We start from the raw sequence: 42,368 nt of genomic DNA, 5'->3' as shown, positions 1-42,368 counted from the left end.
CGAGTCTCGCCGCACCGCGACCGAGTCTCGGGCGCGCCCGAGCACGCTCAGTCGACGCGGTACCCGGCCTGCGCGGCCAGGAGCGGCGCGAGCGTGTACAGCTGGTCGGCGCCGATCGTCGCCCCGCGGAACCCCTCGAGCCGCTCCACCCGGTCGAGGTCGGCGCTGCGCAGGTCCACGTGCTCGATCCGGGTGTTCGTGCCCTCGGCCGCGCGGATCCGGGTGCCGTCGAACGCGACCCGCAGCAGTCGGGCGTCGGCGATGTCGAGCTCGTCGATGACGCAGTCGCGGAACACGACGTCGGTGAGCGTCGAGCCACGGAGGTTCACGAACCCGAGCTTCATCCCGACGAACTCGACCCCGTTCAGCCCGGCGTCGTACAGCTCCGCGGAGCCGACCCGGCCGCCAGCGACGCGGACCTCACGCCAGGAGCTGCTCGACGCGCGGAGCACCGGCGCGTCGAGCACCTCGACCACGCAGTCGCGCACCCGCAGCCCGCGCAGGTCGGTGCCGTCCGCGCGGAGGGCACCCACGACGCACTCCTCGAGCTCGAGGTCCGGCAGCCGTTCCCCCGCGATGTCGAACACCTCGACGCGCTTGCCCTCGATGCGGTCCCCGGTGAGGACGTCCCCCGGGCCCGGGGTCCAGTCGTCGAGGTCGATCGGTTCGGTCAGGGTGATGCGAGGGGCGTCGGTGCCGGAGGAGCGGGCCATGCCCTCAGTCTGCCGGGTGCGACCGACGTCGCAGCTCGCTGTCGAGCACGTAGTCCTTCGCCGGGCCGTGTGCTTCCCACCGGACCCGCCACCGCGTCACATCACCGTCGAGCACGCCCGTGTAGTCGTCGGGGGCACAGGCGTGCTCCACCCGCGCGCCCCACACCCAGTCGTGGAACACCCGGCCGTCCGCGAAGTGCACGGTCCACGATCCGCCGTCCGTGCGGCGCACGAGCAGCGTCCGGGTGACGGGCACCGTCCGCCCGCCGAACGTCATCGTGCCGGACTCGTCCCACCGGACCTCGTCGGCGCCGGTGCTCGTCAGCGTCGTCGTGCCGAGGACGACCCCGCGGGCCGCGGCGCGACGGTCGTCCACGGTGCGGCGGAGCTCCCACTCCCCGAGGAGGTCCGTCGGCTGCAGCACGCTCCCACCCTACGACCGAGGGCCACATGGCACCCGGCCCGCACCGGACGTCACCCGCGCAACGGCCCCGACGCCGGGACGCGAGCACCGTCCGCGAACCCGGCCACGAGCTCGCGCAACGCGTCCTCGGAGGTGTGCCGCGCCTCCCATCCGAGCTCCGAACGCGCCCGGTCGGTCCGCATCACCGGGACCTGCGCAGCGATGTCCACCCAGCCGGCATCGGTCGGTTGGAGCCGCAGCCGCCACGTCGCGGTGACGATCCCGCGGACGAGCCACAACGGCGCACGGACCGCGCCGAGCATCCCGAAGGCGCGGGCGATCCTCGGCGGGTTGAGCACCGGTCCGGCGGCGATGTTGAACGCGCCGCCGGCCCGCCGCTCGATCGCGCGCCAGAAGGCGTCGGCCACGTCGTCCGCGTGGACCGCCTGGAACACGAACGGCAACGGCAACGGCAGGAGCGCCCACCGGAGCCACCGGACGATCGACATCGGCACGAGGTGGCCGAGGAAGAGCCCGCGGATCTCCCCGGCGGCGCGCTGGAAGACGAGCCCCGGTCGGAGGCGCGTCACCACCACGTCCGGGTGTGTCCGTTCGAACACGTCCATCGCGGCCTCGTTCGCCGCCTTGTGCACGGAGTACGTCGCGGTGGGGATGCCGTCCGCCGGCCAGGACTCGTCGACGGGCGTGCGCTTGCCGTCGACGTCCACACCCCGGTACGTGCCCACGGAGGACGCGACGACGACCTGCGGCACACCGGACCGTGCCACGGCCTCCAGGACGTTCGCGGTCCCGAGCACGTTCGTCCGGTACTGGGCGGGGATGTCGTGCGTCGGCTGCAGCGCCCATGCGAGGTGCACGACCGCGTCGGCACCCTGGAACACGGCTGCCAACCGCGCGACGGCGTCGTGCGAGCCGATGTCGACGGCGTGCCAGAGGGCGGCCCGGTACGGCTCGGCGTGCGCGTCGGGCAGGCGCCGCGCGACGCCGACGATCTCGACGGCCGAGGACCCGTCCGCACCGGCGGCCGTGGCCAGGCGACGCAGCACCGCCGTCCCGACGTTGCCGGTCGCCCCGACCACGACCACGCGCATCAGGCTGCGGCCAGCGCCGGGTCGAGCACGACCTTCACGCAGCCGTCCTCCTTCTTCTGGAACACCGAGTACATGTGCGGCGCGTCCTCGAGGGAGACCCGGTGGGTCGTGAGGTCGAGCGTGCCGAGCGGGTCCGAGGAGTCCTGCACGAGCGGCATGATGTCGTCGATCCAGCGCTTCACGTTGCACTGGCCCTCGCGGATGGTGATCTGCTTGTCGAACAGGGTCATCATCGGCATCGGGTCGGCCATGCCGCCGTAGACACCGCTCAAGGACACCGTCCCACCACGGCGGACGAGGTCGATCGCCGTGTGCACCGCGGTGAGCCGGTCGACGCCGGCTGTCTCGATGGCCTTCTGCGCGAGCTTGTCCGGCAGCAGCCCGGCGGCGCGCTGGGCGAAGCCGGCGACCGGGTTGCCGTGCGCCTCCATGCCGACGGCGTCGACGACACCGTCGGGTCCCCGTCCGTCGGTGAGGTCGACGAGCTGCGGCACGAGGTCCTTCGTGAGGTCGAACACCTCCGCGCCGTGCTTCGCGCCGAGGTCGCGGCGCACCTGCTCCGGGTCGACGGCGAGCACCCGGTAGCCCAGGTGGGCACCGATGCGGGCGGCGAACTGCCCGACGGGGCCGAGGCCGAGCACCGCGAGGGTGCCGCCCTCCGGCACGTCGGCGTACTGCACGGCCTGCCACGCGGTCGGCAGGATGTCGCTGAGGAACAGCCAGCGGTCGTCGGGCGTTCCGTCGTCCGGCACCACGATCGGGCCGTAGTCGGCGTGCGGCACACGGAGGTACTCCGCCTGCCCGCCGGGGACCTGGCCGTACATCTTGGTGTAGCCGAACAGCGACGCCCCGGTGCCGTACTCCGTCACCTGGGTCGTCTCGCACTGGGACTGCAGCCCGTGCTGGCACATCCAGCAGTGCCCGCACGAGATGTTGAACGGGATGACGACACGGTCGCCGACCTTCAGGTTCGTGACGCCCGATCCGACCTCCTCGACGATGCCCATGGGCTCGTGCCCGAGGACGTCGCCCTTGTCGATGTACGGACCGAGCACACGGTAGAGGTGCAGGTCGGAGCCGCAGATCGCGGTGGAGGTGATCCGCACGATCGCGTCGGTCGGCTCCTGGATGGTCGGGTCGGGGACGGTCTCGACGGACACCTTCTCGGTGCCCTGCCAGGTCAGTGCGCGCACGTCGCGTTCCTCTCGTGGTCGCTTCGGCCGGCCGGGAGGCGCGGCTCACGTGTCCCCTCGCTACGCGCCCGCCCCGTGGTGCGTTCCCAGCCCCGTCCGCTCCGCGCGCTGCGCGTGGAGGCGGGTCGCGCCTCCTGGCCCGCCGGACCGGCGGTCAGACGACCGGGTCCTCGAGCACCGCCCGGAGCACGCGCTCGTGTTCGGTGCGGTCGCCCGGGCCGGCGCTGCCGGCGAGCATGATGAGCGCCTTCCACAACGCCCACCCGCGCGCCCGCGCCCAGGTGTCGGCGTCGAGGCCCACCGCGTCACGGAAGACCCGTCGAGCAGCCCGGTCGAGGAACGTCCATGCGAGCACGAGGTCGCACGCCGGGTCGCCGACGCCGCACGTGCCGAAGTCGATGAGCGCCACGAGTCGGCCGTGGTCGTCGACGAGGAGGTTGCCCGGGGCGACGTCGCCGTGGAACCAGACGTCCGCGCCGGTCCAGCGACTCCCGGTCGCCGCTGCCCACACCCGCTCGCAGGCCCCGCGGTCGACCGCTCCTCCGAGGGTGTCGAGCGCCGCCCGGACCTCGGGGCCGTAGTGGGACGGGTGCGTTCCGCGGTGGAAGGAGTGCGCTCCCGCGGCCGGGCCGTGCTCGGCCGGGACCGCGCGGAGCTGCCGGAGGGCCGCGCCCACGTCCCGGGCGAGCCGCTCGTGGTCGAGGTCCGACACGGTCGCCACGGCCTCCCCCTCGATCCAACGGCGGACGGACCACGGGAACGGGTACGCGTCGTCCGGGATCCCGAGTGCGACCGGCTCCGGGACGGCGACGGCGAGCCGGGGCGCGAGGAACGGCAGCACGGCCTGCTCCTTCTCGACGGCAGCGACGTACCCGGCCGCACTCGGCAGCCGCACGGACAGGTCGTCCCCGAGGCGGTACGTGCGGTTGTCCCAGCCCTGGTGCTCCACCTCGCGCACGGGGAGGTGCGCCCACGCGGGGAACCGGCGGGCGACCAGCCGTTCCACGAGCGCGGCGTCGATGCGGGGCCGGGGCACATCGGTGGGCATGCGGTCACGGTAACGCTCCCGTCTCGACGAGGGGGCCGGGTGTCCACCCCGGCGAGTTCGGTGGCCGGTCGGCCAGCCGGAGTCCGACGCGACGCCGATGCGCTCCGACCCGGACGACCGGCAGCCTGGGACCGATGGACCACCGCACCACCCGCCGCGCGCTCCTGTCCGGCGCGACCGGCACCCTCGCCGCCGCACTGCTCGCCGCGTGCTCACCCGGCCCGGGAGCGCCGCTGCGCAGCCCTTCCCCGACGCCGAGCGCGAGCCCGGACGGCGGGACGCCGACCAACACCGCGACGCCGATGCCCACACCCACCGCGACGCCGGTCACGATCGCGAAGCGCCCGCTGCCGCACGGCACGGTGACCGCACTCCCGGACGGCACGCCGGGGATCGCGTGGACCGTCGACGACGGCGCCTCCGCCGAGGTCGTGGAGGCGTACGCCCGCTTCGCCGCCGGCACGGGCACCCGCATCACGTTCTTCGTGAACGGGGCCCGGCCGTCGTGGACGCAGCACGCCGACCTGCTCCGCCCGCTCGTGGAGTCCGGGCAGGTGCAGATCGGCAACCACACCTGGGACCACCCCGCGCTGACGAAGCTCTCCGACCAGGGCATCCAGGACGAACTCACCCGGAACCACGAGTTCATCGAGCGCACCTTCGGCGTCGACGCCCGACCGTACTTCCGGCCCCCGTTCGGCTACCACGACGCGCGGGTCGACGCCGCAGCCGCCCGGGTCGGCTACTCGACCCCGCTGCTCTGGTACGGCACACTCGCCGACTCGGGCGACATCAGCACGGACCAGATCGTCGGGTTCGCCGAGCAGTGGTTCCAGCCAGCGCACATCGTCATCGGTCACGCCAACTTCCCCGGCACGATCGGGGCGCTGCCACGGCTCCGGACGCTCCTCGACCAGCGCCACCTCGCGACGTTCACACTCGACGACGTCTTCTCCCGTTGAGCCCTTCCGGCGTGGCGTCGGTCGTGGCTAGGCTCCGGGCATGGCCTCCGTCTCCGACCTGCTGACCGCCAACCTGCACGACGTGTTCGGCAACCGGGACCCGGAGTCCCGCCGTGCGGCGATCGAACGCTCGTTCGCGCGGGACGTGCGGTTCACCGACCCGGAGGGCACCGCCGTCGGGTGGGACGCCCTCGAGCAGAAGGCGGCAGCGCTCCTCGACCAGGTGCCCGGCGCGTTCCAGTTCGTCGAGGAGGGCCGCCGCTACGTCTCGGACACGCACGGCGCGCTCGCGTGGGGCTTCGGCCCGGTCGGCGCACCGGCCGTGCGGGGGATCGACGTCATCGAGGTCCGTGACGGCGTCATCGCCACGCTCACCACGTTCTTCGCCGAGCCGACCGCGGCCGACTGAGCACCGTCGGCGCGGGTCAGCCGCGGAGCCGGTCGCGCTCCGCCGCGGGCAGGTGCTCCGTCGCGGTCACCCGCGCCGCCGGCGTGAGGAACCGCCCCTGCCGCTCGAGGAACGCCACGAGGGCGTCCTCGGACGCCCGCTTCCCGGTCTCACGCAGCACCCACCCGAGCGCGGACTGCACGGTGTCGCTCCGCTCCCGGACCAGTCGTCCGGCGATGCCGAGCGGGACCTCGGCATCGCCCCGCTTCGCGAACGCCAGGGTGGCCACGACCGCGATGCGGCGGACCATCGCGACGTCGGACTTCACGAGCGCGTACAGCGGCCCGGTCGAGGCCCCGACGAGCGGCGCCCCGACGAGTTCCTCGGCGCCGAGGTCGACCAGCACCGTGTCGTCGAACCGCTCCGCCTTCGCTGCCGACAGGTACTCGTCCGTGAGCTCCGGGTCGGGTCGTTCCCGCATCGCCTGCACCAGGAGCAGCACGGCCACGAGCCGAGCACCCGCGTCCTCGCTCCACAGCAGTGCCGAGCGCTCCCCCTCGTCGAGGTCCGAGAACTGCCGGGCGACCCTCCGGGCCGCCGCGACGTCACCGGGCGTGCGCGCGAACGCGGCGAGGACCGCTTCCGCGTCCGGGAGGCGCGTCATGCGACCTCCCCGTCCGTCGCCTCGGACCGGGGTGCGGCCCGCCGCCCCCGACGCAGGACGATCACCGCCACCACCACGAGGAACGCGGCGAAGAGCCAGGTGCCGACACGTGGGTCGACGAGGCGGGCGATCCACGCGCCTCCCGGCGAGCACACCGCCGCGGTGATGCCGACGATCAGCCCCGTCCGGAGGTCCGCCGCACGACGCCGGAGGTTCGCGACCGTCCCCGACACCGAGGTCGGCACCATCGTGAGCAGCGACGTGCCCTTCGCGAGCAGGTCACCCGCGCCGAGGACGACCTCGAGCCCCGGCACGATGACGACCCCGCCGCCGACGCCGACCAGCCCGGACAGCACGCCGGACAGCAGCCCGATGAGCAGCAGCACGATCGCCTCGACCACGCCGAAGTGCACCGCGCCGCCGCGGGTCGGGACGGTCGTGACGAGGGACACGAGCACGACCGCGATGAACCCGACGAAGATCCAGGGGAGCGCGCGGAGCGGCAGGGCGCGCAGGAGCCGCGCCCCGATCGGGGCCCCGACGACGCTGCCCACGGCCAACATCAGGGCTGCGAGCCAGTGCACCTCGCCCTGCACCGCGTAGGTGACGGCGCCGACGACGGCCGCCGGGGCGATCGCCACGAGCGACGTCGCGGATGCCCGGCGCTGGTCGAGGTGCAGGAAGGCCATGAGCGCCGGCACCACGATGACCCCACCGCCGACACCGAACAGGCCGGAGAGCAGCCCGGCGACGATCCCGATCGCGACCAGCACGACCGGTCGTCCGCGTGGCTCCATCCCGCCAGCCTACGGCGAGCGCTGCGCGGTACCGGAGTACCGGTTGGCCGAGGCGCTCGTCGCGCTGCTCTTCCCTGCCGGAGTCGTGGTCGCTGCGACCTGACGGACCGGCTGAGGACAGGATGGGGACATGCCGACCCCGAACCCCGCCTTCGTCCCGCCCACCGCACACCCCACCCGCCCGGACGTCCGCGGCACCTTCGGCACGGCCGCGTCGACGCACTGGATCGCGACCGCCACCGCGCAGTCCGTCCTCGAGCGCGGTGGCAACGCCTTCGACGCGGCCGTGGCCGGAGCCTTCGTCCTGCACGTGGTCGAACCGCACCTCAACGGGCCGGGCGGCGACCTGACCGCGGTCTTCGCCACCGCCAACGACCCGAGGCCGACGGTGCTCGTCGGGCAGGGACCTGCTCCGGCCGGCGCGACGCCGGAGCACTACCGGTCCGAGGGGCTCGACATGGTCCCCGGTTCCGGCGCGCTCGCGGCGACCGTGCCGGGTGCGGTCGACGCGTGGCTCCTGCTGCTCCGCGACCACGGCACGTGGGAACTCGCCGACGTGCTCGAACCGGCGATCGGGTACGCCCGCGACGGCCACCCCGTCGCGCCGGCCGTCGTCCGGACGATCACCGCCGTGCAGGGACTCTTCGAGGAGCACTGGCCCACCTCCGCCGCACAGTGGCTGCCGGGAGGCGCGGTGCCGGTCCCCGGGGACCTGGTGCGCAACGAGGCGCTCGCCTCCGTGTTCGACCGGCTCGTCGCGGCAGGCACGGGCGCCGGCAGCCGGACCGCCCGCATCGACGCGGCGCGGACCGAGTGGGCGGAGGGCTTCGTCGCCGAGGCCGTCGACCGGTTCGTGCGGCAGCCGCACCGGCACTCGTCGGGCACCGACCACGCGGGGGTCATCCGCGCGTCCGACCTCGCCGCGTTCCGTGCGACGTACGAACCGGCGACGACGGCCGAGTTCCGCGGGTGCACGATCGCGAAGACGGGCCCGTGGGGCCAGGGCCCGGCGCTCCTGCAGACCCTGCGGCTGCTCGAGCCGCTCGACGACGCGCTGCTCGACCCGTCGACCGAGGTCGGCGTGCACACGATCGTCGAGGCGCAGAAGCTCGCCCTGGCCGACCGCGAGGCGTTCTACGGCGACGGCGACGTCCCGCTCGACGTGCTGCTCTCGGACGCGTACACGGACGAACGCCGGACCCTGATCGGTGAGCGGGCATCCGCGGAGCTCCGGCCCGGCACCGTCCGGGGCGTGACGTACGCGATGCCGCCCGTGCGGACCGCCCACGAGGCGGAGCGTGCCGGCGCCGTCCGGGGGCAGGGCCTCGGCGAGCCGACGGTGCAGATCCCCCGCGACGGTGACTCCTCCGCCGCTCCCGCCGCGCCCGTCGAGGACCGCGGCGAACCGTTCGTCGCCCCGACCGGCGAGACCCGCGGCGACACCTGCCACATCGATGTCGTCGACCGCTGGGGCAACATCGTCAGCGCCACTCCGTCCGGCGGGTGGCTGCAGTCGTCCCCGACGATCCCGGAGCTCGGGTTCTGTCTCGGCACGCGCCTGCAGATGACGTGGCTCGAGGAGGGAACCGCGTCGACGCTCCGACCCGGCGAACGTCCCCGCACGACCCTGACGCCGACGCTCGTGCTGCGGGACGGGGTGCCGGTGGCCGCGCTCGGCTCGCCCGGCGGCGACCAGCAGGACCAGTGGCAGCTGCTCTTCCTGCTGCGCTGGATCGTCGGCGGGTACTCACCGCAGCAGGCGATCGACGCCCCGGCCGTGCACACGACGTCGTTCCCCGGCTCGTTCTGGCCGCGGACGTGGGAACCGGCGGGGCTCGTGGTGGAGGACCGGCTCGGCGACGAGGTCATCGCCGGGCTGGAGGCTCGCGGGCACGTCGTCACGCGTGCCGGGGACTGGTCGCTCGGCCGTCTGTCGTGCGTGACCCGTGACCCGGAGAGCGGCGTGCTCGGCGCGGCGGCGAACTCCCGCGGTGCGCAGGGCTACGCGGCCGGACGCTGACGACGACGGCGAACCGCACGGACCACCCGCACGACGTTCACCACCGGGTACGCCAGCGCGAGCATCGCCACGATCGCCATGCCGAGGGCCGCGACCCACGCGGGCTCGGTCTGGGTCAGCATCCGGACGATCTGCACGAGGGCGTTGATGCCGATCGCGGCGAGGACGATCGACGCGGCGATCCGCCACGCGAGGCCCAGCCGCGTCACCGGCGCCTCGGGGCCGGCGCCGCCCTCCGGCGAGCTGTAGGCGAATCCGACGTTGCCCGGCGCCGCGTTGGCGATGCTGCGCCGCATGGTGGCTTCGTCCCGCTCCGGCGGTTGGTAGTGCGTCCGCGGTTGGTACAGGTTCCCCTGCCGGACCCGGTCGAAGTCGTGTCGCTCTGCCATGGTCCGCTCCCCCCGCGGCGCGCCCCTCGCTCCGTCGGCGCCATCGTAACGAGCGGCTTCCCGACCGGTGGGAACCGTTACCCGATCGACGTCAGCGGAAGTGCAGGATCGTCAGTGGGTCCTTGAGCGTCCCGTTCACCCGTGTCTCGACGTGCACGTGCGGGCCGGTCGACTGTCCGGTGTTCCCGGACCTCGCGATCTCCGTGCTGGGCGACACGATCTGCCCCTTCGACACCTCGATCTTGCTGAGGTGTGCGGTGAGCACGGTCGTCAGGCCGTAGGTCACCACGACGTAGTTGCCGAACGACGGGTCGTTCGCGATGGTGCTCGTGACCGTTCCCGAGCCCGAGGCGTAGACCGGCGTGCCGACCCCCACGGCGGCGTCGGTGCCCTGGTGGTAGCGCGGCGTGTGGCCCGCCCCGCGGTCGTCGCCGAACCGGCCGGTGATCTTGGTGCTCGCGACCGGCCACAGCAGTCCGGTGACCTTCCGCGTCGACCACGCGCGCGTGTCGTTCTTGCCGTAGACCACGACGTTCGCGTCGAGCTGCACGAGGAGCTGTCCCGCGCCGGCCCGCCCGCTGTTCGAGGACCACAGGGTGCGACCGTCGGTACCGATGACGGCGAGGCTGCCGTCGGTCTGGACGGCGGCACGGGCGCCGGGCTTGCGCGAGGTGCGGGAAGACCAGACCGGCTTGCCGCTGACGAGCTGCACGAGGTTGCCGTCGGCCTGCATCGTGAAGGTGCGGGACTGGCTGGTGTCCGACCGGAGCACGGTCCCCGGGAGGATGACGTTCCCTGCCTTGACGCGGTCCTGGTAGCTGTCCACCGACCAGAGGACCTTGTTCGCCGTGGTCTTCGACCGGATGATGCCGTCGGGCTGGACGCCGAGGTCCCGGCCCGGCACACCGTTGCCGGTTCCCCACTGCTTGAACGCCTTCCGGTCCAGCCGCAGTGTGAGGACCCCGTCCTGTCCGTAGAGCGCGACCGCGCCGGGCTTGTTCGCCGTGTTCGACGACCAGAGCACGGCGTTGCCGATGCCGTACTCGACGAGGTTGCCGTCGGCCTGCATGACGAGCCGGAACTGCCCGTTCTCGGACGTGATCTGGTCACCGGCCACCATCGTCGTCCCGGCCTTCATCGTGCCGACGTAGGTGGCGGCGGCGTGAGCCGGCGAGACGGCGACGACGCCGCCGACGAGGCCGACCGCGACCGCCGTGACGACCGCGGCGAGACGTGCTGAGGTGCTGCTGCGCAAGAGGATCCCCTGGTTCGTTCGACGCGCCCTGAACGCGTCGTCGAACGATGGTCACAAGCCGCGCAGCAGTGACACAGCCCCAGTTCCGGGGGCTTGGAGACCGCCGTCCGGTGTGCAGCGCCGGTGCTACCGCCGCGCGGCTCGCACCCAGCGCACCAGGTTGACCACGGGGTAGGCGAACGCGAGCATCGCGACGACGACCATGCCGAGGGCGCCGACCCAGACCGCGTCGGGCTGCACGAGCGTCCGGACGATCACGACGACGGCGTTGATGCCGATCGCCGCGAGCACCAGCGATGCGACGATCCGCCAGGCGAGTCCGAGTCGGGAGACCGTCCCGCCGGCGCCGGCACCGGCACCGTGTTCGGGGGCCTCGTACGGGATCCCCATCACCATGTGGTTGCCGCTCTCGCCGCGGGGTCGGGCGACGGCCTCGGTGTGCTCGGGTGCGCGGTACGGCAGCTTCGGACGATAGAGGTCCTGCGCGGTCGTCCGGCCCAGCTGGAAGTCCTGCGAGTCCTGCATGTCGGTCCTCCCCACACGGCGCGCCCCTCGCGTCCTGTCGCCATCGTAGCGAGCGACGCTCAGGGAAGCACCGAGCGTTACCGGATCGATGTCACAGGGTCGGGACGACGACGGCGCGGCCGGAGAGTTCGCCGGCCTCGAGCTTCCGGTACGCCTCGAGTGCGTCGGACAGCGCGTACTGCTCGACGTCGGGGACGATCTGCCCGGCACGGTACATCGCGACGACCTCGTGCAGGTCGGCGATCGTGCCCCAGTAGGTGTTCGTGATGGTCGACTCGTAGGGCGTGGCGAAGAAGTTCCACTCGGTGGTCCCGCCGGCGATGCCCACGACCGTGAACCGGCCGCCGATCGCCATCGACGCCTGGGCCGTCGTGATCGTGGGCGTGGCGCCGACGAAGTCGAACGCCGCGTCCACACCCTTGCCGCCGGTGATCTCCCGGATCGCGGCGACCTGGTCCGGACCGCCGGGGACCGTGATCGCGCCACGTGCTGCGGCGCGGTCCATCGCGTCCTGCTTCATGTCGGTGGCGATGACGGTGGCGCCGGTCAGTGCGGTGAGGATCTGCACCGCGATCTGCCCGAGGCCGCCGAGCCCGACGACGAGGGCGTACTTGCCGCCACCGGCCAGGTTCGGCAGGGCGTTCTTGATCGCGTGGTACGGCGTGAGCGCGGCATCGCTGAGGGGCGCCGCGGCGACGGGGTCGGCGTCGCCGAGCGGCACGAGGTTGCGCGCCGGGACGACCACGTACTCCGCCATGCCGCCGTCGCGCCCGAGACCGATGCCCGCGTACGGGTTCGTGGCCGCGTTCTCGCAGTAGGTGTCCTGCCCCTTGGAGCAGTACGAGCAGTGCCCGCAGCCGACCGGACCGTAGACGAGGTAGGCGTCACCCTTCGTGAAGCCGGCGACACCGTCCCCGACCTCCTCGACCCACCCGGAGTTCTCGTGCCCGAGCACGAACGGCGGCTGCTGCGCTCCCGGTGCCCCGGCCACGAACTCGCGGTACACGGCGACGTCGGAGTGGCACGCGCCCGCTCCCGCGACCTTGAGCAGCACCTCCCCCGGCCCCGGCGTCGGCTTCGGGACGTCGGTGAGGGACGGGAAGGTCTGGAACTGCTCGAACACGACGGCGCGCATGGTGGGTCTCCTTTGAACGCGTCCAGAGTACACCTGTCGCACAGGACGACACGTGTCGCGCATCGGTGATGCACGACGCGCCACTGTCCCCCATGCGCCCGATCGGACGACCGACCTGCGTCTTCGCCGTGAACAGGTTGCGAGAACGACCGTTCTCAGCTTGACTCGGAGCCGGTCCCGAACGCGGCGACCATCCCCACACGAAAGGAGCGGCCATGCCCACGCGCACCGCACGCACTGCTTGGAACGGCGGCCTCGAGGACGGCTCCGGCCAGGTCGAGCTCTCCAGCTCGAAGGTCGGCACCTACGACGTCTCGTTCCCCAAGCGCGCCGCCGACGACGCCGGCGGCACCACCAGCCCCGAGGAGCTCATCGCCGCCGCGCACTCCGCCTGCTACGCGATGCAGTTCTCCGCGATCCTCGGTGAGGCCGGCGGCACGGTCGAGGCGCTCGACGTCAAGGCCGACGTCTCGCTCGGCCCGGACAGCGCGGGCGGGTTCAAGCTCACCGGCATCGTCCTCACCGTGAACGGCGAGGTCTCCGGCATCGACGAGGCGACCTTCCTCAAGGCCGCCGACGACGCCAAGGCGACCTGCCCGGTCAGCAAGGCGCTCACCGGCGTCGACATCACGCTCCACGCGACGTTCGAGCAGTAGCCGCCACCCGTGACGGTCGTCACCACACGACGGACGGGAGGCGCGGTGCACCCTGGCACCGCGCCTCCCGTCCGTCCGGATGCGCTCAGTCGACGTCGGCGACGGCGCTCGAGACGGCCGTCGGGGCGTCGTACTCACCGTCCGGGATCGCCCGGAGCGCGTCGAGCACGTCACCGTCCGCTCCCTCACGCTCGGCGGTCGCCACGATGTCGTCCTTCGAGGCCGGGTAGTCGATACCGCTCAGGTACTTCTGGACCTGGATCGGGTTCGGTGCTGCCATGTCGGTTCCTTCCGTCGGTGGAACCCACCGAGTACGCCGACCGTCCTCGACGCGCGTCCGGGATCGCGCGCCGTGGCCAGCGTCAGAGCTCCCAGCCGCCGTCGCTCCACGTCGACAGCCGCCGGGCCGCCTGCGGCTCGTACCGCTCCATCCACCCGCGCTCGAGCCGGGCGACCGCGCGGTCGAACGCCGGCACGAGGTCGAGGTCGGACCGGAGGAGCGACTGGAGCTGCAGCCCCTCGTACAGCGCGATGAGCTGCTCCGCGCCGCGCCGCGGGTCCATCGTGTGGGGCGCCCGACCGACGGCGACGTCGTGCTCGAGTCCCCGCTTGATCTGGGCGTAGAAGAGCTGGTAGCGCGACCGGAGGTAGGGCGCCATCGGGTGCTGCGGGTTCCCGGCGACGGAGAGCAGCGCGACGAGGAGCCGCACGAGCGCGGGGTCCTCGGCGTTCGACGCGACGACGGCGCGCAGCAGCTGGACGGTGGTGCCGTCCCCGACCTCCCGCGCGACCTCCTCCATCCGGCTGCCGTTCCAGCGGTCGACAGCGGCGAGCACGAGTCCGTCCCACGAGGGGAAGTGCTGCCGGAGCTCCGCCACGGAGAGACCGAGTCGCTCGGCCACCATGCCGGGGTCCGCTTCGTGGAACGGGACGTCGTGCAACAGGTCGACGGTGGCGCCCACGATCGTGATGCGCAGGTGCAGGGTCGCGGCCGCGGCGGCTGCCGCCTGCGTGTCCGCGCTGGTGTGTTCGAGCATCGTGCCCTCCGTCGGTCCCCGGACGTCCTGTCCGTGTCGCCCCTTCGGGCACGTCCATCCAAACGGAGTTCGGGGGCGACCAGGCATCCCCGGTCCGGGTGTCGGCATGTCGGGGGACAAGCGACGGGTTCGCAGCACGTTCGCGGCGATCCGTGTGACGATGCCGTCATGACCCCGAACGACCCCACCGCGCAGGGACTGGCGACCATGGCCTCGGCCGGCTTCGAGTTCGGTGGGGACGCCGAACAGGTCGCGCACGACGTCCGGACGATGTGGGAGCAGCTCGGGCGTCCGGTCGGTGCCTTCGACGCCGCGGCCCGCGCGATCGCGGTCCTGCCGCAGCGTCCCGAGGTGCCGGTCGCGCACCAGGCACGACGTCGCGAGTTCGAGCGCGCCGTGGGCATCAACCCGGTCGAGGTCGAACTCGCTGCCGCGCTGTCCGCGCGCGAGCTGCTCGAGGGCATGGCCCGGTCCTGCGGCGCTCCCTGCTGAGGTGGGCGGTGCCGAGGCGGCCGTCTGACGGACCGGAGGCGCGGTGTCGGTCCGCCGCGCCTCCGGTGCGTCCGCGGACCGACTACGGGGTGGGCATACCGCCGTCGACGTGCAGGGTCTCGCCCACGACGAACGACGACTCGCCGCTCGCGAGGAACACGTAGGCCGGCGCGAGCTCCGCGGGCTGACCCCAGCGGCCGAGGTAGGTCTCCTCGCCCACGGACGGCAGCGCGTCCGGAGCCTGACCGCCGGCGGGCTGGAGCGGCGTCCAGATCGGGCCGGGTGCGACGGCGTTCACGCGGATGCCCTTCGGCGCGAGCTGCGCCGCGAGGCCCTTCGCGAGGTTGTTCACCGCCGACTTCGTGGCCGCGTAGTGCACGAGGTTCGGCGACGGCGCGTACGCCTGGATCGACGTCGTGTTGATGATCGTCGACCCGGGCGGCATGTGCGGCACGGCGGCCTTCGTGATGCGGAACGTGGCGTACACGTTCGTCTTGAAGGTCTCGTCGAACTCGTCGTCGTCGATGTCCGTGACCGCATCGATGTTCTGCTGCTTGCCGGCGTTGTTGACGAGGACGTCGAGTCCGCCGAGCTCGTCGACCGCCGTGCGGACGAGCTGCTCGCAGAACTCGAGCGAGGTGATGTCACCGGGGATCGCCACGGCCTTGCGACCGGCCGCCTCGATGAGCCCGATGATCCGGTCGGCGTCCTCCTGCTCCTCCGGCAGGAACCCGATGGCGACGTCGGCACCCTCACGAGCGAAGGCGATGGCGACCGCGGCGCCGATGCCGGAATCGCCACCGGTGATGAGCGCCTTGCGGCCCTCGAGTCGGCCGGAGCCGCGGTAGGAGTCCTCGCCGTGGTCGGCCGGGACGTTCTCCGCCATCTCCTGGTCGGTGCCGGCGCCCTCGAGGTACTGCTCGTCGGGCTTCTTGTCGGCGTACATCTTCGTCGGGTCCTGCATGGAGTACTGGTCCGTCATGCCGCGTACGGTACGCACGTCGTCACCATCGGCCGTCCAGACGGGTGTCCCCCGGTGCGCGGAGCGGACGCCGGGAAGGTCACGGTCCGGTGACGACCAGGCCCCGATTCGGTAACACCCGTCGTCCAACGAGCATCGACGTCGTACCGTCGAGTGGTGACCTCCCGGACCGTGCTGGCGTTGAGCGCCGCCGTGCTGGCCTTCTCGGCCGGCGCGCTCGCGGTCGATGGCCCGTCCGGCGCAGCGCCCGCCTCCGCTGCCGAGGTCGCACCCGACAGCGCGACGCACGACCCGGCCCGGGTGAGCACGGCGAAGCTCAAGCGGGTGGACTCCATCGAGCTCGACGCCGAGTCGCTCGTGTTCCGTCGCGACTCGAAGACCGTGGCCGACGTCTCGATGCGCGACTCCCGCCGGACCGTCAGCCTCTTGAACCGCCTGCTGGGCACCCCGTCCCGCATCCAGACCGCCGAGGGCGACGGCGGTGCCTGCTTCCCCTCGGGGACGACCTACACCTGGGGCGGGGCCATCCGCGTGGCGTCGCTGACGACGGCTGCGCCCGCCGGCAACGCGGTCGAGATCCGTGTCCTCCGCGACGCCGTGCAGTCCCGCTTCGGCGACGACGTCGAGCTCTCCGGGCCCGACGGGGTGCAGGTGGGCGACGACATCCACGACGCCATCCAGGACGCACCGAAGTCCGAACGGGTCTCCTTCGGCTCGGACGACGCGAAGGCGTGGCAGCTCCTCCTCGAACCGGGGTGGGAGCCGGACGACGATGCACCCGACGCCCGGTCCGAATCCACGGCCGCGGCCGGTGCCGACGGGGACGGCGCACGATCGGCCGACTCCGGCACGAACGGCGTCTCGGCCCTGACCGACGACACGACGGTCACCGTCCTCGGGTCACCCATGCCCGTGCACGCGCAGCGCAGCTGCTGACCACCGGCACGCCCGGCTCCGAGGTCACACCCGCAGCGTGGCCACGACGGGGAAGTGGTCGCTCGCGAACCAGGTTTCCGGGCCGTCGTGGTCGATCACGACGCGGTCGACGCCCGCGATGCCCCGGACGAACACCCAGTCGATGCGGTCGCCCGAGTCCACCGGCGGTTCCCAGTCGTTGAAGGTCGCCGTCCGGTCGTCAGCGTCGCCGCCGAGGACCCACGCGTCCGCGAACCCCGCGGCCTCGAGCACGCGCGACGCCGCTCCGGCCCCGGCCGGCTCGTTGCAGTCACCGGCGACGACGACCGGACCGTCCGTGGCGCTCAGCCGCTCGACGATGAGCGCCGCGCTCTTCGCCCGGACCTCGTCGCCGTGGGGTCCCTCCTCGTGGTCGAGGTGCGTGGTCAGCAGTGTGAAGGGGTCACCCTCGGCGTCCAGGAACCGTGCGTGGTTCGCGACGCGGGGGTACAGGCTCCCCCAGGTGTTCGAGACCGGCTCGTCGGGGGTGTCGGACAGCCAGAACGTCCCCTCGTCGACGGGGCGGAACCGACTGCGCCGGAAGAACACCGCGGCGTGCTCGCCCGCGGTGCCGCCCTCCCGCCCCTGGCCGACGTCGCCGCGCTCCGGCAATCCGGCGCGGAGGTCGTCCATCTGGTGGGCGAAGGCCTCCTGGACGCAGAGCAGGTCGGGGTCGTGTCGGCGGATCACGTCCAGGACCGCGGGGAGTCGGGCGGGCCAGTCGTGCGCCGGGTCCGGGTTCTTGATGTTGTAGGTCATCAGGGTGATCGGACGCGCTGGGGTGCTCACCGGTCGAACCTACCGACCGTGGTGCTCAGCGAACCAGGACCCGCCGCAGGGCGATGACCCCGTCGCGTACTCGGGTCTTCGCGGTGCCGAGCGGGACGCCGAGCGACGCAGCGACCTCGGGCCCGCTCAGGCCGACGAGGTGGCGGAGCACCACGGCCTCGCGCTGACGGTCGGGCAACGCGGTGACGGCGCGGTGGAGTGCTGCACGGTCGAGGACGCTCTCGGCGCGCTCCGCGCTGGAGTGGTCGACGAGGTCGAACTCGCGCGCGCCGACCCGCAGGTCCCGCTCGCGGTCCGCGCGGCTCTTCCGTACCCGGTCGATGGCCCGTCGCTGCGCGATCGTCCGGATCCACGACAGCGGCGCGTGCGCCGGGTCGTACCGGTCGGCGAGCTGCCAGATCTCGAGGAAGACGTCCTGCACGACCTCTTCCGTCTGCCAGGGGTCGACGAGCTGGTGCCGCACGTACCGCTCGACGAGGGGCCGGAACCGGGCGTGCAGGCGCGGGAACGCGGTCGGGTCCCCGGCGGCGACGGCGAGCAGGAGGGCACGTTCTTCCTCGCGTCTGGCGAGCAGGTCGTCGTTCACAGGGAGAATGTCACATACAGGAAATGTACTTGCAAGTACACTCTGAGCATGCGCCCGGAACACCCTCCGAAGACCCTTCGTCACACGACCGCGAAAGGACTGGCGACGCGCAACCGCATCGTCGCGACCGCGGCCGACCTCATGCTGACGCGCGGCATCGCGGGGACCACCCCCGACGACATCGGCGCGGCCGCCACGGTCGGGCGCTCGCAGATGTACCACTACTTCACGGACAAACGCGCACTCGTCCGCGACGTCATCCGCCAGCAGACCGAGGCGATCATCGGGCACCAGGGCCCCGACTACGACGACCTCACCACCTGGGAGGCATGGGAGCGCTGGCGCGACCACATGGTGTCGGACGCGGAGGCCGGGGGCTGCGTGGGTGGCTGCCCGCTCGGATCGCTCGGGACGGAGCTCGCCGAGCGGGACGTGGACGCACGCGACCTCGTGGCGGCGGGGTTCGCGCGCTGGGAGCTGGGCTTCCGGAACGGCATCGCGGGCATGCGGGAGCGCGGACTCCTCGGGCCGGACGCGGATCCCGCCACCCTCGCGACCGCGGTGATGGTCGCGCTGCAGGGCGGCCTGCTCCTCGCCCAGGTGCAGCGGGACGTCCGGCCGCTGGCGATCGGGCTCGACGCCGCGATCGCCGCGATCCGTCGGTACGCGGCGGCTCCGGAGGTCAGTTGATGCAGACGCCCGGCTTGCCGTAGCTCTTCACGTCGGTCGACGTCGGCTTCGGCTCGGACGACCCGGAGGCCTTGCTCGACTCGGACGGCTCCGACGCCGCGGGCTGCGAGGCGGCCGGAGCACCGCCCGCGGCTCCCGCATCGCTCGCCGGGGCCGACGCTGCGCCACCGGCAGCAGGGACCGGGGTCACCGTCTTGCCGTCCGAACCGAGCACGAGCGTGACACCCGTCGCAGCGCTGGTGCGGACCGCGACGGCACCCGGGACCACGGCGGCCACGGCCTTCGCCTGGGCCTCCATGCCGGCGGGGTACTGCACCTGCGTGGTCTTCGTGAGCTCGGAGGAGCCCGGGGCGCCGACCTGGAAGCCGCGGGCGGTGAGGACCGTCCCGGCCGCACCCGCGGCGCCGGTGATGCCACTGCCGTTGAGCACCGTCACCGACGTGCTCGCCGGCTGTGCCGGAGTGGCCTTGGTGTACTCCTCGGGCTCGCCGACGAGCCCCTGCACGAATGCGGGGAGCCCGACGGTGTCGACCTGGACGATGGACAGCGGTGCGCCGTTCACGGTGATGGTCGGGGTCCCGAGCGTGGGGATCGTCGCGGACTGGATGTTCGCCGGGCGCAGGTTCCGCAGCTGGCTCGCCAGGGAGACGAGGTCGGTGTCCGTCTGGATCGCGCTCCCGACCGCCGCGAGCGTGTTGCCCAACTTCACCGGGTTGAGCAGCGTCCCCGCGGAGAGCACCTTGCGCGCCTCCTGCGAGAGGAAGTACTGCTGTCGGACGTTCCGGTCGAGGTCGCCGTTCGGCAGCCCGTGACGTTGGCGGACGAACGACAGCGCCTGCTTGGCGTCGAGTGTCGACTTGCCCTTCGGCAGGTCCACGCCGGAGTACGGGTCGTTGACGGCGTTGTTGAGGCAGACGTCGACGGGGCCGAGCTCCTTCACCACCTGGTAGAAGCCGAGCAGGGAGACCCGGACGTAGTGGTCGATCGTCAGGCCGCTGAGGTTCTGGATCGTCTTGATGAGCAGCTTCGCGCCGCCGGTGTCGCCCCCGCCGTTCAGTGTGCCGTAGTAGAACGCGCTGTTGAGCTTGCCCTTGCCGACACCGGGGATGTCGACGTACGAGTCGCGGGGGAACGAGATCATCGTCGCCTGCGAGCCGTCGGCGTTGATGTGCAGCACGATCATGGTGTCCGTGTTCGTCGCCCCGCCGTCGGACTCGGTGCTGAGCTCCGCCATCTCCTCCGGCGTCGCGTTGTCCGGCCGGTGGTCGTCACCGACGAGCAGGATGTTCTGCGCCTGCCCGTCGACGTCGTCCTTCTTCGCCGGGTTGCCCGTGATCGCGTCGATCTTCGTGACGCCGTTCGAGAGACGCCCGTAGGCGTACGCGGCGTACCCGCCGCTGAGCAGGACGGCCATCGTGAGCACGCCGGCGATCGCGGGGAGGACCACCCCGGCGCGTCGCTTCTGACGGCCGTGGCGGGGCGGCGTGAAGCCGCGGCGGCCGCGGCGGGTCGTCTGCTCGGGCTCGTTCGTCACCTGAGAAACCATAACGGGCACTCGTGGAACCGGCGTGGACCACCCCTGGGAGGTCGCCGCGATCCGTGCTCACTGCCGCGGCTGCATGAAGCCGGGGTTGCCCGAGGCCGCGACGGTGAAGCGGACGACGTCGCTGCGGTAGCGGTCGTCGGAGAACTCGAACGGCCGACCGTCCGCGTCGATCGACGTCCGACGGACGCGCAGGATGGGCGACCCCTCGGCGACCTCCATGAGCTGGCTGTCCAGGGCGTCCGCGGCGATCGCGTCGATCTCGTGCGCGACGTCCGCGAACCGGTGCCCCCTGGTGGCGAGGAACTCGGTGATGGACTCCTGGTCGATCTCGGCGAAGTCGAACAGCAGCCGCCCGACCGACTCGACGAACGTCGACCGCTCGAGCATCGCCGGGCGGCCGTCGAGCGTGCGCAGCCGGACGACGTCCACCACCCGATCGCCCGGCTCGATGCCGAGCGCGGCCGCCTGGTGTTCGTCCGCTCGACGCACGGCGAGTTCCTCGGTGCGGGCGCCGGGCGTCCGATGGAAGGACCGCGCCCACGTGGTGAACGGCGTGTAGACGTCCGCGCGCTGCTGCACCTGCCGCGTCCGCACGCGTGAGGGACGGCCACGCGTCGACTCGATGAGGCCCTCGGACCGGAGTTCGGCGAGCGCGTTGCGGATCGGGCCCCGCGACGTGTTCCACCGGAGCGCGAGCTCTCCCTCGGTCGGGACGTCGTCGCCCGGGGCGAGCTCGCCGTCGAGGATCTGCGCACGCAGGGCATCGGCGATCTGCTTGTACACGAAGTCGGCCACGTGTCGATACTACGGTCAGCGTCTGCCCGGCAAACGCGATGGACACCGCCGCGATCCGCCTGAGTTGTATGGCGATCAGGTGAACGCATCGTGTCGATCGGGTAGGTGTATACCTATCTCGGCCAAGCGTGTGCAATTCTCGGGAACATGTTCAAACCGTCCCACTACGACGTCGCGATCGTCGGAGCCGGCATCGTCGGGCTCGCCCACGCCTGGGAGGCACACCGCCGCGGCCTCCGGACGGTCGTCGTCGACGCCACCGCAGGAGTGCACGGCGCCTCCGTCCGGAACTTCGGACATGCCTGCATCACACCCCAGACCGGCGCAGCTGCGGTCTTCGCCGCCGAGGCCCGCACGCGCTGGCTCGACCTCGCCGCCCGGGCCGGGTTCACCGCGCGGCAGACCGGCACGGTCGTCGTCGCGCGGCGTCCGGAAGAGCTCGCCGTGCTCGAGGAGCACGACGCGCAGCACGGGGGGACGCAGCTCCTGACCGCCGCCGAGACCACCGACCGCGTTCCGGTCGCTTCAGGCGAGGTCGTCGGCGGGGCGTTCCTCCCGGCGGACCTGCAGGTGGACCCGCGCACCGCAGCCCCGGCGATCGCCCGACACCTCGCGGAGCAGGGCGTCGACTTCCGGTGGCGCACGACCGCCACGGGGGCGACCTCGGGCATGCTCGGCACCACCCGGGGCGACATCACCGCCCCCGTGATCGTCGTGGCGACGAACCACGACCTCGACCGGCTCTTCCCGGCCGTCGCCGAACGGGTGCACCTCCTCCGGTGCCGTCTGCACATGCTCCGGGCGACGCCCGTACTGCGCGCCCCGCTCACCGTCCCGCTGCTCACCGGCTGGTCCTTGCTCCGGTACTCCGGGTTCGCCGAGCAGCCGAGCGCCGCGGCGCTCCGCGACCGACTCACGGCCGACCTGCCCGAGGGCATCGAGCTCGACCTCAACCAGATGGTCACCCAGCACGCCGACGGATCGCTCATCCTCGGCGACACGCACGAGCGCGCCGTCGACGCGGTGCCCTTCCAGTCCGAGCGCGGCTTCGACCTCGTCGTCCGCGAGACGAGGCGGCTCTTCGGCGTCCGGGAGGTCCCGGTCGTCGAGCGCTGGAAGGGCGTGTACGCGTCCTCGCCCGACCGGGAGTTCGTCATCGAGCAACCCGAACCCGGCGTCCACGTCGTCACCGTCGCGAGCGGGATCGGCATGACGACCGGTCTCGGGATCGCGCCCGCCACGTTCGACGGCACGGCGTCCGACATCGTCGCCGGCCGCACCCCGACCGAGACCACACAGGAGACCCGATGACCACCGCCCACCCCACCGCCGCGATCGACGGACGACCCATCACCCTCGCCGTCCTCGACATGGCCGGCACCACCGTCACCGACGACGGGCTCGTCGAGCGCGCCTTCCGTGCCGCCGACGCAGCGGTCGGACTCGCGGGTGACGACGCGGCGCGCGAGACCATGCTCCAGTACGTCCGCGACACCATGGGGTACTCCAAGATCGTCGTGTTCCGGCACCTCGCGCACGGTGACGAGGAACTCGCCCAGCGCGCGAACGCCGTCTTCGAGGCTGCCTACCGCGACATCGTCTCGGAGGGTGCTGCCGAGGCGGTCCCCGGTGCTGCGGAGGCGATCGGGACCCTCCGCAGCGCCGGCATCGCGACCGCGTTCACGACGGGCTTCTCGGCCGAGACGCAGGCGGCGCTGCTCGCCTCCCTCGGATGGGAGGACATCGTCGACGTCGTCCTCACCCCCGCCGACGCCGGTCGGGGTCGACCGTTCCCGGACATGCCGCTCGTCGCGCTCATCCGCACGCAGACCGAGTCCGTCCGCAACGTCGTCGTCGTCGGGGACACCGCCAACGACGTGCTCTCCGGCGTCCGCGCTGGCGCAGCCGCATCCGTGGGCGTGCTCACGGGCGCGCACGACGAAGCCGCCCTCCGCGCGGCCGGGGCCACGCACGTGCTGCCGTCGATCGCCGACCTCCCCGCCCTGCTCGGACTGCCCGTCACCGCCCTGGAGGCGCGGTGAGCGCCCGGGACGCGGCGCCCACCCCAGCCACGGGTGCAGCCGGCATCGAGTTCCGCGACGTCACGGTCCGCGGGGACGACGGCCGCGTCATCCTCGACTCGCTGACCATGTCGGTGCCGCGCGGTGAGATCGTCGCGCTCCTCGGACCGTCCGGCGCCGGGAAGACGACAGCGCTCCGGGCCGTGGCCGGCTTCCAGACGCCCTCGGCCGGCCAGGTGCTGCTCGGCGGCCGTGACGTCACGCGGGTCGCCCCGCGCGACCGCGGCATCGGGATGGTCGTGCAGAGCTACGCGCTCTTCCCGCACATGTCCGTCGCGCAGAACGTCGGGTACGGCCTCCGGTCCCGCGCTGTCGGTCGCCGAGAGCGCTCCGAGCGGATCCGGGACGCGCTCGCCATGGTCGGCATGGAGTCCTTCGCCGACCGGCAACCGGGCAGCCTGTCCGGTGGTCAGCAGCAGCGCGTGGCGATCGCCCGCGCCCTCGCGCCCCGCCCCGATGTGCTCCTGCTCGACGAACCGCTCTCCGCGCTCGACGCCCAGCTGCGCTCCGGCATGCTCGCCGAACTCGCCCGGCTCCACCGTGAGCTCCCCGACGTCACCATGCTGTACGTCACGCACGGGCAGGAGGAGGCGCTCGCGCTGGCCGACCGCATCGCCGTGATGGCGGACGCCCGACTCGTCGAGTACGGCGCGTCCGAATCGCTCTACCGCGACCCGGAGTACGCCTTCACGGCCGCCTTCCTCGGCGCTGCGAACCTGCTCGACGGCGAGGCCGTGGACGCCGGGACCGTCCGCGTGCACGGCGTGTCCGGGCCGATCCGGACCGTCGAGCGGCTCGTCACCGGGAGCCCCGCCCGACTGGCCGTGCGCCCGCACCGCGTCCGCCTGCTCGAGGGCACCGACCGGGCCACGAACGAAGTCGTCGCCACCGTCACCGACCTGCAGTGGCGCGGCGCGACGCACCAGGTCGCATGCGTCGTCGGCCCACGGACGTTCACGGCCGAGCTCCTCGAACTCGTGTTCCCGCCGACGGTCGGATCGACCGTGCGTCTCGGGTTCGAGCCCCAGGACGTCGTGGTCGTCCGGGACGACCACGACCCGGTGGACGGACGCGACCGGTCGGACCGGGTGAGCTCCGGGACGGAAGCGCACCGCGCCTCCCGGCAGAGCGCCGCGGCGGTGGCTCCGTGACCGCCGCGGCCATCACGCGCCGGACGGCCGCCCGGGCTCGGGTCGTCGCTCCCCTGCCGCTCGGCGCCGTCGTCGCGGCGCTCGTGCCGCTCGCCGTGCTCCTCGCGTTGGGTGTCGTCCCGCTCGTGCTGCTGCTCGCGAACGCGGCGCACGACGCGACGGGCGCCGTCGACCTCACGCGCTGGGCGGAGCTCTTCAGCAACCCCGTGTTCCTCGACGTCATCTGGACCACCGTCCGGATCGGCATGACGACCACCGTCGGCTGCGTCGTCCTCGGGACGTTCCTCGCGCTCGTCATCGCCTTCGTCCCGTTCCCGGGGACGGGGTTCGTGGTCGGCGCACTGAACGTGGCGGTGTCCTTCCCGTCCTTCCTCATCACGCTCGCCCTCGTGTTCGTCTGGGGTGACGTCGGGGTCGTGAACGGTGCGCTCGCGGCGATCGGCCTCGGACCCGTGCACCTGCTCGACGGGCAGTGGGGCGTCGTCCTCGCCGAGGTCGTGTACTTCACACCGTTCGTGCTGCGGCCGGTGCTCGGCGCTCTCGGAGGGGTCGATCGGCGACAGCTCGAGGTCGCCGAGTCGCTCGGAGCCGGGCCGTGGCGGATCGTCCGCACCGTCGTGCTCCCGGAGGTGCTGCCGGCCGTCGCGGCGGGCGGCGCACTCGTGCTCATGTACTCGCTCAACGAGTTCGGCATCGTGCTCTTCACCGGCGCCAAGGACGTGCAGACCCTGCCGACGCTGGTCTACGGGCAGGCGATCGGGCGCGGCGACTACCAGACCGCGGCCATCGCCGCCGTGGTGAACGTCGCCGTCTCGATCGGGTTGTACCTGCTCGCGCGGCGAGTGCTCCGCGGGTCCGCCGCCGCCCGGTCGCCGCGGGGGCGGACGGGGCTGCGCTGATGCTCGTCCGGAACACTGCCCTGAGGCACACCGTGCAGGTGCTCGCGATCGCCCTGCTCCTCGTCCTGTTCGCCCTGCCGTTCGCCGCCGTGCTGCTCGGCTCGGTCGCCGGGTCGTGGTCCGGCGCGGTGCCCTCGGGCCTCACGCTCGGGAACTTCGCCGCCGCGGTCGGCGAATCCGGCACGCTCTCGGCCGCGGGCGCGTCGCTCGTGACGGCCGGCGTCGCAACGCTGGTCGCCGTCGTCCTCGCCACGTCGGCCGCCCTCGGAGCCCGCAGCGCCCCGAGGCTCCGGACCGTCGTCGACGCCGCGTTCCTGTTGCCCGTCGCGGTCCCGTCGGTGGCGATCGGCCTCGCGATCCTCATCGCGTTCTCGTCCGGGCCGCTCCCGTTGAACGGCACGGTCTGGATCGTGCTGGTGGCGCACGTGGTGCTCGTCAGCGCCATCGCCCACCAGCCGATCTCCGCGGCGGTCGCCCGACTGGACCGACGCTACGAGGAGTCCGCCGCCGCACTCGGGGCCTCCTCCACCAGGATCCTGCTCACCGTCGTCCTGCCGCAGCTCCGACCCGCGCTCATCGCCGCCGCGGCACTGTGCACGGCGTTGTCGATGGGCGAGCTCACCGCCGTGATGATGGTCGCCCCGCCGACGTGGCGGACGCTGCCGCTCGAGGTGTTCTCGATGACCAGCCGCGGCATCCACCTGTACGAGGGCGCCGCCCTGGCCGTCCTGCTCATGGGCACCACCCTCGTCCTGTTGCTCGGGCTCGGTCGGCTGGCCCGGCGTCAGGCCGCCTGACACCCGGCCGCCGGCCGCCTTCCCCCCTCGTCCCTCCACCGCCCCGCACTCCGCACCACCGATCCCAGGGAGAACCATGTCCATCCTCAGCACCACACGCCGCCGTGCCCTCGCCACCGGGCTCGTCGGCCTCTCCGTCGCCTCGGTCCTCGCCGGGTGCTCGGCCGCCTCGAGTGCGACCGACCCCTCCGGTGCGTCCGCCACCGACAAGAGCGTCACGCTGTACACCGCCGACGGGCTGGGCGACGGTGACTCGTCGTTCTACTCGACCGTGTTCAAGCACTTCCAGAAGGACACCGGCATCACCGTCCACGTCGTCGAGGCGGGTTCCGGCGAGGTCGTCCAGCGCGCCGCGAAGGAGCGGGCGAACACGCAGGCCGACGTCCTGGTGACCCTCCCGCCGTTCATCCAGCAGGCCGATCGGGACGGACTGCTCGCGAAGTACGCGCCGAAGGGCTCGGAGCACGTCGCGGACGACAACAAGGCCGCCGACGGCAGGTACACGGCCGTGGTCGACAACGTCATCGGCTTCATCCGGAACCGCAAGGAGGTGCCGGACGCACCGACGACGTGGAAGGACCTGCTCGACGCCGAGTACAAGGGGAAGCTGCAGTACTCGACGCCCGGGGTCGCCGGCGACGGGACGGCGATGCTCCTCCTCGCGCAGGACGCCCTCGGCAAGCAGGGCGTCGACGACTACATGGAGCAGCTGCAGACGAACAACGTCGGGCCGTCCGACTCCACCGGTGCGCTCGCCGCGAAGGTCGACAAGGGCGAGCTGTTCGTCGCGAACGGGGACGTCCAGATGAACCTCGCACAGCGGACCACGATGCCGAACCTCGGGATCTTCTTCCTCGACGGCAAGGACGGCACGCCCACCACCATGTCGGTCCCCTACGTCGCGGGCCTGGTCGAGGGCGCCCCGCACGAAGCCAACGCGAAGAAGCTGCTCGACTACCTGTTCTCGGAGCAGGTCCAGGAGGAGGCGACCACGGTCGCCGGCGGTCTGCCCGCCCGCGAGGACGTGCACCCGAGCGGTGCACAGGCCGACACCATCACGAAGCTGCTCGACGGCGTCACCGTCGTCCGCCCGGACTGGGACGACGTGCTGAAGGACCTCGACGGCACCGTCGACCGCTGGAACACGGCGACGGGCACCCTCTGATGCCCGGTCCCGCCGTCGACGTCCCGGCCCCGTCGGAGTCCGACACGAACCGGAGCGCGAGACGTCGGCGGTGGGATGCCGATCGCACTCCGGCGGACCGTGCCGTGCTCGACCGCGACGCCGCCGCGTTCCTCAAGCAGTCCGTCTCGACGCCGTGCCTGACCTCGATCGTGGGAGCCGAGGGGTCCTGGCTCATCGGCACGGACGGCACCCGCTACCTGGACATGCACGGCAACTCCGCGCACCAGATCGGGTACGGGCACCCGCGGCTGGTCGCGGCGCTCCAGGAGCAGGTCGCGACGCTGCCGTTCGTCCCGCGGCGCTTCACGTCCGACGTCACCGCGGAGTTCGCAGAGTCCTTGATCGCCCATGCGCCGCCCGGACTCGAGCGCGTCCTGCTCACCACGGGCGGCTCGGACGCCGTCGAGCTCGCCCTGAAGATCGCCCGGGTCGCGACGGGGCGGCACAAGACGCTGTCGTTCTGGGACTCGTTCCACGGTGCCGGGTTCGGAGCGTCGAGCGTGGGCGGTGAGCAGCTCTTCCGGAGCGGCCCGCTGTCGCCCCTGCTGCCCGGTGCCGAGCACGTCCCCCCGTTCGGCTGCCGCGGCGACCTCTTCGGGCCCGGGCACCGTGCGGACGAACCGCACCTGCCCTCGTGCGGCGTCGCCCTCGCCCGGCTCGTCGACTACACCCTGCGCGTGCAGGGCGACGTCGCGGCGGTCGTCGCGGAGCCGATGCGCGCCGTCCCGACACCCGCACCCCCGGGGTTCTGGCAAGCGGTCCGTGCGAGCTGCGACGCCACCGGCACTCTGCTCGTGTTCGACGAGATCCCGACCGGCCTCGGGCGGACCGGGGCGTTCTCGGCGAGCGAGCACGAGGGCGTCGTGCCCGACCTGCTGGTCTGGGGGAAGGGGCTCGGCGGCGCGGCGGTGCCGGTCGCCGCAGTGCTCGCACGTGCGGAGCTCGACGTCGCCGAGGACTGGGCGCTCGGGCACTACACGCACGAGAAGAACCCGCTCACCGCGCGGGCCGGGCTCACCACGATCGCGATCATCGACGACGAGGGGCTGGTGACCCGCGCCCGGGACGCGGGCGCGGTGTTCGAGGCCGGACTCCGCTCGATCGCACGGGACCACGACGTCGTCGCCGACGTGCGTGGACGCGGCCTGTTCCTCGGCATGGAACTGCACGACACCGACGCGGCGGAGGCGGTCCTCTACGCGTGTCTGCGGCGCGGGCTGTCGTTCAAGACGACGATGGGGAACGTCCTGACCCTCGCTCCGCCCCTGACGGTCTCCGACGACGAGCTGACGTTCGCGCTCGAGACGCTCGACGCCGCGTTCCGCGCCCTCGTCCGGTGACGACCCTGGAGGCGCGGCGCGACACCGCCCCGCCCGTCCGGCCCGTCGGCCGGTCGCGTCAGGACCGCGACGGGAGCAGGTGGATCGCCTCCATGGCGAGTTCCGCGGCGATCGGGTCCTTCGCCCGCACAGCGGCCTTGAGACGCTCGAGTTCGGGGAGGACGACGTCGGCCGGGACGAGCTCGGCGAGCTCCGGCACCCGGAGCTTGAACGCCAGGCCGTCGGTGGTCGACCTGCAGAGCTGTGCCAGCGCGGCGTTGCCGCAGTGGTCGGCCCAGAGCGCGTAGAGGTCAGCGCCCTTGTGTGCCACGGCCCCCTGCTGCTGCTGCTCGATCTGGGCGGTGGCGTCGTCGAGTGTCTTCAGGACCTTGTTCCGCTGCGCCTGGGTGAACCGTGGGGTCGCGAGCCGGGCGACCCCGCCGTAGATGACGCCGAGCGTGCGGTAGGCGTCGAGCAGCTCGTCCTTCGTGGGGGCGGCGACACGGGTGTACCGGTTCGGCGCCATCTCGATGAGGCCGGCGCGGGCGAGCTCGGCCAGCGCCTCGCGGATCGGCGTGCGGGAGACACCGAGCCACGCGATGAGGTCGTCGTCGTTCAGCCGCTCGCCCGGCTCCAGCGTGCCGTCCATGATCGCGTCCCGGATCTTGGCCTGCACGGTGTCTCGGAGGAGCTTCCGCTCGGCTGCGGGCTGCGTCGAAGGAACTGGCATGTCCTCAGCGTGTCACATGTGTTGGGCCGGACGCGACAGGCGCGAGGGCCACCAGGCGTGACGTCCCAGGTCGTAGACGAGCGCGGGGACGAGCAGGGACCGGACGACGATCGTGTCGAGCAGGACGCCGAACGCGACGACGAAGGCGATCTGCACGAGGAAGAGGATGGGGATCACCCCGAGGGCCGCGAACGTCGCCGCGAGCACGACGCCTGCCGAGGTGATCACCCCACCCGTGATCCCGAGTCCGCGGAGGACTCCCTCGCGCGGACCGGAGCGGAGCGCCTCCTCCCGCACGCGCGTCATGAGGAAGATGTTGTAGTCGACGCCGAGCGCCACGAGGAACACGAACGAGTACAGCGGCACCGAGGGGTCCGCTCCGGGGAAGTGGAGGACGTGGTCGAACACGAGCGCGCCGACCCCGAGCGCCGCGGCGAACGAGACGATCACGCTGCCGATGAGGACGAGCGGGGCGACGATGCTGCGGAGCAGGAGCATCAGGATGAGCAGGATGACCGTGAGCACCACGGGGATGATCACCGTCCGGTCGCGGATCCCGGTGTCGTTCGTGTCGACGGCGGTCGCGGTGACCCCACCGACGAGGGCGTGCGGGTCGACCCGTTCCACCGCGGTGCGGAGGGCCCGGACGGTCCGTTCTGCCGCGTCGGAGTCGGCCGGGTGGGACAGGGTGGCCTCGAGCAGGACGTCACCGTGGGAGGTCGTCACCGGCCACGTCCCGGCACCGGATCCCGCGGCTGCTCCGGAGCCCGGGAGCGGGGTCGTCCCGGACGGCGATTCCTTCGACGCGGCCACGACGCTGTCCACGCCGTCGACCGCGGAGACCGCATCGGCGAGTTCGTCCGCCTTCGTGGCGGCGCCGATGACCTGGGCCGGGCTCCCCGACCCTCCCGGGAAGTGCTCGGCGAGGACCTCCTGCCCGTCCCGGGCCTGCGCGGCGCCGATGACGAGGTCGCTCTGCGGGACACCGTCGGCCCGCAGCCCGACGAGCCCGGCCCCCATCGCGAGCAGGCCGACGGTGCAGGCGATCCAGATCACCCGTGAGCGTCGCGCGACGAGCCGACCGACACGCGCCCAGATGCCGCGGGCCTCCGGGCCGGTCAGGACGGGGTGCGGGCTGCCGTACCGCGGGCGGAGCGGCCAGAACGCCGCGCGGCGGAACGCGAGCAGCAGTGCGGGCAGCAGGGTCAGGGCGGCGAGCAGGCTGAACGCGATGCCGATGGCGGCCACGGGGCCGAGCGCCTTGTTCGAGTTGAGGTCGGACAGGAGGAGGCAGAGCACACCGACGATGACGGTCCCGCCCGAGGCGAGGATCGGTTCCAGGCTCCCTCGGAGCGCGGCCTTCGTGGCGTCCCAGCCGGTCCGGTGGTCGCGCAGCGCCTCGCGGAACCGCGACGTGTAGAGCAGCGCGTAGTCGGTCGCCGCCCCGATGACGAGGATCGACAGGATCCCCTGCACCTGCCCGTTGACCGTGACGATCCCGGCCTTCGCGAGCCACCACACGACGAGGATCGACGCGCAGAGCGCGAAGGACGCCGTGCCGAGCACGAGGACCGGGAGCAGTGGCGAGCGGTAGACGACGATGAGGATCACGAACACCGCGATCAGGGCGACCCCGAGCAGCAGCCCGTCGATCCCGGCGAACGCCTCGGTGAGGTCGGCCGTGAACCCGGCCGGGCCCGTGACGTGCCCCTGCAGTCCGGACGGGAGCGCCCGGCTGACGTCGTCCCGGACGGCCGCCACCGTGTCACCGGTGTCGGCGTCCGGGGTGAGCGTCGCGACGATCTCGACCGCTTCGCCGTCCTCGCTCGGGATCACCGGGCTGGTGCCCTGCACGTCGTCGCGCTTCCCGAGCTCCGTCGCGATCCTCGTGGCGGCCGCGCGGTCGTCGGCGGTGAGGCCGCTGTCGCGGGACAGGACGACGATGGCGGGTGCACCCGAGGCCTGACGGAACTCCGACGACCGCTCCTGCACCTTGGTGGCATCGGCCGACGCCGGGAGGAACGAGGTCTGGTCGTTGGTCGAGACCTCGGAGATCTTGCCGAAGAACGGACCACCGACGGCCGCGACGGCGAGCCAGACCACGATGACGAGGGCGGGGAGGACGATGCGGAGGAAGCGGGCCACGACCGCGAGCGTACACCGATGGTCAGCATGCTGACTACTAGATCGACGAGGCGATCGTGGACCGTAGACTCGGCCCATGGACGACGCCCCGGACGGATGGCCCCTCGGGCGCCTGTTGTCCGCGGCCGCCCGGGCCGTCGAACGGGACTGGGACGAGCGACTCCGCGCGATCGGCCTGCCCCACGCGGCGCTCATCGTGGTCGACATCGTGATCCGGACGGGCCCGACCGGCGCGGACACCCTCGCCCGCACCGCTCGTGTGCAACCCCAGACGATGTCACGCACCCTCGAACGCCTGGAGCGCGACGGCCTCGTGGAGCGCTCCCCGCACCCGGCCGACCGACGCCGCCGGGTGGTCACGGTGACCGACCGCGGCCGAGCGGCATGGGAGACCGCACGGCACATCGAGCGAGAGGTCCTGCCGGACGATCCGGCACTGCGGAGCGCCCTCGCCGGGATCCTCGAACGCGACCGCGAGGGACGATCCCCTAGCAACTGATATGCAAAATGCTGTACGCTGGTGGTGTCGGTAGCAGGACCGACCCGACCCGCAGGAGCCCCCGATGTCCGAGCGTCGCGCCGCCCGTCAGGCCCACGCAGCAGCAGCAGCCGAGTCCGCCCGAGCGCGGACGCGCAGGAAGCGACCGTTCCTCGTCGCCCTCGTCGCCACCCTGGGTGCACTGGTGGCCGTCGCCGCCGTGATCGCGGTCGTCGCCAGTGTCTTCGTCGGCGGCCTCGCACGGAGCTACGACTCGGGCAAGGACGTCCTCGACGACCCGTTCCCCACGGGCGGTCGCCCAGCCCCGTCCGACGGCGCCGAGAACATCCTGCTCATCGGTTCGGACTCCCGGAGCAACGCAGACCCCGACGGCGACCGCGCTTCCGGCGGACGGTCCGACACCCTGATGCTCGCCCACGTCCCGGCCGACCGGAAGGCCGTGTACCTCATGTCGATCATGCGCGACTCGTGGGTCGACGTCCCGGGTCACGGCACGGCGAAGATCAACGCCGCGTACGCGTGGGGCGGGGTGCCGCTGACGGTGCAGACCGTGGAGCAGCTCCTCGACGTGCGGATCGACCACGTCGCCGAGATCGACTTCGCCGGCTTCCGGGACATGACCGATGCCCTGGGCGGCGTGACCGTGCAGTCGGCGAACGACTTCACCGCGAAGTCGGGTGAGCGCTTCACCGCGGGACCGAACCGACTCGACGGTGATCGGGCCCTGGCCTTCGTGCGGGAGCGCTACGCCTTCGCCGACGCCGACCACACGCGCGTGGTGAACCAGCAGGCGTTCATGCGCGGCGTCGTCGAGGGGGTCCTCGCCGAGGGGACCATCACGAACCCCGGTCGCATCCAGGACTTCGTCACGGCGACGAGTCGGTACCTGTCCGTGGACGAGGGCCTGTCGTTCCCCACACTCGTCGGCCTCGGCTGGTCGCTCCGCGACGTTCGCCCGTCGGACCTGCACACGTTCACGATGCCGACCGCGGGCGGTGGGACCTCGCCGGACGGCCAGTCGTACGTCGCGGTGAACACGCTCGCCCTCGAGTCGCTCTCACAGGCCCTCCGCTCCGACGACCTCGCCGAGTGGCTCCGGCGAACGCCTCAGTAGGACACGTGCCGACAGCAGGACGCCCCGCGACCGTCGGTCGCGGGGCGTCCTGCTGTCGGATCGGTGGGACGATCAGGCGGGGAGCTGCAGCGTCTGCCCGGCGTAGACCAGGTTCGCGTCGTCGATCGTCGACGTGTTCGCAGCCCAGAGCTGCTTCCAGCCGCCGTCGATCTGCAGCTTCGTCGCGATGCTGTCGAGCGTGTCGCCCGAGACGATCGTGTACGTCTTGCCGCTCGTCTTCACCGGCGCGGGCTTGCTCGGGACGGCCGGAGCCACCTTCGGCGTCGTCGTCTGCGACGGCGCGACCTGGCGCGTCGGAGCGGCCTGCTGGGCCGGTGCCGCCTGCTGGGTCGGGGCAGCGGCCGGGGCCGCGGCCTGCGGGGCAGCACCGGTCGTGCCGCTCAGACCGAGCTTCGCGGAGCAGGCCGGCCAGGCGCCCCAGCCCTGCGAGGCGAGGACGCGCTCGGCGACGGCGATCTGTGCGTCGCGGCTCGCGGATGCCGGGTTGCCGGAGCCGCCGTTGGCCTGCCAGGTGCCGAGCGTGAATTGCAGGCCGCCGTAGTAGCCGTTGCCGGTGTTGATCGCCCAGTTGCCGCCGGACTCGCACTGTGCGAGGGCGTCCCAGGTCGAGCCGGACGCTGCGTTCGCGGGTGCAGCCGCGAGGCCGACGCCGGTCGCGGCGATGCCGGCGAACGCCAGGCCGCCGACGATGGTGCGGGTACGGGAAAGCTTCTTCATGGTTGATTGCTCCACCGGGACCACGGGCCGGGTGCTGACGTCAGCACGATCCGGTCGCCACTGCCCGTCCCGACCGATCGCGGTCATGTCGTGGGGTGCGCCCCCGGGGGCAGTGGTCTCGTGCCGCGGGCGCCTCGGTCGGCCACCATAGGAAACTCTTCACCGTTATCAAACCGAGACAAACGGTTCTACCCGTCGATGGTATGTACCCCTCGACGAAGCCTGTACGCGCCGATCCCCATGAGGGTGGCGATCACGGCGTACCCGGGTACGCCTCCTTGGCAATCCCCTGGCAATGGCGGCCGGGAGGCACGTGGCGGCGTTCGCGCGCGCCTCCCGGCCGCCTCCGGGTCACCCTCGTGTCAGCAGCGTCACGGCCTCGAGATGGCCGGTCTGCGGGAACATGTCGAGCACCCTCGCGCGCCGCAGGCGGAACGAGGGCATCCGTTCGAGGTCCTTCGCGAGCGTGACCGGGTTGCAGCTCGAGTAGACGACGTGCTGCACACCGGACCCCTCGATCCAGTCCGCCAGCGCCGGGCCGATCCCGCGCCGGGGCGGGTTCACGACGACGAGTTCCGGCACGCTGTCTGGACGGGCGCGGAGCGCGTGCTCGGTCGCGTCGTCGGCAGCGAAGCGGACGTCCGCGAGGCCGGCTTCCCGCGCCGACTGCTTGGCGGAGCGGATGGCTTCCCGGCTGGTCTCGATGCCGGTCACCGCTCGGCCCGGCCGCGCCGCGTGCAGGGCGAACCCGCCGACGCCGCAGTACAGGTCCCACATGGACGCCGGGGACACCTCGTCGATCCACGCCGACGCCTGCGCGTAGAGCTGCGTGGCGACGCTCGTGTTCGTCTGGAAGAAGCTCTGCGGACGGAGGTGCATCGTGACGCCACCGAGCCGCATCGGCAGGGTCTCCTGCTCGGTGAGGACGATCTCGCGTTCCCCCTCGGTCACGGCCTTGTGCTCCGGCAGCAGGTTCGCGGTGACGACCAGGGCTTCGGGGAGCGCTGCGCGCAGGACACCGAGGTGCTCCCGCAGGCGAGGCAGCTGCCCCTCGGAGCGGAGGACGAAGCGGACCATGAGCGAACCGTCCGGGGACTCGGTCACGAGCACGTACTTCAGCTCGCCCCGGCGGGCCGTCACGTCGTAGGGGACGAGCCGGGCGTCCACGATGAACTCCGCGAGGACCGGCAGCGCGCGCTGGATGCCCGGTGTGCAGATCCCGCAGTGGCGCAGGTCGACCCCGCGCTGGCGGTGGTCGAGGATCCCCACGGTCGGACGCTGCACCGTCCCGCCGACGACCATCTTCGCCTTGTTCCGGTAGGCCGACTCGGGGCTCCTGACGGCGGGGAGCCACTCGACCACGGTGCCGTCGGCGTCGAGTGCGGCGTCACTGGCGGCACGGAGCAGTTCGCGCGTGCGGAGTTCCTTGTCGAGCACCTGGTCGGCGTACGGCTGCCCCATGAGCGTGCACGAGCGGCACACCCCGCGGTCGAAGTAGTCGCACTGCATGGCCGAGTCAGGATACGGCAGCGGAGTGCGTCCCGAGCCATGCCGCCCACGCTGCACGGCACGTGCGATCGGCCCGCGCGGCCAGCTCGAGCGTCTCGCCGCGGTCGGCCGACGTCGCCGCGACGATCGCGTCGCACCAGGAGTCCACCGAGTCGCCCGCGAGGTACCGGTCGTCCGGGTACAGGTCGGCGATGCTCGACCCCGCCGGCCCGACCGCCGGCGTCCCCGACTCGAGGGACCGGATCGCGATGCCGGACTGGAAGAACCGCGCGTAGGGCACGAGGACGACGTCGGCCGTCGCCATGAGCTCGTCGAGCCGCTCCTCGGACACGAACTCGTCCGTGACGTCCCACCCCGGCACCGACGGCCACCGACGGCCGATGACCTCGAGCCGGTGCGAGTCGCCCAGCCGCTCCCCGATCCCGGTGAGGACCGCGAGGTCCCGGTCCGGCTTGTACTGCCCGAGCACCCGGACCACGGGGCGACCGGGCATGCGCGGTCGCGGGGCCGACCGCCGCGGCAGGACGGGGTGCGGCAGGAGTTCGGGCTCGACTCCGGGGCAGTCGGCCCGGAGCGCGGCGTCGGCCGTGTCGCTGTGCACGACGAGCCGGACTCGCGACGCGAGCGAACCCAGCCGACGTGCGACCGGACCGTACCCACGAGCGTGCACGAGGGGCCGGGGATCGTGCACGACGAGCGCCATGTCGGTCCGGCGGCCGAGGACGACCCGGACGAGCAGACGGTCGAGGTGGCCGAGCACGGGCCAGGTGACGACGACCACCGCGCCCGAACGGCGCGCGGTGCGGCGGGCGGACCACAGTGCCCGGACGTACCGTCGCAGCCACCCGAGGCCCGAACCCCCGGCGACGCTCGGTTCGTCGACGTGCTCCACCGAGACGCGACCACCGGCCTGACCCAGTGCGTCGACGAGCCCGCGCGTGTAGTGCTGCAGCGCACCCCCGAGCGTGTTGACGACGACCGCGTCGCGGGCGTTCACGCGACCACCGGCACGGGGCGGGTCGGCGTGTCGAGGACGAGCCGCGCCTCCTGTCCGTGCAGCCATGCGTCGGCCGACAGGCGGCCGTCGCGCTCCGGGAGGGCGTCGCGGACCTGCTCACGGTCGAGCGGGGCGCGCAGGGCCCGCACGAGCGCGCGGGCGAGCCGCGGCCGGAACGTCGGACCGGCGTGGTCGATGACCTCGTGCCCGTGGTCGCGGAGCCAGCCGGCGAGGCCGGTCTGCTCGGTCGTGACGACCGTCAGCCCGGCGGCGAGCGCCTCCTTCACGGGCAGGCCGATCTGCTCCCGCCAGCGTCCGTCGGGCACGGACGGGGCGACGAGGACGGAGCCGGACCGGAGGACCGCGGCGGCCTCGGCGTGCGGCAGGCGCCCGAGGACCTGCCGGCTCGACGGCGACGCCGCTGCCCAGGACGCCGCATCGGCCTGCAGCGGACCGGGACCGACCATGACCAGGCGTGCGCCCGGGACCATCGTCTCGACGCTCGGCCAGGCGTCCATGAGCTCCCGGACGCCCTTCCGCTCCTCCATCACGCCGAGGTACACGCAGGTCAGCGGGACTGCGGGCCGCTCGGCCGCGACGGGGTGCGGGAGCTCGAGGCCCGTCGCCTGCTCGATGTCGGCCACGCACGGCAGCTGCGCGTAGGTGGCACGGGCGTCGTCGCTCGCGAACGCGATCCGGTCGATGGTCAGCCGCGCCGCGACGCCGATGATCGCCGCGACCGCGCGCACGAGCCACGCCGGGACCCCACGACGGCCGCCGACCAGGGTCGCGAGGTCGTTGTTCTCCATCGCGTAGGTGACCACCCGGTGCTCACGACGACGGAGCAGGCCGGCGACCTTGAACCCGGCGGCCAGGAGGACGTGCTTCGGCCAGAAGCGCATCCACAGGGGCTCGGGGACCTCGAGCGTCCGGGCGGTCGTCGTGCCGAACCGACGGAGGGCGCCGACGAGCGTCACGCGGTGGATGCCCTCGGCGAGCGCCGTCCCCGCGAGGTCGTAGTTCGTGTCGAGGTACAGCAGCTCGGCCGGGGTGCCGAGGCGGTGGCGATCGACGTGCGCGGCGCGGAGTTCGGGGACGATCCGCATGCTCGCGACGGCGGTCATGCCGCGACCCCCTCGGCGACAGCGGCGCGAGCCGGAGCAGTGGTGCCGGCGACGGCCGCGAGCGTCCGTTCGTAGGCACCGCACACGCCGGCCCACGTGTAGGCCGTCCGGGCACGGTCGGTGACCCGGCGGCGGAGGGCTCGCTGCTCGTCCGGGTCGCCGAGGAGCGCGAAGACGGCGTCGGCGATGGCGTCCGGGTCGGGCCGGACGAACTGCGCGCCGGTGCCCGCGAGGACCTCACGGTTGTACACGGTGTCCCGGGCGACGGTCGGGGCGCCGCAGTGCATCGCCTGCACGAGCGCCGGGTTCGTGCCACCGACGCTGTGGCCGTGGAAGTAGGCGCCGGCGTGCTGCCAGAGCGCGAACAGTCGTGCGTCGTCGGAGACGTGGCCGAGCCAGTGCACGTCCGGGTTGCGCGCGGCGAGGGCCTGCGCCGCCAGGTCGAGCTCACCGCCGTACCCGGTCGAACCCACGATGACGACCGGGTGCCGCGCGGCGATCCGCTCGGCGGCGAGGAGGAACTCGGGCACCGTGTTCTCGGGGACGAACCGGGCGACCACGAGGGCGTAGGGCGTGCCGTCGAGGTGGGCGTCGTCGTGGTGCAGCGGCAGCGCCGGGCCGGTGGCGGTCCCCGTGCCGGTCTCGGTGCCGCCGTAGGGGATCATCACACCGGACTTCCCGAACTCCCGTCGCCAGTAGTCCCCGATCGCGTCGGCGTCGAACACGAGGCGGTCGGCGAACCGGGCCGTCATGCGGGCCCCGGTCTTGAAGACGGCCTTCGCGAAGCGGCCCCACTTCGCACGCTCCCACTCGATGCCGTCGACGTTCACCACGGTGGGGATGCCGGCCAGACGGAGCAGGGGGAGCCAGAAGCCGTTGGCGCAGTTCATCACGAGGGCGACGTCCGGGCGCCGGCGGATCGTGTCGAGCACCGCCGTGAGTCCGTAGGTGAGCGTCGAGAGCGACTTCGACTCGAGACCGCGGGTCGTGCGCCGGGTGATGCGCCGGTCGAGCGCGGGATCGTCGCTGCGCTCCTGCCCGGGGCGGCCGTACACGGTGACGTCCCAGCCCTCGTCGGCGAGGTGCGGAGCGATGTGCCGCACGGCGGTCTCGAACCCGCCGTAGTACGACGGGTACCCCCGCGTCCCGATGATCGCCACCCGCTTGGACATGCCCGCTCCCTCGTTCACCTGATGACTGCAATGATATTCTACATTGCAGTACGGTGTTCCGGAAGGGGTCAGATCGCGGCGGCGTCGCGAACGGTCGTGGCGATCCGGTAGACCGAGGTCATGGCGGCGAGGAACAGCGTCGTGCCGTCGTCTCCGCCGAAGCAGAGGTTCGCGACCGTCTCGGGCACCGGGATCGCTCCCACGCGGGCGCCGGTGGGGTCGAACACGACGACACCGCGGTGCGACGACGACCAGACGTTGCCGTGCACGTCCACCCGGATGCCGTCGGGGACGCCCTCGCCGCGCTCCAGACGTGCGAACACCCGGCCGTTCTTGAGCAGTGGGCCGCGGCGGTCGTACGCGCGGATGACCGGTTCGTCGGACGACGAGCTCGCGACGTAGAGCACCCGTTCGTCGGGGTCGAACGCCAGTCCGTTCGGCTCGTCGACGTCGACCGCCACGGGACGCAGGTCCTCGCCGTCCGCGCCGCACCGGAACACCCAGTGGTCGCCGTACTCGCGCTCGCCGGGGTGCCCTTCGCGCGGCTGCGTGATGCCGTAGGCCGGATCGGTGAACCACACGCTGCCGTCCCGGGCCACGACGACGTCGTTCGGGGAGTTCAGCCGGCCGCCGCCCCACCCGTCGACGATCGGCTCGACGACGCCACCACGGTCCCGCTCGACCCGGCGACGCCCGTGCGAACACTGCACGACGCTCCCGTCGCGGTCGAGGGTGCGGCCGTTCGTGAACTCGACGTGCTCGGCGTACGCGTCGACCACACCGGTGTCGGCGTGCCACTGCAGGATGCGGTCCCCCGGGATGTCGGACCACCGCAGGGTGCGCGTCGCGGGGATCCAGCAGGGACCCTCCGCCCAGGTGCTGCCCGTGGCGATCCGCTCGAGCGCGGCGGGGTCGGGGACGAGGTCGGTGACGTGCATGTTCCCTCCTACGGTTCGGACACCAGACAACTCCGGCCGGGGTCGTCACGCCAGGTCGATGATCGCGCGCATGGCGTCGGCGGCGGCGGTCGGGTCCCCGTCGGCGACGGCACGGGCCACCGCGACGTGCAGGTCGACGGCGGCCGGGTCCGGCCCGATCGCGGCCCGCTCGTCGAGGGCTCGCGACACCACCCGGTGCAGGCGTCCGTACACGGCGTTGCCGGACAGCTCGAAGACCAGTCGGTGCAGCTCCTGGTCCGCCTCGGCCCAGGCGGCCGGACGGCGCGGAGCCGCGCCGGCGCCGGTGGCGAGACGGTCGGTGGTGGCGAGCAGCGCCTCCAGGGCCCGTGGCAGGGACGCTCCGTCCGTGTGTGCGGCACGGGCTGCGGCGACCGCCGCCGCCGCTGCGGCCGCCGCGGCCGGTTCGATCGCCCGACGGAGTTCCCGGAGCTCCAGGAGCGCGATGTCGCGATCGGGCCCGGCGAGCCGCCACCCGATCACGCGGGGGTCGAGCACGTCCCAGTCGCGGGCAGGCAGGACCCGCAGCCCGACCCGTCGCCCGGCACTGAGGAGCCCGAGTCCGACGAGGACCCGGACCGCCTCGCGCACGATGCTGCGGCTCGCCCCGGTGCGCGCGACGATCCCGTCGATGCTCTCCGTGTGCCCGGTCGGGAGCGTGCCCGAGACGATCGCCGTGCCGAGCCCGTCGAGCACGCGGTCGAAGATCACCGCTGGGAGACCGGCGAGAGCACGAGCTCGTCGACCCGCATGGACCGTGGCGATGCGAGCACGAACGACACGGCGCGGGCGACGTCCTCCGCCTGCAACATGACCCGGCGCGCCGCGGCGTCCGGCACGGACGGGCGCTGGTCGAGGAAGTCGGTCGCGACGTCACCCGGGCAGAGGTGCGTCGCGCGGACGCCGTGCGGCGCCTCCTGCTGGTTGAGCGTGCGGACGACCGATCCGAGTGCGGTCTTGCTGGCCGAGTACGCGACCCCGGCGCCCGGCTGGAAGGACCATCCGGCGTACGAGGACACCACGACGACGACCCCGGCCGATCGTCGCAGTGCCGGCAGTGCCGCGTCGACGACCGCGACGACCCCTGTGAGGTTCGTGTCGACGACCGCCCGCACCTCCGAGAAGGACTGGTCGTCCCAGCGGCGCCGCGGGGTGTTCAGGCCGGCCGCGAGCACGAGGCCGTCGATCCGGCCGTGCCGGGCCAGGACCGTGTCGCGCGCCACCGCGACCGCCTCGGGGTCGCTCGCGTCGACGGGCAGCACGTCGGCGACACCGCCGTCGGCCCGCACCGCTGCGGCGACGTCCTCGAGGCGGTCCACCCGGCGTCCGCTCAGGACCACGGTCCACCCGTCCGCCGCTGCTGCTCGGGCGCTCGCGGCACCCATGCCGCTGCCGCCGCCGGTGACCCAGAGGACCCGTTCATCCGTCATGGGGGAATAGTATGCCTATTCACCACCGACGACGGGAGCGACGATGCACCTCGACCTGACCGACCGCGTGGCGGTCGTGACCGGAGCCGCGCGCGGCATCGGCCGGACCATCGCCGCCCGCTTCCGCGACGAGGGGTGCCGGGTCGTGGCGCTCGACCTCGCGTTCGACGAGCCGGCCGACGACCAGGTGGCCTGCGACGTGGCCGACCCGGCCTCGGTCCGCGCAGCCGTCGACAGGGTCGTCGCGGAGCACGGCACCGTCGACGTCCTCGTGAACAACGCCGGCATCAACGTCGAGGGCACGGTCGCCGAGCTGGAGTGGGACGCGTGGCGGCGCTGCATGGACGTCAACCTCGGCGGGACGTTCCTGATGAGCCAGGCGGTCGCACCCGTGATGCAGGCAGCGGGCCGAGGACGGATCATCAACGCCGCCTCGTTCGCGGCGATCGTGCCGAGCGTCGGCAGCGCGGCCTACGCGGCGTCGAAGTCCGCCGTCGTGGCACTCACCCGGGTGCTCGCGTCGGAGCTCGGGCCGTGGGACATCACCGTCAACGCCTACGCACCAGGCATGGTGCCGACGGCGATGAACGGCTTCGCGACCATGTCCGCGGACGCACAGGACCGCCTGCTCGACACACTGTCGCTCCGGCGGTGGGAGACCCCGGAGGACGTCGCCGACCTGCTCGTGTTCCTGGCGAGCGACGCGGCCGGGTACATCACCGGCACCCTCGTGGACGTCTCGGGCGGCAAGCTGGCGACCCAGATCCCGGCACGCGCGCACGGACGCTGACGCGCCCACGGCTCGGGCGGGCGGGACGGGCGGAGCAGACCCGCGCCTCCCGACACGCACCGATCACCGCAGCATGCGCTCCAGCAGCACCCGCAGCGCCCGCCGGTCGGACGGCACCAGCTGCGTCGTGAGCGGCAGCAGCGCTTCGCGCATCGCCGCCTCGAGCGACCGAGCGACCTCCTGCCCCGCCGCCGTGAGCACGACGTCGACCGACCTGGCGTCCTCCGCGTTCGGCTCCCGCGCGAGCAGCCCCTTCGCCGACGCGCGCGCGACGAGTCCGGTCATCGTCGACCGCTCGAGTCCGAGGTGGTCGGCCAGGTCGCCGATGCGGAGCCGACGGTCACGCAGGATCGCGAGCACCCGGAGCTGGGTCAGCGACAACCCCGCGTCGGCGGCCAGGTCCGTGAGGGCCCCCATCGTGCGGAACGCCGCGTGCCCGAGCGCGTCCACGAGCCGGTCGTCCTCCGTCATCTCCTGCACGGACCCGATGCTACTTGACCCGCTTCGTGTTACGAACTACTTTGTTCGTAACACGAATCAACAGGAGGACATCGTGCACGCAGCTGTCGTCACCACGTTCGGCGAGGCGCCGACCTGGCA

Annotated in this window: 47 protein-coding genes (1 of these 47 only partly in view); 18 read left to right on the top strand and 29 right to left on the bottom strand. The window is 72.7% G+C overall.

Translation table 11 applies throughout. From position 1 onward, the window contains the following. Positions 1 to 47: 47 nt before the first annotated feature. The 5 genes from ACTJKO_RS01290 to ACTJKO_RS01270 all read right to left on the bottom strand — a co-directional run bounded on the left by ACTJKO_RS01290 (position 48) and on the right by ACTJKO_RS01270 (position 4,469). Positions 48 to 713, bottom strand: coding sequence for a pentapeptide repeat-containing protein (locus tag ACTJKO_RS01290; protein WP_440684873.1), 666 nt, complete (start codon positions 711 to 713; stop codon positions 48 to 50). Between the two features lie 4 nt (positions 714 to 717). Beyond that, a complete protein-coding gene (locus ACTJKO_RS01285; protein ID WP_440684871.1) occupies positions 718 to 1,137 on the bottom strand; it encodes a DUF6314 family protein in 420 nt (139 codons plus the stop codon). 50 nt (positions 1,138 to 1,187) lie between these two features. Continuing rightward, a complete protein-coding gene (locus tag ACTJKO_RS01280; protein ID WP_440684869.1) occupies positions 1,188 to 2,228 on the bottom strand; it encodes an NAD-dependent epimerase/dehydratase family protein in 1,041 nt (346 codons plus the stop codon). Beyond that, positions 2,228 to 3,421, bottom strand: a complete 1,194-nt coding sequence (locus ACTJKO_RS01275; RefSeq protein WP_440684867.1) for a zinc-dependent alcohol dehydrogenase — start codon at positions 3,419 to 3,421, stop codon at positions 2,228 to 2,230. The genes ACTJKO_RS01280 and ACTJKO_RS01275 overlap by 1 nt, the downstream gene beginning before the upstream one ends. 154 nt (positions 3,422 to 3,575) lie before the next feature. Continuing rightward, a complete protein-coding gene (locus ACTJKO_RS01270; protein ID WP_440684865.1) occupies positions 3,576 to 4,469 on the bottom strand; it encodes an aminoglycoside phosphotransferase family protein in 894 nt (297 codons plus the stop codon). A gap of 134 nt (positions 4,470 to 4,603) precedes the next feature. Here ACTJKO_RS01270 and ACTJKO_RS01265 point away from each other — a divergent pair, with 134 nt between their 5' ends. After that, the gene (locus tag ACTJKO_RS01265; RefSeq protein WP_440684863.1) at positions 4,604 to 5,431 is read left to right on the top strand and encodes a polysaccharide deacetylase family protein; all 828 of its coding nucleotides are present in this window, start codon (positions 4,604 to 4,606) and stop codon (positions 5,429 to 5,431) included. A 40-nt stretch (positions 5,432 to 5,471) separates the two neighbouring features. Continuing rightward, positions 5,472 to 5,840, top strand: coding sequence for a nuclear transport factor 2 family protein (locus ACTJKO_RS01260; protein WP_440684861.1), 369 nt, complete (start codon positions 5,472 to 5,474; stop codon positions 5,838 to 5,840). Between the two features lie 16 nt (positions 5,841 to 5,856). Here ACTJKO_RS01260 and ACTJKO_RS01255 read toward each other — a convergent pair whose 3' ends face one another. After that, a complete protein-coding gene (locus ACTJKO_RS01255; RefSeq protein WP_440684859.1) occupies positions 5,857 to 6,483 on the bottom strand; it encodes a DNA alkylation repair protein in 627 nt (208 codons plus the stop codon). Continuing rightward, positions 6,480 to 7,280 (bottom strand): TSUP family transporter, encoded by an 801-nt coding sequence (locus tag ACTJKO_RS01250; protein WP_440684857.1) that lies wholly within the window; start codon positions 7,278 to 7,280, stop codon positions 6,480 to 6,482. Before ACTJKO_RS01250 ends, ACTJKO_RS01255 begins: the two co-directional genes overlap by 4 nt. 130 nt (positions 7,281 to 7,410) lie before the next feature. Between ACTJKO_RS01250 and ACTJKO_RS01245 the strand changes: the two genes are divergently transcribed. After that, the gene (locus tag ACTJKO_RS01245; protein ID WP_440684855.1) at positions 7,411 to 9,300 is read left to right on the top strand and encodes a gamma-glutamyltransferase family protein; all 1,890 of its coding nucleotides are present in this window, start codon (positions 7,411 to 7,413) and stop codon (positions 9,298 to 9,300) included. Here the strand turns inward: ACTJKO_RS01245 and ACTJKO_RS01240 are convergent. The 4 genes from ACTJKO_RS01240 to ACTJKO_RS01225 all read right to left on the bottom strand — a co-directional run bounded on the left by ACTJKO_RS01240 (position 9,282) and on the right by ACTJKO_RS01225 (position 12,604). Then, positions 9,282 to 9,689 (bottom strand): hypothetical protein, encoded by a 408-nt coding sequence (locus ACTJKO_RS01240; RefSeq protein WP_440684853.1) that lies wholly within the window; start codon positions 9,687 to 9,689, stop codon positions 9,282 to 9,284. The two genes, ACTJKO_RS01245 and ACTJKO_RS01240, sit on opposite strands and share 19 nt — an antisense overlap. 91 nt (positions 9,690 to 9,780) lie before the next feature. Next, entirely contained in the window at positions 9,781 to 10,944 is a 1,164-nt protein-coding gene (locus tag ACTJKO_RS01235) for a peptidoglycan DD-metalloendopeptidase family protein (RefSeq protein ID WP_440684851.1), read from the bottom strand. A gap of 126 nt (positions 10,945 to 11,070) precedes the next feature. Then, positions 11,071 to 11,469: a hypothetical protein gene (locus ACTJKO_RS01230; RefSeq protein WP_440684849.1), complete on the bottom strand. Its 399-nt coding sequence runs from the start codon at positions 11,467 to 11,469 to the stop codon at positions 11,071 to 11,073. A 91-nt stretch (positions 11,470 to 11,560) separates the two neighbouring features. After that, positions 11,561 to 12,604, bottom strand: coding sequence for an NAD(P)-dependent alcohol dehydrogenase (locus tag ACTJKO_RS01225; RefSeq protein ID WP_440684847.1), 1,044 nt, complete (start codon positions 12,602 to 12,604; stop codon positions 11,561 to 11,563). A gap of 215 nt (positions 12,605 to 12,819) precedes the next feature. Here ACTJKO_RS01225 and ACTJKO_RS01220 point away from each other — a divergent pair, with 215 nt between their 5' ends. Continuing rightward, positions 12,820 to 13,260 (top strand): OsmC family peroxiredoxin, encoded by a 441-nt coding sequence (locus ACTJKO_RS01220; protein ID WP_440684845.1) that lies wholly within the window; start codon positions 12,820 to 12,822, stop codon positions 13,258 to 13,260. Between the two features lie 85 nt (positions 13,261 to 13,345). Here ACTJKO_RS01220 and ACTJKO_RS01215 read toward each other — a convergent pair whose 3' ends face one another. Further along, positions 13,346 to 13,540, bottom strand: a complete 195-nt coding sequence (locus tag ACTJKO_RS01215; protein ID WP_440684843.1) for a DUF2795 domain-containing protein — start codon at positions 13,538 to 13,540, stop codon at positions 13,346 to 13,348. An 82-nt stretch (positions 13,541 to 13,622) separates the two neighbouring features. Continuing rightward, complete coding sequence (locus tag ACTJKO_RS01210) at positions 13,623 to 14,297, bottom strand: TetR/AcrR family transcriptional regulator (protein WP_440684841.1); 675 nt, start codon at positions 14,295 to 14,297, stop codon at positions 13,623 to 13,625. A gap of 168 nt (positions 14,298 to 14,465) precedes the next feature. On the opposite strand from ACTJKO_RS01210, the gene ACTJKO_RS01205 reads away from it, so the two are divergent. Next, a complete protein-coding gene (locus ACTJKO_RS01205; RefSeq protein WP_440684840.1) occupies positions 14,466 to 14,789 on the top strand; it encodes a hypothetical protein in 324 nt (107 codons plus the stop codon). Between the two features lie 82 nt (positions 14,790 to 14,871). On the opposite strand, the gene ACTJKO_RS01200 is transcribed toward ACTJKO_RS01205, so the two are convergent. Further along, positions 14,872 to 15,771 carry a glucose 1-dehydrogenase gene (locus ACTJKO_RS01200; protein ID WP_440684838.1) on the bottom strand — a complete coding sequence of 300 codons (900 nt, stop codon included), beginning with the start codon at positions 15,769 to 15,771 and terminating at the stop codon, positions 14,872 to 14,874. 156 nt (positions 15,772 to 15,927) lie between these two features. Here ACTJKO_RS01200 and ACTJKO_RS01195 point away from each other — a divergent pair, with 156 nt between their 5' ends. Further along, positions 15,928 to 16,707, top strand: a complete 780-nt coding sequence (locus tag ACTJKO_RS01195; RefSeq protein ID WP_440684836.1) for a hypothetical protein — start codon at positions 15,928 to 15,930, stop codon at positions 16,705 to 16,707. A 24-nt stretch (positions 16,708 to 16,731) separates the two neighbouring features. On the opposite strand, the gene ACTJKO_RS01190 is transcribed toward ACTJKO_RS01195, so the two are convergent. Both ACTJKO_RS01190 and ACTJKO_RS01185 read right to left on the bottom strand, forming a co-directional pair. Next, entirely contained in the window at positions 16,732 to 17,514 is a 783-nt protein-coding gene (locus ACTJKO_RS01190; protein WP_440684834.1) for an endonuclease/exonuclease/phosphatase family protein, read from the bottom strand. A gap of 25 nt (positions 17,515 to 17,539) precedes the next feature. Then, on the bottom strand, positions 17,540 to 18,100 hold the full coding sequence (locus ACTJKO_RS01185; protein WP_440684832.1) for a sigma-70 family RNA polymerase sigma factor: 561 nt from the start codon (positions 18,098 to 18,100) through the stop codon (positions 17,540 to 17,542). A 48-nt stretch (positions 18,101 to 18,148) separates the two neighbouring features. Here ACTJKO_RS01185 and ACTJKO_RS01180 point away from each other — a divergent pair, with 48 nt between their 5' ends. Beyond that, positions 18,149 to 18,790 carry a TetR/AcrR family transcriptional regulator gene (locus ACTJKO_RS01180; protein ID WP_440684830.1) on the top strand — a complete coding sequence of 214 codons (642 nt, stop codon included), beginning with the start codon at positions 18,149 to 18,151 and terminating at the stop codon, positions 18,788 to 18,790. Here ACTJKO_RS01180 and ACTJKO_RS01175 read toward each other — a convergent pair. Continuing rightward, complete coding sequence (locus ACTJKO_RS01175) at positions 18,783 to 20,324, bottom strand: LCP family protein (RefSeq protein ID WP_440684828.1); 1,542 nt, start codon at positions 20,322 to 20,324, stop codon at positions 18,783 to 18,785. The genes ACTJKO_RS01180 and ACTJKO_RS01175 overlap by 8 nt on opposite strands. 69 nt (positions 20,325 to 20,393) lie before the next feature. Further along, the gene (locus ACTJKO_RS01170) at positions 20,394 to 21,131 is read right to left on the bottom strand and encodes a GntR family transcriptional regulator (RefSeq protein ID WP_440684826.1); all 738 of its coding nucleotides are present in this window, start codon (positions 21,129 to 21,131) and stop codon (positions 20,394 to 20,396) included. Between the two features lie 147 nt (positions 21,132 to 21,278). On the opposite strand from ACTJKO_RS01170, the gene ACTJKO_RS01165 reads away from it, so the two are divergent. The 7 genes from ACTJKO_RS01165 to pbfA all read left to right on the top strand — a co-directional run bounded on the left by ACTJKO_RS01165 (position 21,279) and on the right by pbfA (position 28,585). After that, positions 21,279 to 22,442 (top strand): TIGR03364 family FAD-dependent oxidoreductase, encoded by a 1,164-nt coding sequence (locus ACTJKO_RS01165; protein ID WP_440684824.1) that lies wholly within the window; start codon positions 21,279 to 21,281, stop codon positions 22,440 to 22,442. Further along, positions 22,439 to 23,173 carry a phosphonatase-like hydrolase gene (locus ACTJKO_RS01160; RefSeq protein ID WP_440684822.1) on the top strand — a complete coding sequence of 245 codons (735 nt, stop codon included), beginning with the start codon at positions 22,439 to 22,441 and terminating at the stop codon, positions 23,171 to 23,173. Before ACTJKO_RS01165 ends, ACTJKO_RS01160 begins: the two co-directional genes overlap by 4 nt. Continuing rightward, positions 23,170 to 24,363 carry an ABC transporter ATP-binding protein gene (locus ACTJKO_RS01155; RefSeq protein ID WP_440684820.1) on the top strand — a complete coding sequence of 398 codons (1,194 nt, stop codon included), beginning with the start codon at positions 23,170 to 23,172 and terminating at the stop codon, positions 24,361 to 24,363. The genes ACTJKO_RS01160 and ACTJKO_RS01155 overlap by 4 nt, the downstream gene beginning before the upstream one ends. Continuing rightward, complete coding sequence (locus ACTJKO_RS01150) at positions 24,360 to 25,262, top strand: 2-aminoethylphosphonate ABC transporter permease subunit (protein WP_440684818.1); 903 nt, start codon at positions 24,360 to 24,362, stop codon at positions 25,260 to 25,262. The genes ACTJKO_RS01155 and ACTJKO_RS01150 overlap by 4 nt, the downstream gene beginning before the upstream one ends. Further along, complete coding sequence (locus tag ACTJKO_RS01145) at positions 25,262 to 26,059, top strand: ABC transporter permease (RefSeq protein ID WP_440684816.1); 798 nt, start codon at positions 25,262 to 25,264, stop codon at positions 26,057 to 26,059. Before ACTJKO_RS01150 ends, ACTJKO_RS01145 begins: the two co-directional genes overlap by 1 nt. A gap of 76 nt (positions 26,060 to 26,135) precedes the next feature. Continuing rightward, entirely contained in the window at positions 26,136 to 27,224 is a 1,089-nt protein-coding gene (locus tag ACTJKO_RS01140; RefSeq protein ID WP_440684814.1) for a 2-aminoethylphosphonate ABC transporter substrate-binding protein, read from the top strand. Next, positions 27,224 to 28,585 (top strand): (R)-1-hydroxy-2-aminoethylphosphonate ammonia-lyase, encoded by a 1,362-nt coding sequence (pbfA, locus tag ACTJKO_RS01135; protein WP_440684812.1) that lies wholly within the window; start codon positions 27,224 to 27,226, stop codon positions 28,583 to 28,585. The genes ACTJKO_RS01140 and pbfA overlap by 1 nt, the downstream gene beginning before the upstream one ends. A 58-nt stretch (positions 28,586 to 28,643) precedes the next feature. Here pbfA and ACTJKO_RS01130 read toward each other — a convergent pair whose 3' ends face one another. Next, positions 28,644 to 29,294, bottom strand: a complete 651-nt coding sequence (locus ACTJKO_RS01130; protein ID WP_440684810.1) for a GntR family transcriptional regulator — start codon at positions 29,292 to 29,294, stop codon at positions 28,644 to 28,646. Between the two features lie 12 nt (positions 29,295 to 29,306). After that, the gene (locus ACTJKO_RS01125; protein ID WP_440684808.1) at positions 29,307 to 31,439 is read right to left on the bottom strand and encodes an MMPL family transporter; all 2,133 of its coding nucleotides are present in this window, start codon (positions 31,437 to 31,439) and stop codon (positions 29,307 to 29,309) included. 76 nt (positions 31,440 to 31,515) lie between these two features. Between ACTJKO_RS01125 and ACTJKO_RS01120 the strand changes: the two genes are divergently transcribed. Further along, entirely contained in the window at positions 31,516 to 31,938 is a 423-nt protein-coding gene (locus ACTJKO_RS01120; protein WP_440684806.1) for a MarR family winged helix-turn-helix transcriptional regulator, read from the top strand. A gap of 64 nt (positions 31,939 to 32,002) precedes the next feature. Further along, complete coding sequence (locus ACTJKO_RS01115; RefSeq protein ID WP_440684804.1) at positions 32,003 to 33,052, top strand: LCP family protein; 1,050 nt, start codon at positions 32,003 to 32,005, stop codon at positions 33,050 to 33,052. Positions 33,053 to 33,124: 72 nt separating this feature from the next. Here the strand turns inward: ACTJKO_RS01115 and ACTJKO_RS01110 are convergent, their stop codons facing one another. From ACTJKO_RS01110 to ACTJKO_RS01075, 8 genes are all read right to left on the bottom strand, one after another. Further along, positions 33,125 to 33,790: a transglycosylase family protein gene (locus tag ACTJKO_RS01110; RefSeq protein ID WP_440684802.1), complete on the bottom strand. Its 666-nt coding sequence runs from the start codon at positions 33,788 to 33,790 to the stop codon at positions 33,125 to 33,127. 351 nt (positions 33,791 to 34,141) lie between these two features. Continuing rightward, positions 34,142 to 35,299 carry a 23S rRNA (uracil(747)-C(5))-methyltransferase RlmC gene (gene rlmC, locus ACTJKO_RS01105; RefSeq protein ID WP_440684800.1) on the bottom strand — a complete coding sequence of 386 codons (1,158 nt, stop codon included), beginning with the start codon at positions 35,297 to 35,299 and terminating at the stop codon, positions 34,142 to 34,144. Between the two features lie 7 nt (positions 35,300 to 35,306). After that, the gene (locus tag ACTJKO_RS01100) at positions 35,307 to 36,296 is read right to left on the bottom strand and encodes a hypothetical protein (RefSeq protein WP_440684798.1); all 990 of its coding nucleotides are present in this window, start codon (positions 36,294 to 36,296) and stop codon (positions 35,307 to 35,309) included. After that, positions 36,293 to 37,420 (bottom strand): glycosyltransferase, encoded by a 1,128-nt coding sequence (locus ACTJKO_RS01095; protein WP_440684796.1) that lies wholly within the window; start codon positions 37,418 to 37,420, stop codon positions 36,293 to 36,295. Before ACTJKO_RS01095 ends, ACTJKO_RS01100 begins: the two co-directional genes overlap by 4 nt. Beyond that, complete coding sequence (locus ACTJKO_RS01090; RefSeq protein WP_440684794.1) at positions 37,417 to 38,592, bottom strand: glycosyltransferase; 1,176 nt, start codon at positions 38,590 to 38,592, stop codon at positions 37,417 to 37,419. Before ACTJKO_RS01090 ends, ACTJKO_RS01095 begins: the two co-directional genes overlap by 4 nt. Positions 38,593 to 38,660: 68 nt before the next feature. Then, on the bottom strand, positions 38,661 to 39,530 hold the full coding sequence (locus tag ACTJKO_RS01085) for an SMP-30/gluconolactonase/LRE family protein (protein ID WP_440684792.1): 870 nt from the start codon (positions 39,528 to 39,530) through the stop codon (positions 38,661 to 38,663). 45 nt (positions 39,531 to 39,575) lie between these two features. Then, positions 39,576 to 40,259: a FadR/GntR family transcriptional regulator gene (locus tag ACTJKO_RS01080; protein WP_440684790.1), complete on the bottom strand. Its 684-nt coding sequence runs from the start codon at positions 40,257 to 40,259 to the stop codon at positions 39,576 to 39,578. Next, positions 40,256 to 40,978 carry an SDR family oxidoreductase gene (locus tag ACTJKO_RS01075; RefSeq protein WP_440684788.1) on the bottom strand — a complete coding sequence of 241 codons (723 nt, stop codon included), beginning with the start codon at positions 40,976 to 40,978 and terminating at the stop codon, positions 40,256 to 40,258. The genes ACTJKO_RS01080 and ACTJKO_RS01075 overlap by 4 nt, the downstream gene beginning before the upstream one ends. A gap of 43 nt (positions 40,979 to 41,021) precedes the next feature. Between ACTJKO_RS01075 and ACTJKO_RS01070 the strand changes: the two genes are divergently transcribed. Continuing rightward, positions 41,022 to 41,768, top strand: a complete 747-nt coding sequence (locus tag ACTJKO_RS01070; protein WP_440684786.1) for an SDR family NAD(P)-dependent oxidoreductase — start codon at positions 41,022 to 41,024, stop codon at positions 41,766 to 41,768. A gap of 63 nt (positions 41,769 to 41,831) precedes the next feature. On the opposite strand, the gene ACTJKO_RS01065 is transcribed toward ACTJKO_RS01070, so the two are convergent. After that, a complete protein-coding gene (locus ACTJKO_RS01065) occupies positions 41,832 to 42,239 on the bottom strand; it encodes a MarR family winged helix-turn-helix transcriptional regulator (RefSeq protein ID WP_440685194.1) in 408 nt (135 codons plus the stop codon). 82 nt (positions 42,240 to 42,321) lie between these two features. On the opposite strand from ACTJKO_RS01065, the gene ACTJKO_RS01060 reads away from it, so the two are divergent. Then, positions 42,322 to 42,368 carry the beginning of a zinc-binding dehydrogenase gene (locus ACTJKO_RS01060; protein WP_440684784.1) on the top strand. The gene runs 898 nt beyond the window's last position, so only the first 47 of its 945 coding nucleotides appear in the window; the start codon lies at positions 42,322 to 42,324; its stop codon lies off the right edge, out of view.

This window comes from Curtobacterium sp. 22159, from assembly GCF_052045775.1.
Lineage (GTDB): Bacteria > Actinomycetota > Actinomycetes > Actinomycetales > Microbacteriaceae > Curtobacterium.
This window is presented reverse-complemented; position numbering and strand designations above follow the sequence as displayed.

Excerpts from the sequence above, each read along its gene's own strand:
- ACTJKO_RS01115 (WP_440684804.1), top strand. The coding sequence starts at position 32,003 with ATGTCCGAGCGTCGCGCCGCCCGTCAGGCCCACGCAGCAGCAGCAGCC.
- ACTJKO_RS01265 (WP_440684863.1), top strand. The coding sequence starts at position 4,604 with ATGGACCACCGCACCACCCGCCGCGCGCTCCTGTCCGGCGCGACCGGC.
- ACTJKO_RS01075 (WP_440684788.1), bottom strand. The coding sequence starts at position 40,978 with ATGACGGATGAACGGGTCCTCTGGGTCACCGGCGGCGGCAGCGGCATG.
- ACTJKO_RS01290 (WP_440684873.1), bottom strand. The coding sequence starts at position 713 with ATGGCCCGCTCCTCCGGCACCGACGCCCCTCGCATCACCCTGACCGAA.
- ACTJKO_RS01160 (WP_440684822.1), top strand. The coding sequence starts at position 22,439 with ATGACCACCGCCCACCCCACCGCCGCGATCGACGGACGACCCATCACC.
- ACTJKO_RS01165 (WP_440684824.1), top strand. The coding sequence starts at position 21,279 with ATGTTCAAACCGTCCCACTACGACGTCGCGATCGTCGGAGCCGGCATC.
- ACTJKO_RS01070 (WP_440684786.1), top strand. The coding sequence starts at position 41,022 with ATGCACCTCGACCTGACCGACCGCGTGGCGGTCGTGACCGGAGCCGCG.
- ACTJKO_RS01130 (WP_440684810.1), bottom strand. The coding sequence starts at position 29,294 with ATGCCAGTTCCTTCGACGCAGCCCGCAGCCGAGCGGAAGCTCCTCCGA.
- ACTJKO_RS01260 (WP_440684861.1), top strand. The coding sequence starts at position 5,472 with ATGGCCTCCGTCTCCGACCTGCTGACCGCCAACCTGCACGACGTGTTC.
- ACTJKO_RS01110 (WP_440684802.1), bottom strand. The coding sequence starts at position 33,790 with ATGAAGAAGCTTTCCCGTACCCGCACCATCGTCGGCGGCCTGGCGTTC.
- ACTJKO_RS01210 (WP_440684841.1), bottom strand. The coding sequence starts at position 14,297 with ATGCTCGAACACACCAGCGCGGACACGCAGGCGGCAGCCGCCGCGGCC.
- ACTJKO_RS01090 (WP_440684794.1), bottom strand. The coding sequence starts at position 38,592 with ATGTCCAAGCGGGTGGCGATCATCGGGACGCGGGGGTACCCGTCGTAC.
- ACTJKO_RS01215 (WP_440684843.1), bottom strand. The coding sequence starts at position 13,540 with ATGGCAGCACCGAACCCGATCCAGGTCCAGAAGTACCTGAGCGGTATC.
- ACTJKO_RS01140 (WP_440684814.1), top strand. The coding sequence starts at position 26,136 with ATGTCCATCCTCAGCACCACACGCCGCCGTGCCCTCGCCACCGGGCTC.
- ACTJKO_RS01225 (WP_440684847.1), bottom strand. The coding sequence starts at position 12,604 with ATGCGCGCCGTCGTGTTCGAGCAGTTCCAGACCTTCCCGTCCCTCACC.
- ACTJKO_RS01270 (WP_440684865.1), bottom strand. The coding sequence starts at position 4,469 with ATGCCCACCGATGTGCCCCGGCCCCGCATCGACGCCGCGCTCGTGGAA.
- ACTJKO_RS01240 (WP_440684853.1), bottom strand. The coding sequence starts at position 9,689 with ATGGCAGAGCGACACGACTTCGACCGGGTCCGGCAGGGGAACCTGTAC.
- rlmC (WP_440684800.1), bottom strand. The coding sequence starts at position 35,299 with ATGCAGTGCGACTACTTCGACCGCGGGGTGTGCCGCTCGTGCACGCTC.
- ACTJKO_RS01205 (WP_440684840.1), top strand. The coding sequence starts at position 14,466 with ATGACCCCGAACGACCCCACCGCGCAGGGACTGGCGACCATGGCCTCG.
- ACTJKO_RS01180 (WP_440684830.1), top strand. The coding sequence starts at position 18,149 with ATGCGCCCGGAACACCCTCCGAAGACCCTTCGTCACACGACCGCGAAA.
- ACTJKO_RS01065 (WP_440685194.1), bottom strand. The coding sequence starts at position 42,239 with ATGACGGAGGACGACCGGCTCGTGGACGCGCTCGGGCACGCGGCGTTC.
- pbfA (WP_440684812.1), top strand. The coding sequence starts at position 27,224 with ATGCCCGGTCCCGCCGTCGACGTCCCGGCCCCGTCGGAGTCCGACACG.
- ACTJKO_RS01145 (WP_440684816.1), top strand. The coding sequence starts at position 25,262 with ATGCTCGTCCGGAACACTGCCCTGAGGCACACCGTGCAGGTGCTCGCG.
- ACTJKO_RS01230 (WP_440684849.1), bottom strand. The coding sequence starts at position 11,469 with ATGCAGGACTCGCAGGACTTCCAGCTGGGCCGGACGACCGCGCAGGAC.
- ACTJKO_RS01200 (WP_440684838.1), bottom strand. The coding sequence starts at position 15,771 with ATGACGGACCAGTACTCCATGCAGGACCCGACGAAGATGTACGCCGAC.
- ACTJKO_RS01250 (WP_440684857.1), bottom strand. The coding sequence starts at position 7,280 with ATGGAGCCACGCGGACGACCGGTCGTGCTGGTCGCGATCGGGATCGTC.
- ACTJKO_RS01120 (WP_440684806.1), top strand. The coding sequence starts at position 31,516 with ATGGACGACGCCCCGGACGGATGGCCCCTCGGGCGCCTGTTGTCCGCG.
- ACTJKO_RS01095 (WP_440684796.1), bottom strand. The coding sequence starts at position 37,420 with ATGACCGCCGTCGCGAGCATGCGGATCGTCCCCGAACTCCGCGCCGCG.
- ACTJKO_RS01220 (WP_440684845.1), top strand. The coding sequence starts at position 12,820 with ATGCCCACGCGCACCGCACGCACTGCTTGGAACGGCGGCCTCGAGGAC.
- ACTJKO_RS01245 (WP_440684855.1), top strand. The coding sequence starts at position 7,411 with ATGCCGACCCCGAACCCCGCCTTCGTCCCGCCCACCGCACACCCCACC.
- ACTJKO_RS01085 (WP_440684792.1), bottom strand. The coding sequence starts at position 39,530 with ATGCACGTCACCGACCTCGTCCCCGACCCCGCCGCGCTCGAGCGGATC.
- ACTJKO_RS01280 (WP_440684869.1), bottom strand. The coding sequence starts at position 2,228 with ATGCGCGTGGTCGTGGTCGGGGCGACCGGCAACGTCGGGACGGCGGTG.
- ACTJKO_RS01255 (WP_440684859.1), bottom strand. The coding sequence starts at position 6,483 with ATGACGCGCCTCCCGGACGCGGAAGCGGTCCTCGCCGCGTTCGCGCGC.